The organism is Citricoccus zhacaiensis (genome assembly GCF_014645315.1).
In the GTDB taxonomy this organism is placed as follows: domain Bacteria; phylum Actinomycetota; class Actinomycetes; order Actinomycetales; family Micrococcaceae; genus Citricoccus; species Citricoccus zhacaiensis.
In genome coordinates this window covers 57,665-115,335 of the sequence record NZ_BMLQ01000001.1, presented here as the reverse complement: position 1 = coordinate 115,335, position 57,671 = coordinate 57,665, and the positions used below count along the sequence as shown (strand labels likewise).

Below are 57,671 nucleotides of genomic sequence, written 5' to 3'. Positions count from 1 at the left end.
CACTGTGGTGGACGGCCGCGGCCGTGACTGGGTGCACCGCCACGCCGACCTGCCGGAGCTCGGCCGGCGCTTCGTCGGACTTGCCCGGGAGACCGTGCTGCGCCGTAGCCCACGGGCCACGGCCTATAATCGCCACTGACCGGATCTGCCCGCGGTCGTGGACCCGAACACCGACGGTTGCCGTTTCTCCGGCATCGTGTCCGGGACGACCGCCTGAAGGGCTCCATCGATTGAAGGACGTACTCCATGACTGAGATTTCCAGCGTTGCCGTGATCGGCCTGGGCTACATCGGATTGCCGACGGCGGCCATCCTGGCGGGGAGCGGACTCCGTGTCCACGGGGTGGACGTGAACCAGCGCACGGTCGATGCGGTCAATGCGGGATCTGTCCCGTTCGTGGAGCCGGACCTGGACCGGTTCGTGCAGAAGGCGGTCGCCGAGGGACTGCTGTCCGCCTCGACGCAGACCCCGGCCGCGGACGCCTACATCGTGGCGGTGCCCACCCCCTTCCACGCGGACAAGTCCCCGGACCTGTCCTACATCGAGGCCGCCGGGCGGAACCTCGCCCCGCAGTTGCGCGGTGGCGAACTGGTCATCCTCGAGTCGACCTCGCCCCCCGGGGCGACCGAGCGCCTGGCCGAGGTCATCCACGAGGAGCGTGAGGACCTGGCCGAGGCCGGGAGCCTGTTGTTCGCGCACTGCCCGGAGCGGGTGCTGCCGGGCAAGGTCATGACCGAGCTGGTCACCAACGACCGCATCGTGGGCGGGTCCAGCAAGGCCGCCGCCGAGGCCGCGAAGGGCCTGTATGAGACGTTCTGCCGGGGCGAGATCCTGTTGACGAACCTGCGGACCGCCGAGATGGCCAAGCTCGTGGAGAACTCCTTCCGGGACGTGAACATCGCGTTCGCCAATGAGTTGTCGATGATCAGCCGGGACCTGGACATCGACGTCTGGGAGCTGATCGAGCTGGCCAACCACCACCCTCGGGTCAACATCCTGCAGCCCGGTCCGGGCGTGGGCGGGCACTGCATCGCCGTGGACCCATGGTTCATCGTGGACGCCGCCCCGAGCGCGGCGCGGATCATCCGCAGCGCCCGTGAGGTCAACGACTCCAAACCCGAGTGGGTCATCGACCAGGTCAAAGTCAAGGCCTTCGACGTGCAGCAGGCGACCGGGCGGGCCCCGGTGGTCGCGGCCCTGGGCCTGGCGTTCAAGCCGAACATCGATGACCTGCGGGAGTCCCCGGCCCTGAACATCGCCGCGGCCATGGCCGAGCAGTTCACCGGCAGCACGATCCTGGCCGTGGAACCCCACGTGGACGAGCTGCCGGCCTCCCTGGCCGGCCGGGACAACGTGGAACTGGTGGATCCGGCGGCCGCGATCGAGCGTGCCGACATCGTGGTGCTGCTGGTGGACCACGCCGCCTTCGCCGACCTCAAGCCGTTGGCCGCGGGCAAGCACGTGGTGGACACCCGGGGCCAGTGGCGCGAAACCCGCGTCCTCTGAGCTTCGTCCGTCCCGAGGTGGTCCGGTCCGGACCGACCCCAGGGGCGCGTCAGCGCAGCTGGCGCCTCACTCCGCGGTAGATGCGGCGGACCGCCCGCCGCCACGCCGGCTGGCGTGGTCGGGACGGAGCCGTGGTCTCTGACGTTGCCGTGGTCTCTGACGTCGCCGGGGCCTTCGCGGCGGCCGGTGCCTTCGGCGGGGGCTTCTTCGCGGCGGGTGCCGGGTACCGGACCCAGGCCGGATCCGGAATCCGCAGTGGATCGGACGCCAGCGTCTCGGTGAGCCGGTCCAGTTCCCCGCGGGCTCGCTCCTCCAACCCGTCCACGAGCGAGCCGGTCGCCGGGGGCAGCTCACCCTCCCGCAACACGCGGTCGAGCGCGTCCCGCAGGCCGGCTCCCGCGGCCGTGAGTTCCAGCGCATATCCGGACCGGCCGAGCTCGGCGAAGTGGGAGCCGACCTTGGGGTCGTAGACGAGACCCACGGCGGGGCGGCGCAAGCGGTGCATCAGCAGATTGGCGTGCAGCCGCATGGCGACCAGCGCCTCGGCACCGCGCAGGACCTCGAGGAACCCCGGCAGGTCGATCCCCGCGGGTACGACCGTGACAGCGACGCCGGAGCCCGACGCCTCGGCCGTGGCCACCAGATCCCGCAGGGCGGCCTCGTCAGTGGCCTGCATCGGGACGCCCACGATCGCGAGACCGTGGTCCCGCGCGGTGTCGAGCAGGATCGTGTGCAGGTCCCGGCGCCGGTCCGGGTGGTCGGACCAGGGCCGGAGATTCACGGCGAGGTACCGGTCCGGCAGTCCTTCCGGCACCGTCCCGGTGCCTGGGGCGGGCAGGGGCAGCCCGTAGACGACGTCCGGGGAGACCTCGACGGCGGCCGGCCAGGCCTCGGACATCGGCTCCAGGAGTCCTGCGGATTCTTGGTCACGGACCGTGATGGTGCGGGCCAGGCGGCCCGTCAGATTGACGGCGGCGCGTGCCGCGGAGTCCGTCAGCGGGCCGACCCCCATGCCGCGCACGTGGACCGCGCCACCGTAGGCGCTGACGAGCAGGGGCAACTGGGCCATGTGGGCGGGGGAGACGTGGGCGCCACGGAAGATTCCGGCCGCCCCGCCCGCCAGCTTGATGGAGTAGTCGTGCCAGTGGCCCCCCCGGACCCAGGACCAGGGACGAGGCCCGTTCGGCATACTCCTCACCGGCCTCGAGGTCGGCGCGGGCCAGAGACTGGACCCCGTGCTCGCGCTCCACGATCGCGGGCTTCGAACCGGCGACGACGGGGTGGAAACCGGGCAGCGTGTCCTGCAGATGGGACACCAAGGTCTCCAGGAGCAGCTCGTCCCCGCGGTTTCCCGCACCGTAGTAGCCCGAGAACATCACGGTGCGCGGCAGGGGTGCCTCCCCAGCCGGCACGAGCCCGTCCGACCGGAGGCCGCGGAAGAGTGACTCGAGTGCCTCGAGTCCGCGATCGGCGGCATCGCCCGGGGCGTCGTCGCCCAGGACGACGGCCATGATTCCGTGCTGCGCGAAGAAGGCGGACGTCGACTCCGAGGGGACCGGGCCGCCGTCGGCGAAAAGGACGATGTCCGGTGCATGGCGCCGGAAGACCGCCTCCACGGGACCGTGATCGAAGCGCTGGCCGGCGGTTCCGGGCTCCGGGACCAGGCAGTCCGGATGCCGACGGAGATCGAGGTCGAAGACGGTATGACCCAGCAGGTGGAGGGCCCGGAGGACGCCGGTGTCCCGGGCCTGGTGTTTAGAACCTCGGCGGACCAGCACCACACGATGGCGGGAGGCCCCCTGGTTCGAGTGGCTCGGGATCGACTCGTGACTCACCTGGTGTCCTCGCTTCTCCTGCTCGCCGCCAACGGGGCCCGGGGCCGGCCACCGTTCAACCTAGCAGGGTGGGCGGCACACCCCCGGGAGCACGGGGCTGGCGGGCCGGAAACGGTATAGTCGCCGTGAAGCCCTGCCCTGACCGGCCCGGGTCCGGACCGGAACACTCGGCCGGACGCCCGTCGAATCCTTGCGGAGGGGCGCACCGGAACCCAGAACGGAAGGTCTGCCCGCTCCATGAGGATGAGCCGTCTCCTGGGTGCTGCGGCGGTGTCGGGTCTGGTCCTGATCACAGCCTGCGTGCCGCTGTTCGCCCTGGGCCTCGACCGGTGGGCGCCGGCCCTGCTGGCCGCCGGAGTGCTGGGCGTGGCCGCGTACCTGGTGGCGGGCCTCCGCGCCACCCAACGGGACCTGAGGACGCTGGCCGGCAATCTGGAGCGTTCCCGCCGTCAACAGTTGGCCGCCGACCGCGCCCGGCAGGGCAGCCCCGGTCAGGGCGTGTCCGGGCAGGACCCGGCGACCTCTCTCGACGGGATGCGGGACGACATCCGGACCCTGGCCGCGGACGTGACGATGCTCCGCGACCGTGCCGCACTCCGGGCCTGGCAGGTGCTCGGAGACCGCCGGCGCGAGGGCGTGATGTGCCTGGTGCTGGACGGACACGATGCGACCGCCATCCTGGCCGCGGACCGGACCGGGGCTGCCTTCGAGGTGGTGGACCCCGTGGTCGGCGGCGTCGACGGAGAAGGGCTCGGCAACGGGCCCGGAGCGTACACCGGCCTCCCCACGACGCCGGCCCACGCCGTGGGTGCCCTCCTCATTGACCTCGACCGCTTCGCGTTCGGTCAGCCGGACCGAGACCAAGACGCGTGGTCCGGCTTCGCCCGGTGGCTCCGGACCGACGTCCCGGTGCTCGGCTTCAGCCGCGTGCCTCAACGACTCTCCCTGGGCGCGGCCGCCGTGGCCCGGGCCACTGGGGGCGCCCTCCTGCCGGTGGTCGAGACCTCGGACACCGTGCGCTTCGACCGGGGGATCGAACCCGACAGCGAACTCAGCACTGATCCCGCCACTGAAGTTGCCACCGCTCGGTCTGCGGAGGACCGGCCATGAGGGTGGTGCTGTATGACGGCATCCAGGAGACGCACGTCGCCTCGTCCCTGGAGCGCGCGCTGCGGTCCCGCGGCCACGAGGTCTACAACACCGGACGCTTCGGCTCCGGGTACCTGTTCCGGGACACGGACGAGCTGCTGCCCTCCATCGCCTCCCACCTGGACGTGATCACGGGCTTCCGGCCGGATCTGGTGCTGGTGTTCCGCCCGGCCTCGGCTCCTTACCCCGTCCTGCAGGCCCTGCGCGGGACGGGCGCCGTGGTGGCCGCCTGGCTGTCCGACGACCCGGTGCTCTTCAAGGACTCCTACGGCCCGGTCATCGACCTCTACGACCTCATCCTGCACTGCGGAAACGAGTCCGTCCTGCGGTTCTACGAACAGCGGTTCGGGCGGCCGACCGGAGTGAACTTCCCGTTCTGGACGGACCACACCGCGTTCCCCGCCGTGTACGGGCAGCACGAGCCCGAGTCCACCGTGATGTTCCTCGGGAACATGGTCGGTCCGGTGCGGCGGGCACGGTACGAACAGCTCGCTGCCATGGGCCACTCCGTGAGGGTGTACGGCCGGATGGAGGCAGACCCCGCCGGGATGGGCGGCGGGTTCCTGGATTCCGATGCCGAGGTGGCCGAGGCAGGTGGCCGGGCCCGGGTCGCACTCAACATCCCGCAGTTCTTCAGCGCCTACCGCGGGCAGCCCACCTGGTTCCCCGGCCTCGAGGATCTCGGTCATTTCGATCTGCCCAGCCGGGTGGTTCAGTACGCCGCCATGGGGCTGCCCGTGGTCAGCGTCGTGCCGGGGGCGCCCCGCAGCCCGGCGTTCCCGGAGATGGAGGTCTGCGGGGGCATCGAGGAGGCCGATCGGCGGATCACGGACATGCTGGACTCCGGCGGCTTGCCCGCATTGGCGGCCCGGACCCTCGACCGCTTCGACCGCTCGTTCAGCGCCACGGCCCGAGTCCAGGCCCTCGAGGCGCTGCTGCAGGATGACAGCTGGCGCTCGCTGGATGCGGCCGAGCGGACGGTCTGGTTCCTCCAGTTCGACGGCCGCACCGTCCCGGATGCCCCCGTCACCGCAGTCACCCCAGTTTCCGCAGTCACCCCGGAGATCAGAGACGCCGCGGACACGCGGGACGCCCCGCTCGCGGCGGAGAGCGCCGGTGATGTGGTCTTGGCGTACCGATACTCGCCACGGCGCTTCGATGCCACGGACGTGATTCGGCGGGAGCTGGAGGGTTGGGGCCGGTTGGCGGCGGTGTGGATTCCCGACGACGACGAGGACGGGCTCCGATCGCTGCTGGGCTCCCTCGAAGGAGGACCGGCCCGCTACCTGGTGCTCGCCGACGGCCTCCGGCTCACGGCGCGGGAGGCGGACGCCGCCCGGGACGCGGGGCTGTCCACCGTGTGCCTGCTCTCGGGGGAGACCTTCAGCCCCGCGGACGCCGCGCGCTACGACCTCGTGGTCCGCATCGGGCCAGCCCCGGTGGACCGGGTGAACCTGCTCGGGCCGGCGACGAATGCCCTGCACACGCCGGCGGTGGTGGAATCCGCTTTCCTGGCGGCGGTGCAACGAAGAACTGCTCAGCCCCATGACGTCAGCGCCGCCTGGACCGGACTTACGGTGATCCGCTCCGAGGACTCCGACGCCGGGACCGGAGCGGGGGCCTCTGCCGATCCGGTGGCCGACTCCCTTGCCCAAAGGTCTTCAGGTCCAGCGCGAGACCTGGCCACCCGTGACGTGGCCACGCGTGACCTGGCTGCCAGTGACCTCGAGGATGCCGGCCCGGATGAACTCGCCGCGGCGCTGTCCGGCACGGTGGTCTACCTCCAGCCGACCGGATCAGGCCGGCAGCGCTCGCATGCTCCCGTGACCCCGTATGCGGTGTGCGCCGGGCCTGTGGTCCTGACGTCCCGGCACCCGGCCAACCGGTTCGACGACCTGTGGGGTGCCTGGCTGATGAAGGTCGACTCCTCGGAGGAAGCGGCCTTGAAGCTGGATCGTCTGTCCGGGACGTCTGAGGCGTCAAGGGTGTCCGAGGCGGAAGAACGCGGCCGACTGCTGGACGCACGCCGGCAACTCGACGACTGGTTCCGCCGGGCCGATGACCACCGGGCGGCCGGTCGGATCGATGGCTCAGCAGATCCGGGAGGCCCAGGGAATCCGGGGAGCCCGGGGGATCCAGCAGACCTGCCGTCCCCCCTGGCCGCCGATGAGGACCGGATGGTGCTCCTGGACCACCGTTACCCCCTGGGTCCGGCCGCCTTCGCGTGGGCCGCCGGCGAGTACCTGGCCCTGAGACTCTCCTTCACCGGGGCCGACCTGGTCCGCGGGATGCGCGTCCTGCAGGGCGACCGGGTACTGGCCGAGACGCGGTTCCCAGCGGGATCCACGCAGGCCGTGGACCTCATCGCCACGGGGGCGCCGGAACCCGCGCGGGAGCCGGTGTCCGTGGAACTGCTCGGCGACCCGGCCCATCGGCTGCATCGGGTGACCCGGGTGCGCCTGCGGATGCGGGTCCGTCGTGGGACGCGGCGGGCGTCCGCGACCGGGACTCTGGGCTTGGCCATCCATCTGTTACCACTGCCGGTGGCCCCAGCCGGACCACCTCGACTTCAGCACCATCCCGGACCCCCGGAAAGGCGACACCCGTGACCCGCTCAGAGACCCCTGGCCCCCGCGCCGGGAAGACCCCGTGGCTGCGGAACCTGGCCCTGACCGCCCAGACGGTGCGTGAACACATCGTCGACGATCCCGTCCTGCTGGCCCTGCAGGTCTCCCGCCGCCTGCCAGCGGCCGTGTCCCGGCCGCTGGCCTCGGGATTCATCGCCTCGGGGCGCCTGGGCGCGGACGTCCTGGAGGCCATCGGCCACGAGATGCGTGGAGACCGGTCCGCGGCCTGGCGGGCGCTGGAGCGGCCCCGCCGCGGAACGTCGGTCCGCGCCGTTCCCTACCGGGCGGACGCCGCCCTCGGCTTGGCGGACGAGGCCAGGGCAGAGGCACTGCTGGAGGAGGTGGATCCCGCGGACCGCCGGGCCCCGTGGTTCGCTGCCGCCTCGCGGGTGGCCGCCTACCGCGGAGACCTGGATGGTGCGGCCGCCCTGGCCGCCCAGCATCCGCGCAACCGGTCGTTGGCGAAGCGGGCCGCCGGGGAACTGTCCGGGTTCACCGGCCACGGGCCCCGGCCCTCTGGACGCGGGCCGATCGACCCGGTCCCCGGCCGGGTGCTCCACATCCTGACCAACTCCCTGCCGCACACCTCCAGTGGCTACGCACAACGCAGTCATTCGATCCTCCGTTCGCTGCAGCAGGCCGGTCTTGAGGTCTCGGCCGTGACCCGCCCCGGCTACCCCGTCCAGGTGGGCGTCCCCTGGGCCGCCGACCTGGACACCGTGGAGACGGTGGACTATGCCCGGCTGCTGCCGTTCCGGATGGATCAGGGACTGCAGGACCGACTGGACCAGCATGCGGAGCTCCTGGAGGACCACGTGCGCCGCCACCGTCCCTCCCTCCTCCACACCACCACGCACTTCACGAACGGACTGGTGACCAGGGCGGTCGCCGAAGCGACCGGAATCCCGTGGGTCTATGAGGTCCGGGGCCAGCTGGCGGACACCTGGGCCGCCACCCGGGGGGAGGACGCCCGCTCCTCCCAGCGCTACCGCGAGTTCGTGGCACGGGAGGCGGAGGTGGCCCGCAGCGCTGACCGGGTGGTCACCCTCGGTGAGGGCATGCGTTCGGCGCTGGTGGCAGCCGGAGTCGACCCGGAGCGGATGATCATCTGCCCGAACGCCGTGGGGGACCAGTTCCTGCAGGAGCCGCCCACCCGGGACGAGGCACGGGCCGCTCTCGGCCTGGAGATCGGGCACACCATCATCGGCACGGTCTCCAGCATCGTCGACTACGAGGGACTGGACCTGCTGGTGCGGGCGACGGCGGCCCTCGCGCCCCGGCACCCCGGCCTCCGGCTGCGTATCGCCGGAGACGGGGTGGCCCTGCCCGGACTGAGGGTGCTCGCCCGGGAGCTGGGCATCGAGGACCGGTGTGACTTCCCCGGGCGGGTTCCGCGCGCCGAGGCGCTGATGAACCACGCCGCTCTGGACGTGTTCATCGTGCCCCGCAAGGACCTGTCCGTCACCCGTACGGTCACGCCCATGAAATCCGTGGAGGCCTCGGCCGTGGGCCGCCCGGTGGTGGCCTCGGACCTGCCCGCGCTGGCTGAGCTCGTCCAGGACGGCGTGACCGGAGTGCTGTTCCGGCCCGAGGACCTCGATTCGCTGACCGCCGCCCTCCAGGGCCTGCTCGAGGATCCCGGGCACGCTCGGCACCTCGGACAGGCCGGACGACGCTGGGCGCTTCAGACGCGAACCTGGAGCGGCAACGCCGAGCGCTACCTGACGATGTACCGCGGACTCGGAGTCGCTCCGGCGTAGGCTGGACCCTGGCCAGCGTGCGCCGCAGGGCCGGTGCCCGCGGGCCCCTGCGTGCGCCCGGCCGACCGCACACGGTGTAGGAAAGCAGGACATGAGCGTATACAGCAGAGCACGTCGAGCCCTCCCGGCCCGGGTGAAGACTCCCCTTCGCCGGGCGCTGAAGGGCACCCTCCGCACGGTGGACGAGTACCTCCCGGACTCGCTGTCCCGGCGCGTCCGCCGGGCCGTGGGCCGCAGCACCCCCGCCCGTGCACCCCGGGGCGCCGCGCCCGCCGGTGACCCGCTCGGACTGGCTCCCGGCCGGGGCCCTGCCGCCTCCCTGGCCACCGTGGCCACCGGCAGGGCTGCCGCCGTCACCGGGCGGGACCCGGAGTCCGCCCACCGGCTGAACCGTGCGCTGCTGGGCGGACGGGCACCGCGTCCGGCAGGCGGCGGGCGCCGCATCGCCGTCCTCGCCGCTGCCGACCTCGTGGCAGGGCTGGAGTCGGCGGGCCATGAGGTCCACCCGCTGCTGCCGGGGACGGCCCGCGCGACCATCGATCTGAGCGAGGTGGCCGTGATCGACCTGGCCGGGGTGGCCGGGACCTGGGCCGGTGCACTGGATGCCGAGGGGGTGGCGCTGTACCTGGAGCTGCAGGACGCCCTGTCTCACGCACGCTCTCAAGGCGTGAGCGTGTGGCTCGTGGACCGTGGCCCGGACCGGTTCCGGCTCGGAGCCGTGGCCCTGCGCCGGGACGGGGGCGTCCTGACCATCCGCCCCGGTGCGGTACCCCCGCAGCACCACATCACGGAGGACCCGGGCGACGCTCCCACGGGGGTGGTGGACCTGCTGCGGGACCTGGACCCCCTCCAGCCGCCGTCCGGTCACGAGCCCGCAGCCCCTCAGCCCGTAGCCCAGCCCGCACCCCGGACGGCATCGGATGCACTGACCAACGGATCCCAGGAGGCCCGCCGATGAACGGCACCGAGACCGCCGGAACCGAGGCCGGCAGCGAGCCGGCGAACCCGTCCGGCACCCTGCCTCCACAGCGGCGGGTCCGCGTGCTGCTCTACGGAGACGTGGACCTGAACATCATCGACGGTTCCGCCGTCTGGCTGACCTCCATGGCCCGGACCTGGTCCCTGGCCGGTGCCCAGGTCGACGTCCAGCTCAAGGCCGTTGAGGACCGCACCCTGTTGTCCGGAGAGCTCCGCAACATGCCAGGGGTCACCGTGTGGCCGGCTCATCCGCCGCAGGGACGCCGTGCCCTGGAGCCGGTGCCGGCCGCCGATGCCCTCCAGAAGCTGGACGGTCAGGATCCCTATGACGTCGTCATGGTCCGGGGCATCCGCATCTGCCGCCAGATCGCCCGTCGGGGGGCCTTCGCCGGACGACTCTGGTCCTACGTGACGGAGTTCGGATACCCGCAGGATGCGTCCGATGCCGATGCCGATGCCGATGCCGGCGCCGGCGCCGGCGCCGAGCGATGGCAGCAGCTCGGCGAGATTGCCGCGGCCAGTCGCCTCATGCTGGCCCAGACCGAGCAGGCCCGCGCCGTGCTGGAGGCCATGGTCCCGGCCGCGGCCGGACAGACCGTGGTGCTCTCGCCGATGGTGCCGGACGCCATCGGCCCCTCGACCACCCGCGTTGCTGCAGTGACCCCCGCTGCGTCAGCTGGCCCCGTCGCCTCAACGGCCCCGCCCGCGGCGCCGGGGACAGGCGAGCCCGTGCGCCTGGTCTACACGGGCAAGTTCGCCCGCCGCTGGCGCACGGATCAGATGCCGGAGATCGTGGAGGGCCTGCGGGCCGGTGGAGTGGCCGCTGAGCTGACCATGGTGGGGGACAAGGTCCAGCATGATCCGGAGCACCCCGACTGGGCGGAGCACATGCGTGCCGTCATGGACGCGCCCCGCCCGGACGTGGCCTGGCTGGGGGCGTTGGACCGCACCGCGGCGCTGGACGCCGCCGCCGGGGCTGACATCACCCTCGGGTGGCGTGACGAGGAACTGGACCTGAGCCTGGAACTGTCCACCAAGGTGTTGGAGAGTTGCGCACTCGGCGTCCCACCCCTGGTGAATCGCACGGCGGCCCACGAGGAGCTGCTCGGAGTCGACTACCCCCTCTTCGTGGACGGTGCGGCGGACGGCCCGCGACAGATCGCCCGGACCATCGCCGCGGTCCGGGACCAGCTGCCGCAGTTGTCCGCCCGGGTCCTGGCCGTGGCCGAGCCCTTTCGGATGACCGCGCGTGCCGAGACCCTGAAGACGTGGCTGGCCCGGATCGGGCTGCCCGGACCGGCGCAGTCGCGGCGCTCCCGGCCGGTGCGCGTCGTCGTCGCCGGCCATGACCTGAAGTTCGCGGGCGAGCTGGTGGATCTGCTCACCGACCATCCGGACGTCGACCTGCGGCTGGACCACTGGTCCTCCCTGCACCACCACGACGAGGCGGCCTCACGGGACCTCGTGGACTGGGCCGACGTCGTGATGTGCGAATGGGCCGGGCCCAACGCCGTCTGGTACGCGCGGCACAAGAAAGCGGGACAGCGACTGGTGGTCCGGCTCCACATGTTCGAGCTGCGCGGACGGTGGCTCTCCGAGCTGGCCTCGGACGCCGTGGACCGGTTCGTCACGGTCTCGGAGCACTACCGGGACCTGGTGGTCGAGCACCTGGGCCTTGCTGCTGAACGTGTCTCGGTCATCCCCAATGCCGTGAGCCTGGCGGACCTGGACCGTCCGGGTCTGCCGGGGCGCCAGCACCGCCTCGGACTGGTCGGCATCGTGCCCCTGCGCAAACGCCTGGACCGCGCCGTGGACCTGCTGCGTGAGCTCCATCGCACCGACCCCCGGTACACCCTGCACCTGCGCGGGCGGATGCCGTGGGAGTACCCGCACGAATGGCGCAAGCCGGTCCAGCGCGAGGCCTACATGGACCTCTTTGCCCGGCTCGGCGCGGATCCGGTACGCCACGCCGTGGCGTTCGAGCCCTTCGGAGCGGACATGGCCGGATGGCTGCGCAAGATCGGCTGGGTGCTCTCGCCGAGCACCGTGGAGAGCTTCCACCTGGCACCGGCCGAGGGCATGGCCTCCGGGGCGCTGCCGGTGCTGTGGGACCGGCCCGGCGCCCGTGACATCTTCGGCGACGAGTTCGTGGTGCAGGACACGGCCGCCGCTGCGCGGCTGATCCTGGAGACGGACGCGGACGACGACGCCCGGGCGGCTCGGCAGCGGACGGCACGCGAGCGGGTGGCCGGGTTCGATGAGAGAACCGTCACTGCAGCCTGGCAACAGGTGCTCCTCTCCGGACTGTGAGCCTGTCGACGTGGCACGGATCACGGTTCCGCCGGGCCCGGATGGCGCGGGAAAGCTCCCCGGTCGGCGGGTTGCCCGGTGTTAGGCTGACGTCTGGCCGAACCACCGGCGCACTCTGCGACCGTGGACGTCGATGTCAACCCGCCGTCAAACCGAAGGATGGATGAACCGTGCTCAAGATCGCTGTCGTGGCGTTGGGAAAGATCGGGCTGCCGCTGGCTGTCCAGTTCGCCAGCAAGGGTCACCAGGTCGTCGGCGTCGACGTCAACGAGAAGGTCGTTGAGCTGGTCAATGCGGGCCAGGAGCCCTTCCCCGGCGAGGACCAGCTGCAGGAGAAGCTCTCGGAGGCGGTGGCCAACGGCACGCTGCGCGCCACCACCGACTATGCAGACGCCATCCCCGGCGCGGACGCCGTGGTCCTGGTGGTCCCGCTGTTCGTGGACGAGGAGGCTCGGCCGGACTTCGGCTGGATGGATGCCGCCACGCGCGATCTGGCGGCCAACCTGACCCCCGGCACCCTGGTCTCCTACGAGACGACCCTGCCGGTGGGCACCACGCGGACCCGGTGGCAGCCGATGCTCGAAGAGGGATCCGGCCTGACCTCGGGCGAGGACTTCCACGTGGTCTTCTCCCCGGAGCGCGTCCTGACCGGGCGCGTCTTCGCTGACCTGCGCAAGTACCCCAAGCTCATCGGCGGCCTGGACGCCCAGGGCGCCGAGCGCGCCCGGGACTTCTACGAGTCGGTGCTCGACTTCGACGTCCGCGAGGACCTGGACCGCCCGAACGGCGTGTGGGACCTGGGCAGTGCTGAAGCCGCTGAGATGGCCAAGCTGGCCGAGACCACGTACCGCGACGTCAACATCGGCCTGGCCAACGAGTTCGCCCGCTACGCCGGGGACAACGGCATCGACATCTACCGTGTCATCGAGGCCTCCAACTCGCAGCCGTACAGCCACATCCACCGTCCCGGGATCGCCGTGGGCGGACACTGCATCCCCGTGTACCCGCGGCTGTACCTCTGGAACGATCCGGCGGCGGACATCGTCCGTACCGCCCGCGCCGTCAACGCCGGAATGCCCGCCTACGCCGTCGGCATGCTGGCCGGCGCCCATGGATCGCTGAGCGGCCAGAAGGTCCTCGTGCTCGGTGCGGCCTACCGCGGCGGCGTCAAGGAGACGGCCTTCTCCGGCGTCTTCGCCACCGTCCGTTCGCTGGAGGAGGCCGGAGCGCAGGTCAGCGTCCACGATCCGCTGTACACGGACGAGGAGCTCACTCGCCTCGGATTCTCCCCGTACCAGTGGGGCGATCGAGTGGACGCGGCGATCATCCAGACCGACCACGCGGAGTACAGGGAGCTTTCCGCGGACCAGCTCCCGGGGATCGCCACCCTGGTGGACGGCCGCAACATGACCGATCCGGCCAACTGGACCTCGGTGGCCCGCCGCGTCATCGGTCTGCCCACCGAGACCGGGACCGATGCCTGAGATGACCGACCGCACCACCCCTGAAGAGTTGCCGTACAGCGTCGCCCCGGGCGCAGATGTCTCCGCAGACGCGGTCATCGGGGCCGGCACGAAGATCTGGCACCTGGCACAGGTCCGCGAGAAGGCGCTGCTGGGCCCGAACTGCGTGGTCGGCCGGGGCGCATACATCGGCACCGGCGTGACGGTGGGCGAGAACTGCAAGATCCAGAACCACGCCCTCGTCTATGAACCGGCTCACCTCGACGACGGGGTGTTCATCGGTCCGGCCGTGGTCCTGACGAACGACACCTACCCGCGGGCCATCAACCCGGACGGCACCCAGAAATCCGCCTCCGACTGGGATGCCGTCGGGGTGTCCATCGGCCGTGGTGCGGCCATCGGGGCCCGGGCCGTGTGCGTGGCGCCGTTGACGATCGGGGCCTGGGCACTCGTGGCCGCCGGCTCGGTGGTGACGCGTGACGTGCCTGACCACGCCCTGGTGGCCGGGGTTCCGGCCCGCCGCCTCGGATGGGTCGGCAAGACCGGTCGGAAGCTGGAGCCGTCGGCGACGGAACCCTCCGTCCTGGTGTGCCCGGACACGGGCGAGAAGTATCGCGAGGACGGCGACGCGCTCGTCGTCCTGGACGGAGAGGAACCGAGAGCATGACCCAGGCAACACCCGCATTCATCCCCCCGGCCAAGCCGATCATCGGCGATGAGGAACGCGCCGCCGTCGACCGCGTCCTCCAGAGCGGCATGGTGGCCCAGGGACCGGAGGTGGCCGCCTTCGAGGCCGAGTTCGCCGACGTCCTGGTGGCCGGACGCCCCTGCGTCGCGGTGAACTCCGGTACCTCGGGACTCCACCTCGGCCTGCTGGCCGCCGGCATCGGCCCCGGCGACGAGGTGATCGTCCCGGCCTTCACCTTTGCCGCTACCGGCAACGCCGTGCGCCTGACCGGGGCGACCCCGGTGTTCGCGGACATCGACCTGGACACCTACTGCCTGGAGCCGGCCAGCGTCGAGGCGTTGGTCACGGATCGCACGAAGGCCATCATGCCGGTGCACCTCTATGGCCACCCGGCTCCCATGGACGAATTGGGACGAATCGCCGACGCCCACGGACTCATGGTCTTCGAGGACGCGGCACAGGCCCACGGGGCGGCTTGGAACGGACGTCCGGTGGGGACCTTCGGGACCTTCGGCATGTTCAGCCTGTACCCCACCAAGAACATGACCAGCGGCGAGGGCGGCATGGTGTCCGTGGACAGCGAGGCCATGGGCCGGGGTGTCCGCCTGCTGCGCAATCAGGGTATGGAACGCCAGTACGAGAACGAGGTCGTGGGCTTCAACAACCGCATGACGGACCTCCACGCCGCGATCGGCCGGGTCCAGTTGACGAAGGTCGGCGCGTGGACGCGCCAGCGCCAGGAGAACGCGGCGTTCCTTGACGCCGGACTGCGCGGGGTGACCACCCCGGTGGTCCGCGAGGGCGCGGTGCACGTCTACCACCAGTACACCGTGCGGCTGGCCGAGGACCTGGCCGGCGCCAGGGGTGCGATCCTCGACCGGCTCAAGAACGAGTTCGGCGTCGGCACCGGGATCTACTACCCGATTCCCACCAACGAGCTGCCGTCGTTCCAGCAGCCGGCAGACCTGCCCCACACCGCGATCGCCGCCGCGACCGTCTTCTCCCTCCCGGTCCATCCCTCACTGACGCGGGAGGACCTGGAGCGCATCGTCGAGGCCGTGAACACCGTCGTCGGGGAGGCGCACGCATGACCATCCGCACCGGACTGATCGGACTGGGCATGATGGGTCGTCACCACGCCCGGGTCATGCGCGAGATCGAGGGCACCGAGCTGGTGGCACTGGCCGACGCCATCGGGGACACGCACGGCGTGGCCGACGGGTTGCCGGTGTACTCCTCCGTGGACCAACTGATCGACTGCGGCGTGGACGCCATCGTGTGTGCCGTCCCCACCGGCCTGCACGAGGAGGTCGGACTGGCGGTGGCCGAGGCCGGCATCCACATCATGGTCGAGAAGCCGATCGCCGCCTCGCTGGCCGCCGGCGAACGACTCGTGGAAGCCTTCTCGTCGCGCGGGCTGGTCGGGGCCGTGGGCCACATCGAACGCTTCAACCCGGCCCTGCAGGAACTGCGCCGGAGGATCGACGACGGCCAGCTGGGCCGCATCCTGCAGATCTCCACCCGGCGCCAGGGGCCGTTCCCCGCCCGGATCGCGGACGTGGGCGTGGTCAAGGACCTGGCGACGCATGACATCGATCTGACGGCCTGGCTGGCCCGTTCCCGCTTCGCCTCCGTCTCCGCGCACACCGCCCGGAATGCCGGCCGGGAGCACGAGGACATGGTGGTGGCCATCGGCCAACTGGACAACGGTGTCATCACCAACCACATCGTGAACTGGCTGTCCCCGGTGAAGGAGCGCACCACCGTGGTCACCGGTGAGAAGGGCGTCCTGGTCGCCAGCACCCTCACGGCCGACCTCACGTTCTACGAGAACGGCAGCGTCCCCACGGAATGGCAGCCCGTGGCGAACTTCCGGGGAGTCACCGAGGGGGACGTCATCAGGTACGCCTTCCCCAAGAAGGAGCCGCTGCGGACCGAACACGAGGCGTTCCGTGACGCGATTCTCGGCGAGGACAACCGGCACGTCTCCCTGGAGGAGGGGCTGGAGATCCTCCGTGTGGCCGAGAAGATGCTCGCCGCAGGGCCGGATCCGCAGAACGGGAATCTGACGGCCTCGGAGGGCTCATGAACTTCAAGCGCGCCGCCCAGCAACAGATTCGGCGGGTCGGGTCCTCCCTTCCCCCCTCGCTGAAGTCCTCGGCACGGAGATCGCTGGACTTGTTGCCGGACGAGGTGTCTGCCCGAGTACGACGGGCCGTCCTGCCCGGCCAGGCGCGCGGGGGCGAGGAGAATGTCGGCCAGTTGCTGTCCGTTCCGCCCGAGTTCGTTGGCACCACGTACAGCGAGCATGAGATCCTGCCGATGCTGGCTCTCGAGAACTCGGTGCTGCGGCAGCGACTGACGGCCGCGCTGGACGAGCTGGACTCCCTGAGGGAGGACGAGGTCCAGTATTCCGGCGCTCTGGGCATCGGGGACGACTCCGAGGAACCCCAGGGGCCTGCACCCGAGGAACTGGCGGAGGAGTACCTGTCTGGGCAGGTCCTGCGCCCGGGTGCCCCGAGGCACCTGGTGATCGCCAACGACTACCCGGACATCGGCCGGGAGTACGGGAACGGCTTCGTCCACCGACGCCTCCTGCACTACATCGACTCCGGCATCGACGTGGACGTGGTGCTGACCGCCCCGTCCCAGGAACGCCGTATCTACACCTTTGACGGCGTGCGGGTGCTGGTCGGGCACGGACCGGAGATCGCGGCCGTGCTATCACGGCAGGAGTACAGGAGCGTCAGCGTGCACTTCCTGAATGCCCTGATGTGGCGCCATCTGGTGCCGTTCCTTCCTGACCTTGACCTCCATGTGTTCCTGCACGGCTACGAGTGCGACCGGTGGATCCGCCGTGTGTTCAACTTCGGCAAAGGAACTGAGCTGGAACGGGGGATCGACCGTACCCTGGCCCTGCAACGTTTCTGGAGGGACGTGGTCCGCCATCCCCACGGGCCGGCATCGTTCATCTTCGTGTCCGAGTGGTGGCGGCGTGCTGTCACGGACGACATGGGGCTGGTCTTCCCGGCCACCCGGTCCAGGATCGTTCACAACTTCATCGACACGGAACTGTTCGACTACGTCCCGAAAGATCCGGATCAGCGTTTCAAGCTGCTGTGGGTGCGCAACGCCGGCAGCCGGAAGTACGGAAACGACATCGCGATCAAGGTCCTGCAACGACTGGCCAAGGGGCCCCACTGGTCACGGGTCGAGGCGACGATCATCGGCGACGGGAAGTACTTCCACGAGTTCGAGGACGCCCTCGGTCACCACGCCAACGTGACCATCCAGCGCCGGTTCGTCACGCAGGAGGACGTGGCCGCGCTCCACAAGGACCACGGCATCTTCCTGGTGCCGTCGCGACTGGATTCGCAGGGCGTCTCGCGGGACGAGGCGATGTCCTCCGGGCTGGTCCCGGTGACGAATGCCGTGACCGCCATCCCCGAGTTCGTGGACGAGGACTGCGCCATCCTGGGTGGCGACGAAGAGGTGGACGCACTCGTGCGAGGGCTGAACCGAGTCCTGTCCCACCCCGCGCTCTTCACGCGCATGTCCCGCGCCGCCTCCGAGCGTGCCCAACGGCAGTGCGGAGCCGACGCGACCGTTCGCCGTGAAGTGGAGCTGATGGGCCTGACTGAACCGACGAAGGGAAACCGCCGCCGATGAGCACCGTATTGCTGCTGACCCGAAGCCCGGGGCCCGCCGAGGCCCGGGTGTTCTCGTCCCTGCGGAACGCGGGGCACGAGATCCACGTCTTCGACGTCAATGGCCAGTGGTTCCGTGGCGGTGACCGGGTGCCGCTGTGGATGAAGGGATATCGTCTGCGCCGGAGCGCCCTGGCGACGTCCTACATGACGCGATTCATCGAGGCGAAGGGCGTGGACCGGGTCATCGCCCTCGGGCTGGAAGCGGCGGCCTTCGCGGCCGAGAACGTGGTCATTCCCTTCGTCCCGTGGCTGATGCGCGGGAGTCTGGACTTCTCGGCCGCCCGTACGGCTCTGGCTGATGACTTCGCGGCGCTCAACACCGCGACCGACCGGGTGCTCGTGGACGACGAGTGGGAGATGGACAAGGCGGGAGCCAAGGGCTCCACGGTGGCGCATCTCCTGGCCCCGCTGCTGCTTGGGGACGGTCAACCCGTGCTGTCGGCCGACTCCGGGACGCGAGTCGCCCTGATCCATCCGCATGTCATGGACGCCGGACGGGTGGAGACGTACCGGGAGAACCTCTCAGCGGCCCTGGACGGTGCCGAGACGGTCGCCGTGGAGGTGGAATCCCTCTACCGTGGGCGCGATCTCTCCCGGGGCCGTCTCCTGGGGCCCACGCTGAAGACCCGGTTGGGGGGATACTCCCACGTGGTCATGGTGGGGACCTCCCGCCACTACGCTGCGGTGCTCGGCTGTCTCCACGGCCAGTGGGACCGGGTGATCGTGGAAGAGACCATCGGCAACGGCAACCTGGCCCGGGACCTGGGTCTGCCGCAGGTGGCCCGCGGGTTGCGGATCTCGGCCGAGCTGCAGCGGATGGTGGGGGCCGGTGCCCCGAGTGCTGCCATCGAGCGCCCGGCGTCCTCACGGACCGTCACTCATGACGAGGACCTGCTCCCGGCCCTGGACCAGATCATGGAGCGCACCGTCTCCCGAGACTTCGAGGAGCTGGCGGCGCTGCAGGGCACGGGCCCGTTGGACGTCTTCTACTCCGTCGCCCCGTTGCAGGACCGCACCAACGGGGCCCGGCCCCAGCGGATCCGCAACATGGCTGAGGCCTTCGACCGCCCCGAGGCGGCCATCCGCCTCTACTCCAGCGGCGGCGGATTCCGCCGCCGGGCTGAGGCCGTGCGTCGTCTCATCGCCGAAGGCCGCCCGATCGGGGTGTTCTATGGCGAGAACTCGACCTCGCCCATTGCGTCCAAGGACGCCGTGGATGATCTTGAGCTCTTCATGGACGAGATCCGTGCGGCGGGCGGTCGGTGCGCGTGGTTCGTTCGGGACCTGCACTGGCTCGATGAGGTGGACGGGTACCTCGACGACGAGGCGATGCGTAGCGAACTGACGGCCCGGGGGCTGCAGGAACTGCGCCAGATCGGTGACCGCGCAGAGATGCTGCTGGCGCCCAGCGAGGCCTCGGGGGACGGGTTCAATCGGTTGCTGACCGCCCACGGCGAGACGGCGCGCACCTGGGTTCCCCTGCCGCCCGCGGTTGCTGAGGCCAATGTGGTGGACGCCGGGGGGCTCCACCCCGTGGCCGAGGGGGCGACCCTGCTCTATGCCGGCGGCATGAACAGCGTCTACGGCATGGACGACTACCTGGCGGCCGTGAGCGACGGCAGCACAGGTTACTTCCTCGACTTCGTGGTCCGGGACGAGGAGGCCGACTATCTGCGGGCCTGCCTGGACCGCCACGGACTGCTGGACCAGGAACGGGTTCGAATCCTCACCGTCCCCCTGGACCTGTACCGGCCACGAACGGCGGTGTGCCTCGGGATCGTGCTGCTCGACAGCGACTACGCACGGTTCAGCTTCCCGTACAAGACCGTGAGCATGATCGAGCGGGGATTCCCGGTCCTGTGCTATCAGGATATGGGGATCGCTGAGTTCGTGCGGGAGCACCGTGTCGGCATCGACTGCGAACGGACCACGGAGTCGATCCGCGCCGGAATCGAGCACCTGGTGGCGGCCGGAGCCCCGGGGCTCGACCATACCCGGACTTCCGAGACCTGGGACGGTCGTGTCCGAACGGTGCGCGAGGGCCTCGCCGGTCAGTCCTGACCGGCGAGCCCGGACGGATCAGGCCGTCGGACCTGAATGATCAGATCGACTTACCTCTGACCGTCGAGCACCGTGGTGATCCGTTGCACCGTGAGCCGGCCGTCGTGGACCGATTCCGCGAAGATGCGGCCCGCGGTGCCGCCCTCATTCCGCTGACCGGCGGCGTGCGCCTGGGCCAGGGCCATCACGGTCTCGACGACGCTGCTCGGATCTGCGGCCACCATGGGGTTCTCCGGGAGATCGATCCCTCGTGGCGCGGTTCCGACTCGGCCGACCACCGGGCGGCCGGCGGACCAGGCCCACGCTGATGCCTCGCTGTACCCATCCGTCGTCAAGGTGTCCACGACGATGTCGGAGAAGACGGCATCCGAGGGATGGAACCTCTTGGCCCGCGGACGCGCCACACGGTAGCCGGCCGCCGTCGCCATCGCTTCCAGGTCGTCCAGGGACGCCAACTCCTCCGGGGAACGCAGGGCCGGGATGATGAGGATCTGGGGAGATCGGCCCTCCGTCAGGGCAGCGGCCGGTTCGTCCGGGAACGCTCGTGGGCCTGCCACCGGCGAGGGAACCCAGTGCACATCGGTCAGGAGCTCGGCCGCCGCCGCATCCGTGGTGAAGATCGGGATGCCGAGGTCCTGCAGCTCCAGCAGTGGACGGGACCCACGGTGCACCTGACGGCGGTACCGCTTGAGCTGATCCGCGGTCCACTGTGCCAAGGGATGGCCCGGATCGGCGCTGATGAGCAGGCGAGGATCGACGAGAGGGGCCGAGCCCGTCCAGATCCCCACCTTCTTACCGCGTGCCAGCAGGGAGCGCATCTCAGAGGAGACGGGCCCATCGTCTCCACCGCCGGCGGAGGTCCGACCTGCGTAGAGGACGACATCAGCATGGCGATTGATGTCCGACCAGGTTGCGAGCACCGCAGGAAGGTCAGCGTCGCCCGCCGTCTCGCTGGGTTCCAGCCCGGTGTGCGTCACCGCGGAGCCGGCGTGGCGAGCCCAGACCTGAGCCAGCGGATCATTCCCAGCGGCCCCGATCAGGTCGAGGGCCGGCCCCGACCCGCCCACCGACCCGGCGACGGCAGAAGCGCGCTCGGCCGGACTGCCGTCCGCCGGGCTGCCGACGGTAGTCGGCGCCAGCGGCGCCGGAGGCGGGCACAGACGAGTCCAAGTGTGGATCAGCACCCGCTCCGCGTGGTCCCAGGTCTGCAGCTCGCGCACCTCGCCATGGTGTACCGCCCGGCGGAATCCCTCCAGCCCCTCCAGCAGCCGATGGGTCGCCGCGGCGAGGTCGGCGGGGTCCCCAGCGGTGTACACGGTGCCGATGGCATGGTCGCGCACGAAGGCGGCCTGGGCCTTCATGTCGCTGACGATGACGGGAAGCCCGGCTTGGATGTACTCGCTGATCTTGGTGGCGATGGCCAGCTGGTGAGCCGGGGTGGACAGGAGTGGACTGATGCCGCCCGTGGCCGATTCGATGTACCAGGTGACCGAGGACGAGGGGACATAGTCCTTGAGATGCACTCGGTCTGCGACACCGAGCTGCTCGGCCCGTTCCATGATGTGTTGCCGGATGACCGCATCGCGGGAACCGATGAAGGCGATGTGGGTGTCTGGCAACAGGGGGAGCGATTCCACCATGGTGAGGACTCCGCGACGCTCGCTCATCTTGCCGACGTAGACGAACAGGGGGGTCTCAGGGGCCAGCCCGCATTCCTCGCGGATCGGCCGGCGGACGGCCGGATCCATGGGCGTCCGGGTCAGGGCTGGGGCGTTGATGACCGTCCCGGGCCGTTCCTTCAGATGGTGACGCCGCTGCATGCGGGTGGCGAGGTCGTCGGAGACCGTGAGCACAGCATCGGCGTGGTGGATCAGTTCGGCCTCGGCGGCGAGCCATCCGGTCCGGGCGGCGGCCGGACCCGGCAGCTCCTGGCCCGGAAGCCATTCATGGGCGTCGTACACCCACGGCACGTCCCGGCCCCTGGACCTCTGCCAGGCGGCATAGGCCGCGGCGCCCGGCAGCGGGTGGCGGTCGTGAACGTGGATGATGTCCGGTTTCAAGCGCTGGAGGACGTCGAGGAAGGCATCCTCATAGTCGGCGATATGCGGCCAGACCCGCCGCCAACCACGCGGCAGGGCCGCAAGGGCCCGGTCCCGCACCTGACCGACGGCGTCGGCCGCACGCGTGCCACGGTGATCAAGCTGCTTCTCGATCCGGGTCCTCACGGCGTGGGTGGCTCGGTCCAACCGGTCCACGGTGGAGCGGAAGCTCCACGGTGGCGTATCCCGAGCCCGACCCCAGCAGGCCAGCGGGTCAGTGCTGTCCGACCACCGTCGGGGCTTGAGCTCATTCCACTGACCCGAAGTCACGTGGCGCGCGAAGTCCGCAGGGATCCGGTAGATGGGGATCCCCGAATACTCACCGACGTGGAACGTGGTTCGGTGCCTCGTGCCGACGATCGTCACCCGATACCCCGCCTTGACGGCGCTGAGGGCGCTCTTCTCCACCCGGGAGTCACCGACCACATGGTTTCCCACCAGCATGACCATGTGGGGTCGGAGGGAGGACTCTCTCGGGGCACTGTCGGTCACGCGTGGACTCCTCTATAGATTCGAAGGCGAGTGGTTGGTGTGCTCGGATGGTGCAGCACCAGTTCAGCAGCGGGCACCTGGGTCCGTCCTTCTCAGACGTCCCATACGCCGCGCAGACTCGCAACGGCCATCTTTCCACCGTAGATCGACTCGGCGAAATCCCGTCCCTGCCAACGGGCCGCCACCGTTCTCTCGTCATCCATGGAATGCGCCAGGGCCAGGACGGTGTCAGCGATCTCAGGGACCGACGATTCCAGCAGGGGCGGAGCCGGAGCCGTCGCGAGAGGGGTGTTCACGCTTGTTCCCAACGACTCGTCGAGATGCCCCACGACGAGCCGGGACGCTGACCAGGCATGCGCGGCACTCTGGCTCCACTCCCCGAGGGTGAGCGCATCGACGACGATATCGGCGTGGCGGGCCTGAGCGGAATCGTACCTTGAGAACCGGGGGCGTCGGACCGTGAAGCCGTGTCGCGTGGCGCCCTCCACCAGCCGATCGAGCTGCCTGTTCTCGGCCTGTGACCGGATGGTTGGCACGATGAGGATGCTCACCGGGGCCTGGGGATCGTGACGTGCCTCCCCAGCTGGGGGCAGATGAGGCGGTGACGGGGCGAGGAGAGGAGTGGGAATCCACTCGACGCCGTGGAGCATGTGCGCGGTCCGCTGACTGGAGGTGAAGAGGGGGATTCCGTGCTCCAGCATCGTCAGGAAGGGGCGGGCCTGTTTCAGGGCCTGCCGTCGATATCGACCGAAGACCTCGGGGTCCCAGTCGCTGAGGGCGTGCCCGGGCCGATCTCTCAGGAGCTCCGCATCCACGAGGGGCGCCTCTGTCAGGACGCCCACCTGCTTCTGCCGGCGTTGCAGCGAGAGCATCTCGGACAGGGGTCCGCCGTCGACGTCTCCATGCGCGCAGGACAGTCCGTGATACAGCACGGCATCGGCGAGCTGGTCGATCTCCAGCCAGGAGTCCAGGGCCGCGGACATCAGGGGGGCGTCACCGTCCGCCTCGGTGCCGGAGCCGGCATGACCGCGGGCCTCACCCGCATGCCGGGACCATGCCTCGGTCCAGGGATCGGTCCCCGAGGCACCGACGACGACCAGGGTGGGGTGCCGCTCGGCCTCCGTCTGCGATGTGGTTGCGTCGGCCGGGGCCACTGAACGGGGTCCGTCCGGTGGGAGCTGCACCGGGCACAGGGAATGCCAGGTCGCCGCCAAGGCCGTCTCGTTTCCCTCCCAGGTCTGCGAGGCAAGGAAGTCCGGGTCCCGGACGGCGCGACGATACGACTCCTGATCGTCCAGGAGGCGGTGGAAGGCTGCCGCCAAGGAGGAGGCGTTTCCGGCTTCGAAGAGCGTGCCCATCCCGTGCTCCGTGACGAAGGCGGACTGTGTGTCCAGGTCGCTGGCGATGACCGGCAGACCAGCCTGGGCATACTCACGCAGTTTCGTGGGCATCGCGAGCTCATGCGCCGGGTAGGGCATCAGGGCGCTGACACCGCAGGTCGCCGATTCGATGTACCAGGTCACGGAATGGGACGGAACATAGTCCAGGAGGTGCAGCCGGTCTCGCACCCCCGCCTCCTCGGCGCGGTCGTGCAGCTGCTGGCGGACCGTGGCGTTCTGAGAGCCGACGAACGCCACATGGACACCCGGCATCTCGCCCAGGGCATCGACGATGGTGAAGACCCCCCGGTGCTCGGCCAGCATGCCCACATACACCAGCAGGGGCGTCTCCGGGCCCACACCGCACTCCTCTCGTAGCGGGCGGCGCTGGTCCGGTGGCAGGGGTTGCCGGGCCCCGCGCGGGGCGTTGATGACCGTCGTCGGGCGGACATCGAGCCGGTGCCGGGCGTGGAGCTCGCCCGCCACATGGTCCGTGACGGTGATGACGGCATCGGCAGTGCGGATCAGCTCGGCTTCCAGGGCGACCCAGGCCGTCTTGGCCTGCGGCGGCCCGCCAATGATGGTGCCGGGCACCCACTCGTGGGCGTCGTAGACCCAGGGAACCGGGGTCCCCGCGGCCCGTTGGAGGGCGGAGTAGGCTGCGGCCCCGGCCATCGGGTGCCGGTCATGTGCATGGATGATGTCTGGTTGCAGCCGATGGAGGACCTCGAGGAAAGCCTCCTCGTAGTCCAGTGTCTGCGGCCAGACCGCTCGCCAGCCACCGGGTCGACCGGCCCGGAAGGACTCCCGCACGGTCCGGAATCGCTCGGCCCACGAGCGGTTCAGGCGGTGCAGGGCCCTGCTCGCCCTGTTCAGAGGGCTCGTGCCGGAAGCCTCGGGTGCTGTACTGCTGTTCCGTCGCCGGTTCTCGACCGTCCACGCCTTGTGCCGTGTGAAGTCCAGGGGGATCCGATAGATCGGAATGTGCTCGTAGTGGTCGACGCGAGAGGTGCTGGCATTCCCGACTCCCACGATCGTCACGCGGTATCCCGCCCGCACGGCGCTGAGGGCGCTCTTCTCCACGCGGGAATCGCCCACCACGGGATTCGCCACCAGCATGGCCATGTGGGGCTGCTCGGCTCGCGACACGGCCGTGTTCATGGGCGGACCTCCGCACGGCGCCGGCCGAGGACCACATCGGCGAGCTCCGGCAGGACACGGGATGCGGCGAATCGTTGGACGACCAACTGGCGTGCCTCCACCGCCTCAGCCTGCCACTGGGACGGATCCTGGGTGGCTCTATGGATGGACTCCGCCAGCATGACGGCGTCCGGGGCCAACCAGCGGAGCGGATAGAGCAGGTCGGCACCGGGCCAGGACAGGGAGCGCGGGAGCACCCCGTGGGCGGCTCCGTCCGGGAGCGTGAAGTGAAAGGACTCGAAATCACTCGTGGACAGGGCGATTCCGATCCGGCTGAACCAGGCGTCCATGTCCGGGCCGAACGGCTCGAAGCTCACCGCCGCTCCCAGGAGCGGATCGTCGTCGATCCGCGCGAACTGTTCCCTGAAGTAGTCGCGCTCAGCGGGGCGATGGGCCATCCACGGGTACTCAGACGGCCGGCGGCCCTTGATGCTGAGCGTGTAGCGGTCGTCGACGGAGCGCAGTCGGTGCAGGACATCGAGGGCCGTGTGAAGGCCCTTGCGGGACGGGACGATCCCCACCAGACCTAGCCGGAACCGGCGTTCTGGCCCGACGGTGCTCTCCAGTGCCTCGGGAATCCTGACGGCGTTGGGCACCACCAGGCTGCGCGCAGCCGGCCAGGTGAAGTCGCGGACCACCTGACGGCGTAGATGCTCGGACACGAACACCGCAGCGTCGATCCGGTCGGCTCGGACCCGGGCGGGAAAGGCGGTGGCGGCCTCCTGGAGGTGGAGACGAACGGTCAGCTGGGTGCCGTCCGTGACGTGGCGCGAATACCAGACCGCATTGCCCAGGGCCCATTCACACAACACGGCATCGGCCCAGCCGGCCAGGTCCCGGCTCAGCCGTGGATCGTGACGTTCGTGCCCGGCCCACTCGTCCAGCCGGACCTCATGCCCCTCACCGCGGAGGTGCTCGATGAGCCCCCGGGCGAACTTGAGGTCGTGGCCGGCGACCACCACTCGGCGTCGCTCGGTCACGACGACGAGCCCCGAGGAACGGGGGCGCTCCGGAAGTGGTCCGGGCACCGGCTCCAGCGCCGTCGGATCGGCACTGACCAGGGTATGGCGTGCCACCCGGCCGGCCACCCGTCGTGCGGACGGCAGGCCGAGATCCCGTGGCAGTGGTGCAGGGGCGGTATGGGTGAGAAGGGCCACACCGGCGGCACCTGCCTCACGCGCCCAGGGTGACCGCAGGGGATCCGTGCCGGCGGGGACGGCGACGGCGGCGCACAGGCTGAGCAGGGCCGCGCGGCGTTCGCTGCCGGGATCGTCGAGGACGAGACAGCCGCGGTGCGCCCCGGCGTCCCGAAGCGATTTCGCAACATCGTCAGCGGAACCGTCGGCCACCACCATGAGGGTGTGCGGTCCGCGGGCGGTATCCCCCGTGTCCGCGGCGGCACGGTCCGCGACGAGGGCCACGGCATCGGTGGTGGCGAAGCACCCGTTGTTGCCGGGCGTCAGATCCGTCCGGTCGAGGTAGACGGCGAGCAGGTCATTCGAGCGGTCACCGCCGTCGTTCCTGTTTCCGGTGTCTCCCCACAGCCAGCGGGACAGCCCCCAGGCGGGCGGCAGGGGCATCATGCGGTTGCCCAGAGGGGCTGTCCGTCCGGGGGAGTCCGGCGTGGCCGGCCAGACGTCGTCGGGGACGCCGAGGCGTCCAGCCCGGTCCCAGCGGGCACGCCTGCCGGTCAGGACGGCGTCGGACCAGCGTGAGGCCACGGTCTGTGCGACCCGGCGGGAGCGGGTGGCCGCGGCGCGGACCAGACGGGTCATGGGCAACCGGTCACGGGGTGGCCGAGGACGGGGAGCGTTGGTCATTCCAGACGATCTTGGTACGGACGAGTTCGCTGCGGCACTTCTCCCGGAGATCCGCGGCCTTCTTGTCGTGCTTCTTGCCCATATGGCCGGCGTACTCCTGATACCTGCCGGTGACCTCCTCCGGAGTCCCGTCCATTAGCAGCTCGCCGCGTTCGATCCAGATGGCTCGGGTGCACATGTCGCGGATGGTGCCGAGGGAGTGGCTGACGAGGAAGACGCAACCGGCCTGTTCGCGCAGCACATTGATGCGTTGGCGGGTGCGTTCGCGGAACTGGGCGTCACCGGTGTTCAGCGCCTCGTCGATCACCAGGATCTCCGGGTCCACGCTGGTGGCGATGGCGAATTGCAATCGGGACGCCATGCCGGAGGAATAGGCCTTGAGCGGCAGATGGAGTGAGTCCTTCAGACCGGACAACTCCACGATGGAATCGAACTTCGCATCAGCCTGGGCCCGTGACATGCCCATGGCCAGGCAACCGAGGATGATGTTGTCCTCGCCGGAGATCTGCGGGACGAGGGCGGCATTGACCCCCAGCATGATGGGTGTGTCCGTGGCGTAGACGGACCCGCTGGTGGGGGCGAGCTGCCCGGTGACCAGTTTCATCAGGGTGGACTTGCCCGAACCGTTGGTGCCGATCACCCCCACGCTCTCGCCGTGCTCCACCACCAGTGACAGGGGCTTGAGGGCCTCGAGATGGGAGATCTCGACTCCGGACCCGGCGCGACTGAGCCGGGCCCTGAAGGTCTCATGGCGTGGGGCCGGTCGGATCGACCGCACCACATAGGTCATGGAGGCCGAATCGATCACCACGGCCGCCTGAGCCGAGGGCGACGTGACCGCGTGGGGGGCGACCTCTGCTGCCGTCATCACTTCTCCTGTCCGTAGCTTTCCTCGGCCTGCCAGAACAACACGGTGCCGACGACCAGGAGTACCAGGGTCCATGCGCCGAGGACGAGCCACCGGTTCGGGTCCGGCCAGGTGTCATACAGCAGACTGTCGCGGGCGATCTCCAGGATGCAGTACATGGGGTTCAAGTGCATGATGAAGAGGATCGTGGGGTGGTCCGCGAAACGGTCGATGCTGAAGAAGACAGCGGACAGGTACAGCCAGATCCTGGTGCCGAAGGTGATGAGGTTGGTCACGTCGTTGAAGCGGGTGACCAAGCGGGCCAGGATCAGGCTCAGACCGAGGTTGAACAGGAACTGTACCGCCACCAACGGGATGAAGAGCAGCCACTTCCAGGACACGATCTCGAGAGGGGGGAAGGCAAGGATCAACACGAACATCGTGATGAACGCGGGGATCTGCACCATGAGCTCCCGGACGTTCACGGCCAAGGCCAACGTCGCCCGGGGGAACGAGAAGGCCCGCACCACGGCACGGTTGCTGATGATCGCCTTGGAGCCGCTGGTGATGGCCGAGGAGGTGAAGCGGAACATGAACACGCCGATGATCAGGTAGGCGATGAAGTTCTCGATGCCCCGGCCGGTCCCGAGGAGCAGGCCGAAGACGAAGAAGTAGGTGGCGCCGTTGAGGATCGGGTTCAGCACCAGCCAGATCTGGCCCAGGGAATTGGTGCTGTTGCCGCCGGCGATCCGTGACTTCGAGTCGAAGAGGACGAAGCTCCGGAACTCCCAGATCTGCCGCAGGTACCGCCACAGGCTTGGCCTGGCGCCGACGCGGATCAAACCGTTCCGATCAAGGGCGATCGTGCGGGTTCCGGAGTCCCCGGTGTCTTCGGTGGTGTTCACCTAGGTCCTTCCGTTCAAGTGCGGCTCGCGCCATCCTGCCGGCGCGGCAACATGGCTGACGCCGACGGACAGTATAACAACGCAGACCATGCCATCCGTGGGACCCGGACGGCGTCGTCCGGATCACGGCGGGTCAGAACCCACAGTCTGCCCCGTAGGCTGGGAGGCAACAAAAGGCGGGCCATCACCCGCACCGGAATGAGGAGTGCGTACACACCGTGAACCAAGGACAGTTGAAGATCATGCCGATCTACGGCACCCGCCCGGAGGCCATCAAGATGGCTCCCATCATCAAGGCGCTGCAGGAGTCGGATGATGTCGAGTGCGAGGTGGCCGTCACCGGACAGCACCGGGAGATGCTGGATCAGGTCAACGAGCTCTTCGGCATCGTCCCCGACCACGACCTCAACATCATCCGTCCCCGCCAGACGCTCAACGGTGTGATGACGCGGACCATCGACGGCCTGGACGCCCTCTTCGAGCAGGTGAAACCGGACGCGGTGGTGGTCCAGGGCGACACGACCACCTCGACGGCCGGCGCGATCGCCGCGTTCTACCGGGGCATCCCCGTGGTGCACGTGGAGGCGGGCCTGCGCAGCTTCGACCTGTTCTCCCCGTTCCCCGAGGAGGCCAACCGCAAGATGACCACCCAGGTGGCCAGCCTCCACCTCGCCCCGACCACGACCAGCCGGGACAACCTGCTGCGCGAGGCGGTCAACCCGGACGACATCGTGGTCACCGGCAACACGGTCATCGACGCGTTGTACGAGGTCGTGGAGAAGGCGGTGCCGTTCTCCGACCCGCAATTGCAGGAGCTGGCTGACAGCGGACGGCGGCTCGTGCTGGTGACCACGCACCGGCGTGAGAACCAGGGCGAGGCCATGCGCGGCGTCGGCCGAGCTCTGGCCCGGTTGTCGGAGCAGTACCCGGACGTGGATTTCGTGCTGCCCGCGCACCGCAACCCGGTGGTCCGGGAAGCCATCCTCCCGGAGGTCGAGGGCCGGACCAACGTCATCGTGACCGAGCCGCTCGCCTACGGAGAGTTCACGCACCTGCTGTCCGTGGCCCACGTGGTCCTGACGGATTCCGGCGGCGTGCAGGAGGAGGCGCCGGGCCTCGGCAAGCCCGTCCTGGTCATGCGCGAGAACACCGAGCGACCCGAGGCCGTCACCGCCGGAACGGTGAAGCTGATCGGCACGGACGAGGAGCGCGTGGTCACCGAGGTCTCGACCCTGCTGGACGATGCCGAGGCCTACTCGGTCATGGCCAACGCCGTGAACCCCTACGGTGACGGCCGCGCCGCGGCCCGCACCGTGGCCGCCGTGCGCGCCCTGCTCGGACGCGGGGAACGCCTGCCGGACTTCGCCGACTGACCCTGCATCACGAGACCCAACGCCCATGTACCTGAAGACGTTGACGGTCCGCGGCTTCAAGTCCTTCGCCTCGGCCACCACCTTCCACTTCGAACCCGGTGTGACCGCCGTGGTGGGCCCCAACGGCTCGGGCAAGTCCAACGTGGTGGACGCCCTCTCCTGGGTGATGGGGGAGCAGGGTGTGAAGAACCTGCGCGGCGGGAAGATGGAGGACGTCATCTTCGCCGGCACCTCCGGGCGGGCCCCGCTGGGCCGCGCCCAGGTGTCCCTGACCATCGACAACGCCGACGGCGCCCTGCCGATCGAGTACTCGGAGGTCACCATCTCCCGCACGCTGTTCCGCAGCGGGGGATCCGAGTACGCCATCAACGGCAGTTCCTGCCGACTGCTCGACATCCAGGAGCTGCTGTCCGACTCCGGCCTCGGCCGGGAGATGCACGTGATCGTGGGGCAGGGCCAGCTGGACCGGATCCTGCAGGCCAGTCCGGAGGAGCGCCGCGGTTTCATCGAGGAGGCATCGGGGGTGCTGAAGCACCGCCGGCGCAAGGAGCGCAGCGTCCGCAAGCTCGAGTCGATGCGTACGAACCTGGACCGTGTCCGGGACCTCTCCGAGGAGGTGCGCCGTCAGCTGGGGCCGTTGTCCAAGCAGGCCAAGACCGCCCGCAAGGCGCAGCGTATCCAGTTCGACGTCCGTGATGCCCGGTCCCGCCTGCTCGCGGACGACCTGTTCCGGCAGCAGGCGGCCCTGGAGCAGCTGGGCGCCGGAGACCAGGAACTCGAGCAGGCTGTCTCCACCGCCGAGGCCGAGGTCACTCGGGCCGAGGAGGCCGCAGCCGAGCTGGCCACGGACGTCGCCACGGCCGGGCAGGCCTCTGCGGCCGCCCGTGACCATTGGTACCGGCTCTCGACCCTGGCCGAACGGTACCGTTCCCTGGGTGCCGTGGCCGCCGAGCGGGAACGCTCTCGCAGTCAGCCGGTCCCGGCACCGTCGGGCCCGGACCCGGACACCGCGCGGGACCTCGCCGACCGGGCCGGCACCGAGGCGGGTGAGGCCGAGACCGCCGTGGAGACGGCCCAGTCAGAGCTCGAGCGGGCCTCCACAGAGCGGCAACGTGCCGAAGCCGCGGCCCGGGCGGCATCGGAGACCTACACGCGTCTCCTGCAACAGGCCGCGGACCGGCGCCAGGCGGCCGCCGTCGCGGCGGGTCGCATCGAGGCCGCCAAGGCGACCGAGCAGTCCCTTCGGACGCAGTGGGAGAAGGCCACCGCCCGGCTGACGGAGAGTGAGCGGGCCGCTCAGTCCCTGCGCTCCGAACTGGCCGACCACCAGAATCGTCTGGCCGGCTCGCTTGATTCCGAGGAGGAACTCGACGCGACCTACGAGGCGGCCGCCGAGGCCGCCGATCGGCTGCAGGAACGCCTGGCCCGGCTCGACGAGGCGCTGGCCGCCGCCGAATCGGCCCATGGTGCCGCCCTGGCCCGGCGGGATGCCCTGGCCGAGGCCCTCCAGCCGGAGGCCGGTGCCGCCGTCATGGCTCTCGGGGACCTGGCCCCCACCGCCCTCGCCGAGGTCCTGACCGTGGAGGGCGGCTGGGAGGCCGCCATCGCTGCTGCCCTCGGCGGACCTGCGGAGCAGCTCGTCCTCGACGGCCTCGCCCCGGCCGTTGAGGCGGCGGGTCGGTTGGCCGACGCCGGCGCAGCGGACGCGCGACTGCTGTTCCCCTGGGTGCCTGGCACGGATGGTTCAGCCGCGTCCACGATCCCCACCGCCGACTCCGCCGGGCCGGGGGAGGACCTCCCCGAGGAAGCGATGGACGCGGGGTCCGTGGTCCGGTTTCCCGAGGGGGAGACCGGGACCGCCGGCGCCACCGCGGAACCGTCGAGCGCAGAACACTTGATCGCGGACACCGTGCGTTCCCTGCTGGCCGGGACAGTGCTCGTGGAGGACCTGGCCACGGCCACCGCACTCCTGGACGGCGGACGGCTTCCGGCGCTCTACCGGGGTGTGCCGCTCCGCCTGGCCACCCGGGACGGCCACGTGGTCGGTCCGGGATGGGCGGACGGCCGCGGGGCCGGATCCGGCAGTCGGCTGGAGCGTAAGGCGGCGGCGGACCAGGCGGCCGGTGTGGCGGAGCAGGCGACCCATGAGGTCGAGCGGCTTCGATTCCAGCGCTCCGGGCTGGCCCGGGAGGCCGAGCAGGCCACCACCGCCGAGACTGCTGCACTCGAGGCCCTCGACGCCTCCGACGCCCGCTTCACGGCCGTCACCGAGGAGCTGGCCCGGCTCAATCAACAGCTGGCCCATGCCGACGACGGCGTGGAACGCCAGCGTGCCGAGCTCACGGCCCTGCGGGACCGCCTCTCGGAGGCGACGGCCGGCGTCGGGCAGGCCGAGGAGGAAGCGCGGCGGGCCCAGACCGCCGCCGCGGAACCGACCAGTGCGGACGATTCGACCACGGACGCGTCGACTGAAGACACGGCGGCCAGTCCCGACCCGGAGGCACGGGACAGGGCGGAGGAGCAGGCCGGCCTCGCCCGGCACCGGGAGACCGAGGCGAGATTGGCCCTGAGGGCCGCCGAGACCAGTCGGTCCCAGCTCGTCGCGCGGGCCGAGCAGGCGCGCCGCCAGGTCTCGGCGGCCACGCTGGCCCACCAGGAGCGGGAGCGGGCCGAGCAGAAGCGTCGGGCCTGGCTGACCCGGATCTCAGCGGTCTCGCAGGCACTGGCCCAGGCCCTGGAACGGGTGCAGGACGCCGTCGCCCGTGCTGATCGGGACCGCACGGAACTGGATCGCCGTGGCGAGGACCTCTCGGTGCGGCGTCAACAGCTCCAGCGCACCGCTGACCACCACCGCTCGGTGGCGGCCCAGGCCAAGGACCGGTTGCACGCGGCCCGGATGGCCCGGCAGGAACAGCAGCTCAAGCTGGACCAGTTGCGGGAGAAGTCCCTCGATGACCTCGGCATGACCGGGGACTACCTGCTCGAGCACTTCGGCCCGCACCTGCCGGTCCCGCTGGCGCCGCCCGCGGAGGAGACCGAGACCGAGGCCGATGCTGCCGTCGGGTCCGGTTCTGGCGTAGCTGCCGCCGCCGAGCCTGATTCGCACAGCGAGCCCGAGACGGTGCCGTACGACCGTGCGGAACAGCAGAAGCGGCTGCGCCGGGCCGAGCGCGAACTGTCCGCCCTGGGCCGGGTCAACCCGCTGGCGCTGGAGGAGTATGCCGCCGTGGAGGAACGGCACCGCTTCCTGTCCGGTCAGCTCGAGGACCTGGACTCCAGCCGCCGGGACCTGCTGAAGATCATCCAGGATGTGGATGACACGGTGCTGCGGGTGTTCTCCGCCGCGTTCGAGGACACCGCCGCCCAGTTCCAGCACGTCTTCGCCACCCTGTTCCCCGGCGGCGAGGGGCGGCTGTTCCTGACGGATCCGGACAACCTGCTCGAGTCCGGCGTCGAGGTGGAGGCCCGGCCCGCGGGCAAGAAGGTCAAGCGGCTGTCCCTGCTGTCCGGCGGTGAGCGCTCACTGGCCGCCGTCGCCATGCTCGTCGCGATCTTCAAGGCCCGGCCCAGCCCGTTCTACGTGATGGACGAGGTGGAGGCCGCCCTGGATGACACCAACCTCGGACGGCTGCTGGAGATCTTCCGGGAACTGCAGCAGGACAGTCAGCTGATCATCATCACCCACCAGAAGCGCACCATGGAGGTCGCGGACGCGCTCTACGGCGTCTCCATGCGCGGGGACGGCGTCAGCACCGTCATCAGCCAGCGTCTGGAGGCGGTGCGGGCCGCTCCGGGGGACTGACCCTCGAGCTGACCTTCGGCAGGACGCCCGTCCGGGGGCCACCCGGCACCACCGGCAGATTGGTCTCCGGGGCGAAGGCCCACGAGATGGCGCCCACGGCCAGGATGCCGCCGGTGAGCAGGAAAGCCCAGCCGAAACCGGCCGCGTCCACCACCAGGCCGGCGATCAGCGGACCCGAGATCGCCCCGAGGTCGGAGGCCATCTGGGCGGTGGACATCACGGGGCCGGCCTTGCGCTCCTGGCCCACGATGTCCGCCACGGCGGCTTGCTGTGGCGCATTGAGCGTGCCCGTGCCGGCTCCGGCCACCACGCACAGCGCGAGGAACAGCCACGGGTTGTCCATCCAGCCGATCACGGCGGTGCCCGCCGCGGCCACCAGGAGGCCGATGATGATCAGGGGTTTGCGGCCGTGGACGTCGGACAGCCGCGAGGAGAACGTGACCGCGGCGATGTTGCCGACCGCGAAGAGGGACAGGGCGGCACCGGCGATCTGCGGTCCGTCGAGCCAGAACGCGGTCCCCGTGAAGGCGGTGGCGGCCAGCAGCGGTGTCAGGGAGTTGCGCACGCCGAAGGTCGCCCAGCCATTGGCGAAGAAGGAGGTCAGCGCCGCGCGGAATGCCGGACGCTCCCAGGCCTCGGCCAACTTCATGTCCGGCCGGGTGTCGGGCTTGCCGCGGTCAGCGAGCCGGGAGTCCCGCAGCAGGAAGAACACCAGTCCGGCGGCGACCACCAGGGCCGTGCCGTAGATCAGGAAGGGCACCCGGTAGCCGAAGACCGCCAGCACCGAGCCGACCACCGGGCCGGCGATGTTGCCGATCAGGAATGCCGAGGCGTAGGCCCCGGAGACCCGGCCGCGGATACTCGGGGGTGCCTTCCGGGCCAGGAACGCCATCGCGGACACCGTGAACAGGGTGGATCCGATGCCGCCGAGCGCACGGAAGACCAACAGCTGCCAATAGTCCTGCGAGAACGCGATGAGGAACATGGACAGCGAGACGACCAGCACTCCGGCCATGTAGGCCGGGGTCTCGCCGAACCGGCTCGTCAGGCGCCCGGAGAACGGGGCGAACAGCAACCGGGTGAGCCCGAAGGCGGAGACGACGGCGGAGACGGCCGTGGCGGAGGCGTTGAACGACTGGGCGTATTGGGGCAGCACCGGCGCGATGATGCCGAAGCCGATGGCGATGACGAAGGCGGCGACGATGAGGACCTTGATCTCCCGGGGGATGGGAAGCCGCTCCCGCTCCTGACCGGTGTTCCTCGTGCGCGCCATGATCCCCATCTTGCCACCTGTGGCCGGCCGGCCGGCCTGCCCTGCCCGCTTCGGCCGCGACGGGCCGCGGCGTACCATCGCGAGTCAGCCGAAGAGCTGTGACAGACTGGTCCGGTGGATCCGATCATCTTGATTTCGCTTGCCTCTGTCCTGCTCGTCGGCCTGGTCCTGCTGGTCTTCATCGACCGCAAGCCCAAGCGTCCCCGGGGCATCTACCCGACCACTCGTGATGCCAATGACCCGGGGCCCACCGGTAGCGGAAGCACCGCGGTCCTCGATCGTCCGGAGACGGACGACGCCGGCCCTGCGGGTACCGCGGTCGCCGAACCCGAGGCGCCGGTCGCCGCCCCCGTGCCCGCCACGGACGTGGTGGAGACCGAGGCGCCGACCGCCCCCGAGCTGGAGACACCGGCTCCCGCCGCCGGCCGCCTGGCGCGGCTGCGTGCACGCCTGGCCAAGTCCAACAGCATCTTCGGCAAGGGCCTCTTGGCGCTGCTGTCCACGGACAACATCACGGATGACGTCTGGGACGAGGTGGAGGAGACCCTCCTGCTGGCGGACCTCGGCACCGAGCCCACCATGGAACTCGTGGACAACCTGCGCGAACGCGTCACGGTGGAGGGTTCCCGCGACCCCCAGCAGGTCAAGGCCATGCTCCACGAGGAGTTGGTCAAGATGGTGGATCCGACCATGGACCGCCGCCTGGACGCCTCCCGCAAGGATGGCCGCCCGGCCGTCATGATGGTCGTCGGCGTCAACGGCGTCGGCAAGACCACCACCGTCGGCAAGATCGGGCGGGTGCTCGTGGCCGAGGACCGCCATGTCGTCTTCGGCGCCGCTGACACCTTCCGTGCTGCCGCCGCCGAGCAGCTGGCCACGTGGGGAGCCCGCGTGGGTGTGGACACCGTCCGCTCCTTCGAGGATGGCGCCGACCCGGCCTCGGTGGCCTTCGAGGCCGTGAAGACCGGCATCGAGCAGGAGGCCGACGTGGTGATCGTGGATACCGCCGGGCGCCTGCAGAACAAGGCCAACCTCATGGACGAGCTGGGCAAGATCAAGCGCGTCATCGAGAAGCAGGCCGCCGTGGACGAGGTGTTGCTCGTCCTGGACGCCACCACCGGACAGAACGGCCTGGCCCAGGCCAAGGTCTTCGCCGAGGTCGTCAACATCACCGGCATCGCCCTGACCAAGCTGGACGGCACCGCCAAGGGTGGCATCGTGGTCGCCATCCAGCGCGAGCTCGGCGTCCCGGTCAAGCTCGTCGGCCTGGGCGAGGGCCCGGATGATCTCGCCCCGTTCAACGCCGAGGGCTTCGTGGAGGCCCTGCTCGACTGAGCCCCACGGCCTGCGGCGAAACATGCTGTTCACCGGTGCGGGGCGATCGTCATCTCGGGGAAACAACCTGACGAAGACCGTGAAACACACCACGCGCATTCTCTTAAGCGGGACCGGTCGCAACCCGTCGCGACACCGCACGATCTCCCGGGCCATCCCCGCCCGGGAACCACGGGTGGTCCTTCGGCGAGAGGATGAACAGTGGAAACGATTGAACTGACATCGGGGCATGTCTGGACCATGGTGTGTGCCGCCCTGGTGCTGCTGATGACCCCTGGATTGGCGTTCTTCTATGGCGGCCTGACCCGTGCCAAGGCCGCCCTGAACATGATGATGATGTCCTTCGTGTCCATCGGCCTGGTGGCCGTGGTCTGGGTGCTCTGGGGCTACAACATGACCGGCGGTGACGGCATCGCCGAGATGTTCGGCAACCCCTTCGCCGACGTCGGGCTCTATGGCGCCGTCGGCACCGAGGATCTGATCGGCATCGGTTTCGGCGCCACCTTCGCCATCATCACGGTCGCCCTGATCTCGGGTGCCATCGCCGACCGCGCCAAGTTCAGTACCTGGGTGGTCTTCGTCCCGATCTGGGTCACCGCCGTCTACTGTCCGCTGGCCTTCATGGTCTGGGGCGGTGGACTGCTCTCCGCCGACGGCGTCATCGGCAGCGCTGTGGGTGAGGCTGTCGACTTCGCCGGTGGACTGGTCGTCCACATCTCCGCCGGTGTGGCCGCCTTGGTCATCGCCCTGCTGCTCGGCAAGCGTCAGGGCTTCGGCACGGACCCGGGGCACCGTCCCCACAACATCCCCTTCGTGATGCTCGGCGCCACTCTCCTGTGGTTCGGCTGGTTCGGCTTCAACGGCGGCGCCGCCGGCGACGCCACGGAAGCCGGCCTCATCTGGGTCAACACCCTCGCGGCCCCGGCAGCCGCCATGCTCGGCTGGCTGCTGACCGAAGGCATCCGCGGCAAGCGCGCCACCTCGATCGGCAGTGCCTCGGGGATCGTGGCCGGACTGGTGGCCATCACGCCGGCCTGTGCCTTCGTCGATCCCGTGGGTGCCCTCATCATCGGCTTCATCGCCGGTGCCGCCTGTGCCCTGGCCGTCGGCCTGAAGTACAAGCTCGGCTTCGATGATTCCCTGGACGTCGTCGGACTGCACCTGGTGGCGGGCATCATCGGCACCGTCATGATCGGCCTGCTCGGCCTGCCGATGGAGGACGGTCGCGCCGGACTGTTCTATGGCGGCGATGCCTCCCTGCTGCTGGCGCAGGTGGTGGCTGTGCTGGTCGCCGTCGTCTATGCCGGCGTGGTCACCTTCGTGATCGGAATCGCCCTCAAGGCCACCATGGGGTGGCGCGTCACCGCCGAGGAGGAGGAGGCCGGCCTGGACCGGTCCCTGCACAGCGAGAACGCCTACGAGTTCGGTGGCGGCGGGATGGGAACGTCCTATTCCGAATCCCCGGACACCGGGGAACAGGAGACGGTCGCCGCTTCGGCCCCGGCAGAGCGGGAGACCACCTCGGTCGGTGTGAAGTAGGGAGTCACGTCCGGAGAGGGGCCCCGCCAGCGAGCGGGGCCCCTCTCCGTCTGACTTGATACCCTTGGGAACTGGTAGTTTCCGCCGCCACTCCCCACCACCGAAGGAAGAGCACCGCAGTGTTCAACTCCCTGTCCGATCGCCTGGCCGCCACCTTCAAGAACCTGAAGGGCAAGGGGCGCCTGTCCGAAGCGGATATCGACGCCACCGCCCGTGAGATCCGCCGGGCCCTGCTGGATGCAGACGTCGCCGTTCCGGTGGTGCGGGAATTCATCAGCCACATCAAGGAGCGGGCCCTCGGCGAAGAGGTCAGCCAGGCGCTGAACCCCGGCCAGCAGGTCGTCAAGATCGTCAACGAGGAACTCGTCGCCATCCTCGGTGGTGAGACACGGCGGCTGAACCTCGCGAAGAACCCCCCGACGGTCATCATGCTCGTCGGCCTGCAGGGTGCGGGTAAGACCACCCTCGCGGGCAAGCTCTCCAAGCACCTGAAGGAACAGGGCCACACCCCGATGCTGGTGGCCGCCGACCTCCAGCGCCCCAACGCGGTCAAGCAGCTCCAGGTCAACGGTGAGCGGGCCGGCGTGCCGGTCTACGCACCGCACCCGGGCGTCTCCAGCGAGTTCGAGGATGCCACCGGGGACCCGGTGCAGGTGGCCCGGGACGGCGTGGCCGAGGCCAAAGCCAAGTACAACGACATCGTGATCGTGGACACCGCCGGCCGTCTCGGCATGGACGCCGAGCTCATGCAGCAGGCTGCGAACATCCGGGCGGCGGTCCAGCCGGACGAGGTCCTCTTCGTCCTCGACGCCATGATCGGCCAGGACGCCGTGGCCACGGCCCAGGCCTTCAACGAGGGCGTCGGCTTCACCGGCGTGGTGCTCTCCAAGCTCGACGGCGACGCTCGCGGCGGCGCGGCCCTCTCGGTGCGCTCGGTGACGGGCAAGCCCGTGATGTTCGCCTCCACGGGTGAGAACCTCTCCGATTTCGAGGTCTTCCACCCGGACCGCATGGCCTCACGCATCCTGGACATGGGTGACGTGATGAGCCTGATCGAGCAGGCCGAGCGCAACTGGGACCGGGCCGATGCCGAGAAGATGGCCCGGAAGTTCGTGGACCAGGAGGACTTCACCCTCGACGACTTCCTTGATCAGATGCAGCAGATCAAGAAGATGGGCTCCATGAAGAAGCTCCTGATGATGATGCCGGGGGCCCAGGGCATGCGTCAGCAGCTCGAGCAGTTCGACGAGCGGCAGATCGACCGCATCGAGGCCATCATCCGGTCCATGACCCCGCACGAGCGGGTGGCACCCAAGATCATCAACGGCTCCCGCCGGGCCCGCATCGCCCGCGGCTCCGGTGTCCAGGTCTCCGAGGTCAACGGCCTGCTGGAGCGCTTCGGCCAGGCCCAGAAGATGATGAAGAAGATGGCGGCCGGCGGCGGCATGCCGGGGATGCCAGGGGTGCCCGGAGGCGGAGCCGGTGGGGCCGGCGGCGCCCGCAAGGGCAAGGGCAAGGGCAAGAAGACCAAGCCCAAGTCGGGCAACCCGGCCAAGGCGGCCCAGGAGATGCGTGAGCTCGAGGACCGCCGCAAGCGATCCGGCTCCCCGGCCGCGGGTTCTGCCTTCGGTCAGGGCGCCGAGGGTGGTCCGGACGGCGGCTTCGATCCGTCGTCGCTGAACCTTCCCAAGGGGTTCGAGAAGTATCTGGGCGGCAACTGAGCCGGCACGTCTCGAGGGCCGCAACCACCACGGTGGTTGCGGCCCTCTGATGTTTCCGGGCTGAGGCGGTTCCCCCGTGGGGCTGGGGTGGCTCTCATCACACCGCCCCGACCGGGAATACTTGAAGCGTCAACTTAGTTGTGATGTCATGAAGGTGCCGACCGGGTCTCGTGAACCGTTGAACCCGCAGTGCCGACCGCAGACGCCACCAGCCCGAATAGATACCGGGCCGAACCCGAGGAGACCAGTCATGTCCTTCACCGCCTCCGATGCCGCCGCGAATCCTGTTACCCTGCGGCGCCAGTCCATGCAGCACCAGCCCATCAGCGGACGCCCGGTCGCCGACCTGCTGCCCGCTGGCCTGTCCATGGGAATCGTGACCCTGAAGACGGAGAATGTGGCACGCCTGCGGGCCTACTACGAGCAGGCGCTGGGTCTCGTTGCCGTGGCCGAGGATGGTCCCAACGTCGTCCTGGGCCGGTCCGGGGTGCCGCTCGTCGGCATCGAGGAGGCGCGCGGCCTGAAGCTCCCCGGTGAGGGGGAGGCCGGCCTCTATCACGTGGCCATCCTCTTTGAGGAGGCCGCCGAGCTCGCCGCGACCGTCTACTCGGCCGTGCGCCTCGATCCCACGCGGTTCGTCGGCAGTTCTGACCATCTCGTCTCCGAGGCCTTCTACTTCCAGGACCCGGACAACAACGGCATCGAGCTCTACGTCGACCGGCCCCGTGACCAATGGCAGTGGGGCCCGGACGGCCAGGTCGCCATGTCGACCCTCTACCTGCCGTGGGACCGGTACCTGGACACGCACCTCACCGAGGAGGCCGTGAACCGGCTGACCATCGCTCCCGCCTCCGTGGGGCACGTCCACCTCCAGGTCGGGGACGTCCAGGTGGCGGAGGACTTCTATGTCCGGGAACTCGGATTCGAGAAGACCACCGCGCTCGGCACCATGGCCCTGTTCGTGTCCGCGGGTGGCTACCACCACCACATGGCGATGAACACGTGGAATTCCACCGGTGTCGGCCCCCGCCGCAACACCCTCGGCCTGGGCTCCGTGGAGATCACCCTGCCGCGGGGCGAGGGGCTGGGAGCTGCCGAGGACCGGCTCAAGAGCGCTGGCCGGTCTGCTCAGCGCACCGACCGCGGACTCGAGGTCCGCGATCCGTGGAACACGCTGCTCGTGCTCTCCGAGGCCGAGGTGCCGGCCGGCGTCGGGACCGATGCGGGGGCAGCTGCGGCGGCTGCGCCCGAGGCGCAGTAGGACACCCCTTGGACGAACTAGGACAAATGGCCGGGTGTCTGGCAGAATGGGACGGTACTGAACTGCCGTCCGGGCGACCCTCTATCACTCCGGCCGGCCGTTCTGTCAGCAGCACACCACCCCGCGCCAACCCCACGGCCGGCGTGCATGCTGCGCCAAAACCAAGAACCAGGAGCTACCACACCCGTGGCCGTAAAGATCCGTTTGAAGCGCTTCGGCAAGATGCGCGCCCCGTACTACCGCATTGTCGTCATGGACTCCCGCACCCGCCGCGATGGCCGTGCGATCGAGGAGATCGGCAAGTACCACCCCACCGAGGAGCCCTCGTTCATCGAGGTCAACTCCGAGCGGGCCCAGTACTGGCTGTCTGTGGGCGCCCAGCCCACCGAGCAGGTGCACGCCATCCTCAAGATCACCGGTGACTGGCAGAAGTTCAAGGGTGAGCCGGGTGCCGAGGGCACCTTGAAGACCAAGCAGCCGAAGGAGTCCTTCGTGGCTCCGCAGAAGGGCTCGGTCATCATCCCCGAGGCCATCACGCCGAAGAAGGATGCCGCCGAGGCTCCGGCCGATGCTGCTGAGACCACCGAGGCCACCGACTCCACCGAGGCTCCGGCCGACGAGAAGTCCGAGTGACCATGCTGCAGGAAGCGCTCGAACATCTGGTCCGGGGAATCGTGGATTCCCCGGAAGACGTTCAGGTCGACCTGCGGAACAACCGTCGCGGCGAAGTCCTCGAAGTCCGTGTCGATCCCGCCGACCTGGGTCGGGTGATCGGCCGCCAGGGCCGGACCGCCTCCGCGTTGCGCACCGTGCTGGACGGCCTCGCCGGACATCCGGTCCGGGTCGACGTCGTGGACACCGACCGCCGCCGGTAGCTGTACCGTGCCGCTCCGTCCCGCCCTGCGGGCGCGGCGCGGCCGCATGACATGATGGCCCGTGTCCGGACACCGTCCGGCGCGGGCCATTGTCGTCCCTGACCCTCTTGTCCTCTTCTTGTCTTCTTCTTGACTCCTTCTTGCCTTCCTCCCGAAAGGACCCCACGAACATGCCGCAGTCAGGTGCCGAGAACCCACCCCGGGACGCGCGCGAGCACGTCCGCGTCGCGAGGATCGGCAAGCCCCATGGCATCCATGGTGAGGTGACCGTCCAGGTGTTCACGGATGAGCCCGGAGAGCGGTTCAGCCCCGGAGCGGTGCTTCAGGGCCGCCGCGGTGGCCAGGGAGCCGGCCGGGACGGGGCGCTGACCGTGGTTCGGGCCCGGTGGAACAAGGACATCCTCTTGCTGGCCCTGGAGGAGGTGGCCGACCGCAACCAGGCCGAGGCGCTCCGCGGCACCGAACTCTTCGCCGAGCCGGACGAGGCGGGGGAGGACGACGCCTGGTACGAGGAGGATCTGGTCGGACTGGCCGCCATGGTCGATGGCACCAAGGTCGGCGACGTAACCGGCCTGATCACCGGAGAGGTCCAGGACCTGCTGGAGGTGACGCTCGAGGGTGGGGCCAGCGCCCTCGTGCCATTCGTCGAGGAGATCGTCCCCGAGGTCGACCCCGAGGCGGGCACGATCACCCTGACCCCGCCGCCGGGCCTGTTGACGCTCAATGAGCCCACGGCTGGCGGCAGCTCTGCAGCGGGGGATCCTGCATGAGGATCGACGTCGTCACGATCTTCCCCGAGTACCTCCAGGCTCTTGACGTCTCGTTGATCGGCAAAGCGCGCCGGGACGGCCTGCTGGACATCCGCATCCACGACCTGCGCGAACACACCTCCGACCGGCACCGCACCGTGGACGACACCCCCTACGGTGGGGGTGCCGGCATGGTCATGAAGCCGGAGCCCTGGGCGCTGGCGCTCGAGTCCATCGCGGCATCCGCAGCTGACGCCGACGACGCCTCCGGTGCGCGTCCGGTATTACTGGTGCCGACGCCGTCGGGCACGCTGTTCCGGCAGTCCGTGGCGCACGAGCTGGCCGGGGCGGACCACCTCGTGGTGGCCTGCGGACGCTACGAGGGCATCGACGAACGTCTGTTCGAATGGGCCGCCGAACTCTTCGAGGTGCGGCTGGTCTCCCTCGGCGACTACGTCCTGAACGGCGGAGAGGTGGCGGCTCTGGCGATGATCGAGGCCGTGGGACGACTGGTGCCCGGTGTGGTCGGCAACCCGGAATCCCTTGTGGAGGAGTCCCACAGTGACGGACTGCTCGAGTACCCGGTCTACACCAAGCCCTCCTCGTGGCGTGGTCGCGACGTCCCACAGATCCTGCTCTCCGGCGACCACGGACGGATCGCCCGCTGGCGGCATGACCAGCAGGTGGTCCGCACCCGGGCCCGGCGCCCGGACCTGCTGCCACCCGAATCAGCCGGATGAGCCGAGTCCACGGTGACCACGGGCCCAACGGAGTCCACCGTGCCAGGAGACAAGACGGCCTCGGATCTGGCATAATGGTCAGCTGTGTCAACTGGACATCCGACCTGCCACAGGGGGCGGATGCCGACAGTCTGACCCACCGGCGCCCAGACGGGTCAACCGGTCCCTAGCTTGGGCACGCCCATCCCGACGCCTCCACTTCCGGAGGCACCGGCCGGCGTGCCGCTGATGACGTGAATGACCTGTGGCGTTCACCAGGAGTAGCACTATGCATATTCTCGACTCCCTCGATGCGCCCTCGCTGCGCAACGACGTTCCCGATTTCCGCCCCGGCGACACCGTCAAGGTGCACGTGAACATCGTCGAAGGCAAGACCGCCCGTGTGCAGGTCTTCCAGGGCTTCGTCATGGGCCGCCACGGCCATGGCGTGCGCGAGACCTTCCGCGTCCGCAAGGTGTCCTTCGGCGTCGGCGTGGAGCGTACCTTCCCGGTGCACTCCCCGGTCATCGACAAGATCGAGCTCGTCTCCCGCGGTGACGTGCGCCGCGCCAAGCTGTACTACATGCGCGATCGTCACGGCAAGGCCGCCAAGATCAAGGAGAAGCGCGACTTCTCGACCAAGAAGGCCTGATCTGCGCCTGCGCGTGATCATGACCCGATGACCGACCTGTCGTCTGACTCGTCGCCTCGTCAGCGCCGCGGGCGCCGGAACCCCCAGGGGGACCGGCGCCCGCGGCGTCGTCGTCTCAGGGCGGCGTTGGAGGCACGTCCCGTCCGGACCTGGGCCGTCCTCGTCGGTGCGGTTTTGGTCGCCGCCGTGCTGGCCGCCGCACTGCTGCGCAGCACCGTGGCGGACCTGTATCGCATCCCCTCCGGGTCCATGGAACCTCTGCTGCTCCCCGGGGACCGCATCAGTGTGGACCGAGGCGCCTACGAGAGCGAACCCGTGGAGCGGGGGGACGTGATCGTTGTGGATGGGGAGGGCAGCTTCGTGCCCTATGACTCCCGGCCGGCACCGGTCCGGGCGGTGGATGAGGCGCTGCAATGGCTCGGCCTGGCGCCGGACACGTCCGCCTACGTGAAGCGGGTGGCCGGCGTGGGCGGAGACACCGTCTCCTGCTGCAGCGCCGACGGCCTGCTCGAGGTCAACGGCGAGGCCGTTGCGGAGGATTACCTCGCCGAACCGCCGGCCTCCCGCACCGCGTTCACCGTTGAGGTGCCCGAGGGGCGGCTGTTCCTCCTGGGAGACAACCGCCACCACTCCCACGATTCGCGCGGTCTCCTGGGCGCCCCGGGCGGCGGCATGATCGAGGAGACCAAGGTCATCGGGAAGGTGACCGGCATCGCCTGGCCTGCGGAGCGACGCACCCCGCTGGAGCCCGGTCCGGGAGTGGGCGAGCGGTAGAGTGGACAGCCGGACCAGCGGAGAGGACGGCGAGATGGCCCAGGAGAGTAACCCGGGGGCGCCTGAGGCCCCTCGAGGGGAAGGCCCTGGGGCGACCCCCGCCGAGACCCCCACGGACCACGCCGGCGCCTCCTCCGGAGGACACCGGCTCTGGCTCGCGGTCCGTGAAGTCGTCCTGATCGTGCTCATCACCCTGCTGGCCTCCTTCCTGGTCAAGACCTTCCTGTTCCGCGCGTACTACATCCCCTCCGGGTCCATGGAGCAGACGCTGCAGATCAATGACCGGATCTTCGTCAACCTGCTGGTCCCCGGCCCCTTCGACGTGGAGCGCGGGGACGTGGTGGTCTTCGAGGACACCAAGGGGTGGCTCGGCGAGCCGGTCCCGGTGGCGTCCAACCCCTTCCGCGAGGCCCTCGAGTTCATCGGCCTGATGCCGAACTCATCCGAGCAGCACCTCGTCAAACGGCTCATCGGCCTGCCAGGGGATCGGGTGGAGTGCTGCACCGCCGAGGGGATGCTCACCGTCAATGGCGTTCCGGTCGAGGAGCCGTACCTGCACCCGGGATCAGCCCCCTCGGACATCCCCTTCGACGTCACGGTGCCCGAAGGCCACATCTGGGTCATGGGTGATCACCGGGACGCGTCCGCCGATTCCCGCATGCACCAGGACGGCCCGGGCAACGGTTTCATCAGCTTGGACGACGTGACCGGCCGCGCCGAGGTCATCGCCTGGCCCCTCTCCCGCTGGGGGGATGCCGGCGGCAACCGCGACGCCTTCGAGCACGTCCCGGACCCTGAGGCGGCCCGGACGGAGTCCGAATGAACCCCGCCCGCCAGCCAGCTGGACGTCGGCCCGTATGACCACGCGTACCACCGTGCCCGGCCCCAACCTGTCCGTCGAGCTGTCCCTCGTCGCAGCACAGCTGGCACTCGCCTCACCCGGAGCTTCCGCGCGGACGGAACGGACCGGGCGCCCGCTGCTGGTCGCCGGCATGGACGAGGTGGGTCGGGGTGCCCTGGCGGGTCCGGTGAGCGTGGGGGTCGTCGTCGTGGCTTTGCCCGACGCCGGCCCGCAACCGGCCGTCCGTGACTCCAAGGTCCTGTCCGCCAAGCGCCGGGAGGCGCTGGTCCCCGAGATCCTCGCCTGGGGTGCCGCGGCCGCTGTCGGGCACGCGGAGCCCGGGGAGATCGACCGGTACGGGATCTCCGCGGCCCTGGCCCTCGCGGGCCGACGGGCCTGGCACCGGGTGGCAGCCGATCTGGGGTGCATCCCGGATGCGCTGGTCCTGGACGGGCGTGACAACTGGCTGCCCCGGTCTCCGTTACAGGCCAGCGTCGGCCTGGCCCCCGGCCCTGGGTCGGTGCACCTCCAGGTCAAGGCCGATGCGACGTGTGCCACCGTGGCGGCCGCCTCGATCCTGGCTAAGGTGGAACGTGACGGGCTGATGACCGGCCTGGCGGAGGCCTTTCCCCACTACGGTTGGGAGGGCAACAAGGGCTATGGGGCCGCGGTACACCGGCAGGCCATCCTGGACCGAGGGCCGAGCCCCTACCATCGGATGAGCTGGAACCTGGGCCTGTCCCGAGGCCAGGAAGCGACCCCGGTCTGGTCCCAACGACCTGAACAGGTGCGGGAACAGAGCCTGCAACAGGGAGAATGGACGGCATGAGCGGCGACGAACTCGAGAACTACGAATCCGAGATGGAACTCCAGCTCTACCGGGAGTACCGCGACGTGGTCGGCCTCTTCCGGTACGTGGTGGAGACCGAACGCCGCTTCTACCTGGCCAATGCCGTGGAGGTGAAGGCCCGCGCGGAGGGCGGCGAGGTGTTCTTCGAGGTCCTGATGGAGGACGCCTGGGTATGGGACATCTACCGCACCGCCCGCTTCGTCAAGCGGGTGCGGGTCCTCAGCTTCAAGGACGTCAACGTGGAGGAACTCCCGCGGAACGACGACCTGCAGCTGCCCCAGGACGGGCCCGCCCTGCCGTAACGTCGGCCCTGCTGTAAAGCCCACCCTCCCGTAAAGCCCGGCCTGCCGTAACCAACCGGCGCGGTCCTCCACAGCGGACCGGTTCGCCCGAAGCATCCACAGTGGCCACCCGCCACGCCCCACGCAGCCCTGCCAGCGAGCAGGCTGGTGCGTGGAGGTACATCAATGGGGCAATCCACCGCGGCCGGTCGCCGGCCGCAGCAATCATCAGCTCACACGGCACTCGGCCGCTTCGGGGAAGACGTGGCCGCCCGGTGGCTGCAGGACCAGGGCTACGAGATCGTGGACCGCAACTGGCGCTGCCCGGACGGAGAACTCGACCTCGTGGGGATCCACCAGGGGTGGTGGGTGGCGGTGGAGGTCAAGACCCGCCGAGGGATCGGCTATGGGCACCCCTTCGAGGCCATCAACCCGCGCAAACTCCGCCGGTTGTACCGGTTGTCATTCCAGTGGGCGGCGGCGCACCCGGAGTTGCGGCGGTTGGCCGGCTGGAGGGTGGACGCAGTCTCCGTCCTGTTGCCGGCCGGTGGCGGCCTGACCGTCGAGGTCCTCAAGGACATCCGGCCATGAGCGCGGCAGCCGTCATGGGACGGACCCTGGCCGTGGCGCTCACCGGCATGCACGGCCGCGTGGTGGAGGTCGAGGCGGACATCGGCCAGACCCTGCCCGGCTTCGTCCTGCTTGGCTTGCCGGATCAATCGCTTCAAGAGAGCCGGGACCGGATCAAAGCCGCCGCCCGCAACTCCGGGCTGCCGCTGACCCGGCGGCACTTGACCGTGAACCTGGTCCCGGCGGCGCTGCACAAACGTGGGCCCGGGTTCGATCTGGGGATCGTGATGGCCGCCTATGCCGCTGACCGGCAGGTCCACGGTGTGCACGGGCCTGTGTTCCTGGCCGAACTCGGACTGGACGGCCGGCTGCGCCACGCGCCCGGGATCCTGCCTTCCGTGATGGCGGCGGTCGAATCCGGGTATCCGGACGTCGTGGTGGCCGAGGAGTCGGCAGACGAGGCCTCCCTGGTGCCCGGCGCCAGGGTGCGGGGGTTCCGCTCGCTGCATGACGTGATCCGGGCCTTCGGCGGAGAACCGGAGCCCCCGCTGGCCAGTGCTGTGGCGGAGCCGGCACCGGCGTCGGGTGGCGAGGACAGGACCACCTCCGCCTCCCTGTCTGGAGGGCATGATCCGGATCTCTCGGAGGTCTCGGGACAGTTCGAGGCGCGCTTTGCCCTGGAGGTGGCCGCTGCCGGGGGACATCATGTGTTGTTGGAGGGGAGTCCGGGGGCGGGCAAGACGATGTTGGCCGAACGGCTGCCCGGCATCCTGCCGCCGTTGGACGACCAGACGGCGCTGGAGGCGACCGCGGTACGGTCACTGACCGGACGGCCCCAGGACGCGGCCCGGCTGATCCGCCGAGCCCCGTTCCAGGCGCCCCACCATTCCGCCTCCATGGCGGCCCTGGTGGGCGGCGGATCAGGGATCGCCCGGCCCGGGGCCGCGTCCCTGGCGCACGGCGGAGTGCTGTTCCTGGATGAGGCACCCGAGTTCGACCGGCGGGTCCTGGATGCCCTGCGTCAGCCCCTGGAGTCCGGCGCCATCACCCTGCACCGGTCCTCCGGGGCGGTGCGCTATCCGTCCCGCTTCCAACTGGTGCTCGCAGCTAATCCCTGCCCCTGCGGTTGGGGTGGCGGGCGCGGCAGCAAGTGCCGGTGCACATCCCTGCAACGGCGGCGCTACACGGCCAAACTGTCCGGCCCCCTCCTGGACCGGGTGGACATCCAGGTCACGGTTCCGGCGGTGGACGCGGCAGCCCTGACCTCCGGGGCCGGAGGAGAGGACTCGGCCACCGTCCTGGGCCGCATCCTGCCCGCGGTCGAGAGGCAGGCCGCGCGGCTGAGGCCCTTCGGACTGTCCCGCAATGCCCACATCCCGGCAGCCGTGCTACGGGAGGGGCCGTTGGCCATCGAGCCCAGGGCACGCGCCGGAGCCGATGCGGCCCTGGACCGAGCAGAACTCACCGCCCGCGGTCATGCCCGCGTCATGCGCCTGGCCTGGACCATGGCGGACCTGCGGGATGCGGACCGGCCAGAGGCGGAAGACGTGGACGCGGCCCTGTATCTGCGGCGTCGAAGCGACGGGGAGGGCGCCGCATGAACGACGGTAGGGGAAACGGGGACGAGATGACGGGAGACGACATGAGCGGGGACACGATTCCGGCGAGGGTCACCGACGAGCTGCGCATCGCCCGGGCGGCGCTGACCCGGCTGCTCGAGCCGGGATCGGTCCTGGGGGCCACTGCAGTCCGGGTCTGGGGTGCCGCGCGTGCGGTCCAGATCCTCACCGGCCGGGACACCCCGGGCGCCGATGAGCGGCAGGACCTGAGGCTGGTCCTCGCCTCGGAGGGCGTGACACTGACCGAGCGGACCTGGACCACGTCCCTGGCCGGGTGGGCGGCTCGCGCCCCGAGCCTCGCCCCCGAACGCGACCTGGACTCGCTGGACCGACTGGGCGGCGGATTGTTGATCCCGGAGGATCCCGAGTGGCCCACTGGGGTGGACGACCTGGGGCTTGCCGCCCCGGTGGCCTTGTGGTTCCGGGGCGCAGGCCCTGTTCCCCGCGGGAGCTCCACCCTGGCCGTGGTGGGGAGCCGCGACGCCACCGGCTATGGGCAGTCGGTGACGAGAAACCTGGCGGGTGGGCTGGCCGCTCGGGGACTGACAGTGATGTCCGGAGGGGCCTACGGGATCGACGCCATGGCCCACCGGGCGGCGCTCGCCTCGGGCACGGGAATGCCGCCGACGGTGGCGGTCATGGCCGGCGGCCTGGACCGCTACTACCCGGCCGGCAATGAGGACCTGCTGCGAGATGTGGTGGCCCAGGGGATGCTGCTGTCCGAGCTGCCACCGGGTGCCAGCCCGACTCGGCACAGGTTCCTGCAACGCAACCGCATCATCGCGGCCCTGTCCACCGCCGTGCTGGTGGTGGAGGCGCGGTGGCGTTCCGGCGCGCAGAACACGGCCGGTCATGCCTTGGGCCTGGGACGGGAGGTCGGGGTCGTCCCCGGGCCGGTGACCTCCCCGCAGTCCGCCGGTTGCCACCGGCTGCTCCGGGAATCCCCCGCAGTCGTCGTCAGTGACGTGGAGGAGGCCCTTGCCCTGATACCGGGCGGCGGCGATGCCGAGCATGCCGTTGGCGGTCGAGGGGCGGCACTGCACGGGGTCAGCTCTGGAGTCGCTGGAGATGCTGGAGGCCCTAGAGGCTCGGGCGGCTCGGGTGGCTCGGGTGGCTCGGGGATTTCGGGTAGTTCGCCGAGCGCCGCTCGGCCCCATGACCACCTGACGGTGGAGGAGCTGCTGGTCTATGAGGCGTTGCCCCTCCGCAACGCCGCGCCGGTGGAGAAGCTCTGTGCCGTGGCCGGATTGGGCCCCGGCACGGTCATGGGCACCCTGAAGAAGCTCCAACGCCAATCATTGGCAGAGCAACGGGAGTCCGGCTGGCGCCGCAGCGCGGCCGCGGGGAAATGACGGCGGCAGAGTCAACTGACACTGACCCAGGAGGGGAGTCGTAACCCTGTCAGGGGACGGCACGGTGGCAGAGTGGGAGCATGGCCTCCTCCACCGCACCCCACTCCGGGCGAGCCGGGACGTCGCCCCGGCTCGCGGCCCGGGACCGCGCTTGGGTCGAGGGCTTCGCCGACCACCTGATGCATGAACGCAACCGTTCGGACCAGACCGTGCGCGCCTATCTTTCGGACGTGGAAGGCCTCATCGCCGAGGTGGCCGAGCACGAGCGTCTGCAGCCCATTGAGGGAGCCTGGCCGGAGGTCTTGGGCGGACTCGACCTGGCCGACCTGCGCGGCTGGTTGGGCCGGCTGTCGGCAGCCGGGCGCTCGCGGTCCACGCTCGCGCGAAAGACGGCCTCCGTGCGGGTCTTCATGGCGTGGGCTGTGCGGGAGGGATACCTCGAACAGGATCCGTCGCTCCGGCTGAGCTCCCCGAAGCGCAGCAGTACGTTGCCTGATGCGCTGAGTGCCGACCAGGCCGGCCGGCTGTTGGACACCGCTGGGGAGCCCACGCCGGAGGACGCCCGGGAACGGGCCGTGGCCCTGCGGGACGCTGCTCTGCTGGAAATGCTGTATGCGACCGGCCTGCGTGTCTCCGAACTCGTGGGTCTGGACCGTCAGGACGTGGACCATGAGCGCCGCACGCTGGTGGTCACCGGCAAGGGCGGCAAGCAACGGACGGTCCCTTTCGGTGCGCCCGCGGCGACCGCCCTCGAACGCTGGCTCGATCACGGTCGCCGGGTCCTCGTGGCCGGTGACCCGACTGGCCATCGTCCGCTCTCAGCCTCAGCTTCAGGCCCAGCCCGGGACGCCCTGTTCCTGGGTGTCCGCGGCGGACGGCTGGGTGTGCGTCAGGTACGTGAGGTCGTCAACCGAGCTCTGGCCGGGCTCGGGGACACCGCCGCCCGTGGTCCCCACGTGCTGCGTCACACGGCAGCCACCCATCTGCTCGACGGCGGCGCGGACCTGCGCAGTGTGCAGGAACTACTCGGCCACTCCTCACTGCAGACCACGCAGCTGTACACCCACATCTCGGTCGATCGGCTGCGCGAGGGGTACCGCCAGGCACATCCGCGGGCCTGAACGGGTGTCGATCTTGGCGCTGGGGGCAGTTGTGGGGCACAATGGTCCCGGAAGCACACTCGTGTCATTCCTTCGACTGACCTCGGAGCTTCCAGTAGCAGACTCAGTAACTGAACATATCGAGGCATCTGGCGCAGGTCGCCGCCTCCCGGGAACCCTTGTGGTTCACCCGCCTGTGGGGTCGTTGGGGAAGACGTACCGCACAGCACTGGGAGGAACGTATGTCTGAAACCATGGTCCGTGGAATTGTGTCCATCCACTCGGCCCCGGCCGCGCTATGCCCACACATCGAGTGGGCGGTGGGCTCGGTCCTCGGTGCCCAGGATCGGCTCGAGTGGACGGCGCAGCCGGCTTCCCAGGGTGCCTATCGAGCCGAGATAGTGTGGACCGCGCCCCAGGGTTCGGGTGCCCGGCTTGCCTCCGCTCTGCGCGGGTGGGCACACTTGCGCTACGAGATCACTGAAGAGGCCTCCGCCGGAGCGGATGGCAGCCGGTGGTCGCACACTCCCGAATTGGGCATCTTCCATGCCACCACTGATGTCACGGGCAACATCATGGTGTCTGAGGACCGCATCCGCTACGCGTATGAGCAGGGCAGTGGCGACCCCTCAGCCGTCTTCCACGAGTTGAGCCTGGCCCTGGGCGAGGCCTGGGACGAGGAACTTGAACCCTTCCGCCAGGCTGCCGAAGGAGCCCCGGTGCGCTGGCTCCACCAAGTGGGCTAGCAACCCTCCGCGGCTGCAGCTGCGGCCACAGCACAGCACAGAGAAGCCATGGCCGTGCTGCTGAGCCGTCTGAGCTGTCCCGCAGCAGCGCTTCTGAACCGCACCTTTCCTCCCAGAACGGCAGAGCCCGCCAGGTGATCCTGGCGGGTTCTGCCGTTAATCCGGTGACGGGCGCGGGGTGCTGACCCGGTGTCAGACGCTCCGGAACAGGGACACGGCGTTGTGACCGCCGAACCCGAAGGAGTTGTTGACCGCCACGCGGGCGCCCTGGGGCAACTCTCGGGGCTGACCGGTCACCACGTTCAGCGGAATCTCCGGGTCCTGGTTCTCGAGGTTGATGGTCACCGGGGCCTGGCCGTGGTAGACGGCCAGCACGGAGAGCACGGACTCGATGGCACCGGAGGCGCCCAACAGGTGCCCGGTCTGGCTCTTGGTGGCGGACACGGCCACCTCGTCCAGGTGGCCGCCGAAGACGGACCTCATGGCCAGGTACTCCGGGCGGTCGCCGACCGGGGTGGAGGTGGCGTGGGCGTTGACGTGGCTGACGTCCGTGGGAACGGCACCGGCCGATTCCAGGGCGAGGGTCAGGGCGCGGGAGGCTCCGAGCCCCTCGGCCTCGGGAGCGGTGATGTGATAGGAATCCGAGGTGACGCCCGTACCGGCCAGTTCGGCGTAGATGCGTGCTCCACGGGCCTTGGCGTGCTCCTCGGACTCGATGACCAGGGCGCCGGCACCCTCGCCGAGCACGAAGCCGTCTCGGTCCTTGTCATAGGGGCGGGAGGCACGCTCGGGTTCGTCGTTGCGCCGGGACAGGGCCTGCATGGATGCGAAGGCGGCGATCGGCAGCGGGTGGATGGCGGCTTCCGCGCCACCGCAGACCACCACGTCCGCCTGGCCGGAGCGGATGAGCTCCAGGCCGATGTCGAGGGACTCGGTGCCGGAGGCGCAGGCAGACACCATGGTCCGCGCGCCAGCACGGGCGCCCAGGGCGAGGCTGATGGCCGCGGCCGGACCGTTCGGCATGAGCATGGGCACGGTCATGGGCAGCACGCGGCGCGGACCCTTGTTCCGCAGGGTGTCCCAGCCGTCGAGCAGGGTCCACACGCCACCGATGCCGGTGCCGAAGGACACGGCGAAGCGATCCGGGTCCACGGCGCTGTCCTGGTCCGTCCCGACGGCCAGCCCGGCGTCGGCCCAGGCCTCACGGGCGGCAACCATCCCGAACTGGGTGCTGGGGTCCATCCGCTTCATCTCCACCTTGGAGAGCGTCTCGGACACCGGGGTGGACACCTGGGCGGCGAAGGTCACGGGCAACTCGTACTCGGCGACCCATTCCTGCTCCAGCGGGCGGGCGCCCGAGGTTCCGGCGAGGGCGTTCTGCCACAGGGTCGGGACGTCACCGCCGATGGGTGTCGTGGCACCGAGCCCGGTGATCACGGCTGTGCGGTTCATGTATCTACCTTTGGTCTACCGGGTCGGTGGACCCGAACGAGTGGTTTGAGGGGGCTGGGGCGGCCCTGAACCGGGGGAGGGGCCGGCCGGCGTCGGGACAATCCGTCTGTCCGCCGGCCGGTTCCCTCACCGGTCGCTGTGGTCCGACGGCAGGTCAGCCCTGGGCGTTGGCGATGAACTCGACGGCATCGTTCACGGTCTTGAGGTTCTTGACTTCCTCGTCCGGGATCTTGACGTCGAACTTCTCCTCGGCGTTGACCACGATGGTCATCATCGAGATCGAGTCGATGTCCAAGTCATCGGTGAAGGACTTGTCCAGCTGGACCTCTTCGGACTCCAGGCCGGTCTCTTCGTTGACGATCTCGGCGAGGCCGGCGAGGATCTCTTCCTTGTTTGCCATGGTGGCTCCTTCGGTGTGGATGATGATGGTTGATCCAGCGTCGGTTGACGTGGAGGTCAGGTCAGGGGGAGCGGCTCAGGGGAGCCGCACCACCTGGGCGCCGTAGACCAGCCCGGCGCCGAAACCAATCTGGAGGGCCAGGCCCCCGCTGAGGGAGGGGTCCTCCTGCAGGACTCGGTGCATGGCCAGCGGGATCGAGGCCGCGGAGGTGTTGCCCGTCTCCTTGATGTCCCGCCCGATCGTCACGGTGTCCGGGAGCTTCAGCTGCTTGGCCATCTCGTCGATGATGCGCTCGTTGGCCTGGTGCGGCAGGAAGGCTGCCAGGTCCTCGGCCCGGACACCGGCCTTGTCAAGGGCCTCCTGGGCCACCTTGGCCATGGACCACACGGCCCAGCGGAACACGCTCGGCCCGTCCTGGTGCAGCGTCGGCCAGAGCTTGGACTCCGGATCGGTCAGGGCGGACGTGTCTCCCGTCCTCCGAGCGGTCTCCACGGCATCACGCAGGTCGAGCATCGAGCGGGTCATGCTCACCGTCTCCCAGCGTTCGCCGTCGGAGCCCCAGACGCTGGGGGAGATTCCGGCCTCCTCGGAGGCGCCCACCACCACGGCTCCGGCACCGTCGCCGAGGATGAAGGAGATGGAGCGGTCCGTCTCGTCGATGAAGTCCGAGAGCTTCTCGGCACCGACCACCACCACGTGCTTCGCCATGCCGGACCGCACCAGTGCGTCGGCCTGGGCCACGCCATAGCAGTAGCCGGCACAGGCGGCGGAGATGTCGAAGGCCGGTGCCGGGGTGGCGCCGATGTTGTGGGCCAGCGCGGCCGCCGCGGACGGGGTCGCGTAGGGAGAGGTGACGGTCGAGACGATCACGGCGTCGATGTCCGCCCCGGTGAGCCCGGCCTTGTCGATGGCCTCCTGGGCTGCCTGGGTGGTGAGGTCGAGCAGGGACAGGTCCCGGTCCGCCCGGCGGCGGGTGACGATGCCGGTGCGCTTCTGGATCCACTCGTCAGAGGAGTCGATCGGTCCGGCGATGTCCTCATTGGTCACCACCAGGTTGCCGCGCGCGGCGCCCACGGAGAGGATGCGGCTGCCGGCGACGGGCTCGTACTGCTTCAGGGTGGTGGTCATGATGTCCTCGGGGTTCTCGGGTGCAGTCTGGGTGGGTGGGGCGCGGACCCAGGAGGTCCCCGTGTGCCCGGCGTCCGGTCAGCGGGCCGTGCCGGTGATCGAGGCGGTGGCGGGCACGCCGTGCTCGGCGATGAAGTCCCGGGCGGCGTCCAGGTCTGCAGGGGACTTCACCGCCAGGGTGGGTGTCCCCTTCAGGGCACGCTTGGCCAGTCCCGTGAGGGTGCCGCCCGGCAGCAGTTCCAGGATGCCGGTCACGCCGGAGTCCCGGAGGGTGCCCATGCAGAGGTCCCAGCGGACCGGGCGGGTCACCTGGTCCACGAGCTGGTCCACGAACCGACGCCCGGTGTCCACCGCGAGCCCGTCACGGTTGGACAACAGGGGTACGGCTGGATCCCGGGGGGCCAGTCCGTCCGCGTAGGAGGTCAGGGCCGGGACGGCCGGGGCCATGTACGGGGTGTGGAAGGCACCGGCGACCTTGAGGGCGATGACGCGGGCTTTGGCCGGCGGATTCTCGGCCAGGGCGGCCAGCGCGTCCGCCGAGCCGGCGGCGACGGTCTGGCCCCCGCCGTTGACATTGGCCGGCACGAGTCCCTGGGCCTCGAGGGCGGCCAGGACCTCGTCCGGGTCGCCTCCGAGCACGGCGGACATCCCTGTCGGTTCGGCCGCGGCGGCCTGGGCCATGCCCGTGGCGCGGATGCGGACGAACTCCAAGGCCTCGTCTGCGGGGAGGACACCGGCCAGGACGGCCGCGGTGATCTCACCCACGGAGTGACCCGCCGCGATCCATCCGGCAGCGGGGATGGAGTTCAGGTCCAGGGCCCGGGCAGCCAGCAGGCCGGCGGCCACGATGAGGGGCTGGGCCACGGCCGTGTCCTTGATCGTGGCCTCATCCGACACGGTGCCGTGGGCGGTCAGGTCGACCCCGGTGGCGGTGGACCAGTCCGCGAGCAGGTCGGCCATACCGTCCAGCTCGAGCCATGGTGTGAGGAACCCGGGGGTCTGGGAGCCCTGTCCGGGGCACACGATCGCAAGCATGTCCTTAACTGTGTCAAAACCGTGACCGGGTTCCGGGGCGGTGGGGACACCAAGCTCCGCGTCGTGTTTTGGAGGATTCCTACAAGGTGGTTCCGGGAGCGGGCGGCAGGCGACCGACGACCAGGGCAGTCTGCAGCACGTAGGCGTCCCGGGGGGACAGGGGATCCCAGCCGGTGATCTCGCTGACCCGCCGCAGCCGGTAGCGGACGGTGTTGGCGTGGATGAAGAGCTCTCGCGCCGTGCCCTCGAGGGAATGTCCCAGCTCGCAGTAGGCGTCCACTGTCTCCAGCAGGGAATTGCCCGCGGCCTGGAGGGGTGTGAAGACGCGTTGGACCAGCACGTCGATGGCGGCCTGATCGCCGTGCAGGGCGCGCTCGGGCAGCAGGTCCTGGGCATGGGCGGGGCGGGGAGCGCGGGGCCAGGCGGCGGCGGCGGCCAGCCCGGCGAGGGCCTCCCGGGCGCTGCGATGGGCGTCCACCAGGCTGTCGGAGAGGGGGCCGTAGACCACCGGGCCGTCACCGAACCAGGGCGTCAGGGCGAGTGCGGCCTGGCTGGGATCGGTGACGCCGCCGACCACGAGCACGATCCGTTCGGACTGGACTCCCACCAGCAGGTCGTGGCCGGCGCGGACCGCGGTGCGCCGTGCCCCGGCCAGGCGGGTGGGCAGGTCGGCGGCGGGGGTCGGCCCGGCCATCACCATGATCCCCTTGTCGCCGTTCCAGCCGGCAGCCGTGGCGCGGGAGAGGATCTCGTCCGGTGCCTCGCCGCGCAGCACGGCGTCCAGCAGGACCGCCTCGTTCCGGCTGTCCCAGGCGCCGCGGGTCTCGGCGGCACGGGCATAGACGTCAGCCAGGGCGAAGGCGATCTCCCGGGAATATCTCAGGACGGCCTCGCGCACCAGGATCTGGTCCCGGTCCTGCACGATCCCCGGTACCTGGGCCTCCACCACGTCCACGACCGTGCGGATCAGCTGGAGGGCTCGCTGCAGGCTGATGGAGCGGGTCAGCTCGGTGGGTGCCCCGCCGAAGACCTCCCCGAGGACGGTGCTGATCGAGGTGGTGGGGCGTTCGAACCAGGACAGGAACCCGGTGAGCCCGCGTTGGGCGATGAGTCCGAGGGAGGAGCGTTCGTCCGGCGTCAGCTTCCGGTACCACGGCAGCGTGGAGTCCAGACGCTGGAGCGTTGCGGTGTTGAGTACGCCCAGGTGGGCGCGCAACCGGCGCAGGGACTCCTCGGAGACCTTGCGCGGCGGTGGGGTGCTGCGCGCGTCGGACATGCACTCGAGCATAGGCCCCGGAAGGGGCGTCGTGATGCGCGTGACACGGGAGCATTGTGGGAAACCCACAAGGACGACGACGGCCGGTGAGGTGCGCTGTGCACCTCACCGGCCGGCGT

Annotated in this window: 45 protein-coding genes (1 of these 45 cut by a window edge); 33 read left to right on the top strand and 12 right to left on the bottom strand. The window is 69.9% G+C overall.

Going from position 1 to position 57,671, the window contains the following annotated elements; translation table 11 throughout:
• A protein-coding gene (locus IEX49_RS00490) for a glycosyltransferase family 4 protein (RefSeq protein WP_188803179.1) crosses the window boundary here: on the top strand, window positions 1-139 show its end. 1,106 nt of this gene lie to the left of the window's left edge; only the last 139 of its 1,245 coding nucleotides appear in the window; the start codon falls outside the window, past its left edge; the stop codon is at window positions 137-139.
• Window positions 140-246: 107 nt separating this feature from the next.
• The gene (wecC, locus tag IEX49_RS00485) at window positions 247-1,506 is read left to right on the top strand and encodes a UDP-N-acetyl-D-mannosamine dehydrogenase (protein ID WP_188803177.1); all 1,260 of its coding nucleotides are present in this window, start codon (window positions 247-249) and stop codon (window positions 1,504-1,506) included.
• Window positions 1,507-1,555: 49 nt separating this feature from the next.
• On the opposite strand, the gene IEX49_RS00480 is transcribed toward wecC, so the two are convergent.
• Window positions 1,556-2,695: a polysaccharide pyruvyl transferase family protein gene (locus IEX49_RS00480; RefSeq protein WP_188803175.1), complete on the bottom strand. Its 1,140-nt coding sequence runs from the start codon at window positions 2,693-2,695 to the stop codon at window positions 1,556-1,558.
• 883 nt (window positions 2,696-3,578) lie between these two features.
• Here IEX49_RS00480 and IEX49_RS00475 point away from each other — a divergent pair.
• The 11 genes from IEX49_RS00475 to IEX49_RS16975 all read left to right on the top strand — a co-directional run bounded on the left by IEX49_RS00475 (window position 3,579) and on the right by IEX49_RS16975 (window position 20,087).
• A complete protein-coding gene (locus tag IEX49_RS00475) occupies window positions 3,579-4,451 on the top strand; it encodes a hypothetical protein (RefSeq protein WP_188803172.1) in 873 nt (290 codons plus the stop codon).
• On the top strand, window positions 4,448-7,099 hold the full coding sequence (locus IEX49_RS00470; RefSeq protein WP_188803170.1) for a glycosyltransferase family protein: 2,652 nt from the start codon (window positions 4,448-4,450) through the stop codon (window positions 7,097-7,099). Before IEX49_RS00475 ends, IEX49_RS00470 begins: the two co-directional genes overlap by 4 nt.
• A complete protein-coding gene (locus IEX49_RS00465) occupies window positions 7,096-8,877 on the top strand; it encodes a glycosyltransferase family 4 protein (RefSeq protein WP_188803168.1) in 1,782 nt (593 codons plus the stop codon). Before IEX49_RS00470 ends, IEX49_RS00465 begins: the two co-directional genes overlap by 4 nt.
• A 91-nt stretch (window positions 8,878-8,968) precedes the next feature.
• A complete protein-coding gene (locus IEX49_RS00460; RefSeq protein WP_188803165.1) occupies window positions 8,969-9,835 on the top strand; it encodes a hypothetical protein in 867 nt (288 codons plus the stop codon).
• Window positions 9,832-12,165 carry a glycosyltransferase family 4 protein gene (locus IEX49_RS00455; RefSeq protein ID WP_188803163.1) on the top strand — a complete coding sequence of 778 codons (2,334 nt, stop codon included), beginning with the start codon at window positions 9,832-9,834 and terminating at the stop codon, window positions 12,163-12,165. Before IEX49_RS00460 ends, IEX49_RS00455 begins: the two co-directional genes overlap by 4 nt.
• Window positions 12,166-12,335: 170 nt before the next feature.
• Window positions 12,336-13,649: a nucleotide sugar dehydrogenase gene (locus IEX49_RS00450; protein ID WP_188803161.1), complete on the top strand. Its 1,314-nt coding sequence runs from the start codon at window positions 12,336-12,338 to the stop codon at window positions 13,647-13,649.
• Window positions 13,642-14,295, top strand: coding sequence for an acyltransferase (locus tag IEX49_RS00445; RefSeq protein ID WP_229672056.1), 654 nt, complete (start codon window positions 13,642-13,644; stop codon window positions 14,293-14,295). Before IEX49_RS00450 ends, IEX49_RS00445 begins: the two co-directional genes overlap by 8 nt.
• The gene (locus tag IEX49_RS00440; protein ID WP_188803158.1) at window positions 14,292-15,407 is read left to right on the top strand and encodes a DegT/DnrJ/EryC1/StrS family aminotransferase; all 1,116 of its coding nucleotides are present in this window, start codon (window positions 14,292-14,294) and stop codon (window positions 15,405-15,407) included. Before IEX49_RS00445 ends, IEX49_RS00440 begins: the two co-directional genes overlap by 4 nt.
• Window positions 15,404-16,405, top strand: a complete 1,002-nt coding sequence (locus IEX49_RS00435) for a Gfo/Idh/MocA family protein (protein ID WP_188803156.1) — start codon at window positions 15,404-15,406, stop codon at window positions 16,403-16,405. The genes IEX49_RS00440 and IEX49_RS00435 overlap by 4 nt, the downstream gene beginning before the upstream one ends.
• On the top strand, window positions 16,402-17,985 hold the full coding sequence (locus IEX49_RS00430) for a glycosyltransferase family 4 protein (protein WP_188803154.1): 1,584 nt from the start codon (window positions 16,402-16,404) through the stop codon (window positions 17,983-17,985). Before IEX49_RS00435 ends, IEX49_RS00430 begins: the two co-directional genes overlap by 4 nt.
• Window positions 17,982-20,087 carry a hypothetical protein gene (locus IEX49_RS16975; RefSeq protein WP_188803152.1) on the top strand — a complete coding sequence of 702 codons (2,106 nt, stop codon included), beginning with the start codon at window positions 17,982-17,984 and terminating at the stop codon, window positions 20,085-20,087. Before IEX49_RS00430 ends, IEX49_RS16975 begins: the two co-directional genes overlap by 4 nt.
• 50 nt (window positions 20,088-20,137) lie before the next feature.
• Here IEX49_RS16975 and IEX49_RS00420 read toward each other — a convergent pair whose 3' ends face one another.
• The 5 genes from IEX49_RS00420 to IEX49_RS00400 form a co-directional block, all read right to left on the bottom strand.
• Complete coding sequence (locus IEX49_RS00420; RefSeq protein WP_188803149.1) at window positions 20,138-22,678, bottom strand: glycosyltransferase family 4 protein; 2,541 nt, start codon at window positions 22,676-22,678, stop codon at window positions 20,138-20,140.
• 92 nt (window positions 22,679-22,770) lie between these two features.
• Window positions 22,771-25,218 (bottom strand): glycosyltransferase family 4 protein, encoded by a 2,448-nt coding sequence (locus IEX49_RS00415; RefSeq protein WP_188803148.1) that lies wholly within the window; start codon window positions 25,216-25,218, stop codon window positions 22,771-22,773.
• Window positions 25,215-27,032: a glycosyltransferase family protein gene (locus tag IEX49_RS00410; RefSeq protein WP_188803146.1), complete on the bottom strand. Its 1,818-nt coding sequence runs from the start codon at window positions 27,030-27,032 to the stop codon at window positions 25,215-25,217. The genes IEX49_RS00415 and IEX49_RS00410 overlap by 4 nt, the downstream gene beginning before the upstream one ends.
• A gap of 10 nt (window positions 27,033-27,042) precedes the next feature.
• Window positions 27,043-27,945: an ABC transporter ATP-binding protein gene (locus IEX49_RS00405; protein WP_188803144.1), complete on the bottom strand. Its 903-nt coding sequence runs from the start codon at window positions 27,943-27,945 to the stop codon at window positions 27,043-27,045.
• Complete coding sequence (locus IEX49_RS00400; RefSeq protein ID WP_188803142.1) at window positions 27,945-28,829, bottom strand: ABC transporter permease; 885 nt, start codon at window positions 28,827-28,829, stop codon at window positions 27,945-27,947. Before IEX49_RS00400 ends, IEX49_RS00405 begins: the two co-directional genes overlap by 1 nt.
• A 242-nt stretch (window positions 28,830-29,071) precedes the next feature.
• Here IEX49_RS00400 and wecB point away from each other — a divergent pair, with 242 nt between their 5' ends.
• The gene (wecB, locus tag IEX49_RS00395) at window positions 29,072-30,202 is read left to right on the top strand and encodes a non-hydrolyzing UDP-N-acetylglucosamine 2-epimerase (RefSeq protein WP_188804123.1); all 1,131 of its coding nucleotides are present in this window, start codon (window positions 29,072-29,074) and stop codon (window positions 30,200-30,202) included.
• Between the two features lie 25 nt (window positions 30,203-30,227).
• Entirely contained in the window at window positions 30,228-34,004 is a 3,777-nt protein-coding gene (locus IEX49_RS00390) for an AAA family ATPase (protein ID WP_188803141.1), read from the top strand.
• Here IEX49_RS00390 and IEX49_RS00385 read toward each other — a convergent pair.
• Window positions 33,961-35,277: an MFS transporter gene (locus tag IEX49_RS00385; RefSeq protein WP_188803139.1), complete on the bottom strand. Its 1,317-nt coding sequence runs from the start codon at window positions 35,275-35,277 to the stop codon at window positions 33,961-33,963. The genes IEX49_RS00390 and IEX49_RS00385 overlap by 44 nt on opposite strands.
• Before the next feature lie 114 nt (window positions 35,278-35,391).
• Between IEX49_RS00385 and ftsY the strand changes: the two genes are divergently transcribed.
• The 18 genes from ftsY (at window position 35,392) to IEX49_RS00295 (ending at window position 52,261) form a co-directional block, all read left to right on the top strand.
• A complete protein-coding gene (gene ftsY / locus IEX49_RS00380; RefSeq protein WP_188803137.1) occupies window positions 35,392-36,612 on the top strand; it encodes a signal recognition particle-docking protein FtsY in 1,221 nt (406 codons plus the stop codon).
• Window positions 36,613-36,822: 210 nt separating this feature from the next.
• The gene (locus IEX49_RS00375) at window positions 36,823-38,151 is read left to right on the top strand and encodes an ammonium transporter (protein WP_188804121.1); all 1,329 of its coding nucleotides are present in this window, start codon (window positions 36,823-36,825) and stop codon (window positions 38,149-38,151) included.
• Window positions 38,152-38,270: 119 nt separating this feature from the next.
• Window positions 38,271-39,872 carry a signal recognition particle protein gene (gene ffh / locus IEX49_RS00370; RefSeq protein ID WP_188803135.1) on the top strand — a complete coding sequence of 534 codons (1,602 nt, stop codon included), beginning with the start codon at window positions 38,271-38,273 and terminating at the stop codon, window positions 39,870-39,872.
• Window positions 39,873-40,179: 307 nt separating this feature from the next.
• A complete protein-coding gene (locus tag IEX49_RS00365) occupies window positions 40,180-41,133 on the top strand; it encodes a VOC family protein (protein ID WP_373286664.1) in 954 nt (317 codons plus the stop codon).
• Window positions 41,134-41,319: 186 nt separating this feature from the next.
• On the top strand, window positions 41,320-41,766 hold the full coding sequence (gene rpsP / locus IEX49_RS00360; protein WP_188803133.1) for a 30S ribosomal protein S16: 447 nt from the start codon (window positions 41,320-41,322) through the stop codon (window positions 41,764-41,766).
• A gap of 2 nt (window positions 41,767-41,768) precedes the next feature.
• Entirely contained in the window at window positions 41,769-42,008 is a 240-nt protein-coding gene (locus tag IEX49_RS00355; protein WP_188804119.1) for an RNA-binding protein, read from the top strand.
• Between the two features lie 170 nt (window positions 42,009-42,178).
• Window positions 42,179-42,778, top strand: coding sequence for a ribosome maturation factor RimM (gene rimM / locus IEX49_RS00350; protein WP_188803131.1), 600 nt, complete (start codon window positions 42,179-42,181; stop codon window positions 42,776-42,778).
• Window positions 42,775-43,497 carry a tRNA (guanosine(37)-N1)-methyltransferase TrmD gene (gene trmD / locus IEX49_RS00345; protein ID WP_188803129.1) on the top strand — a complete coding sequence of 241 codons (723 nt, stop codon included), beginning with the start codon at window positions 42,775-42,777 and terminating at the stop codon, window positions 43,495-43,497. The genes rimM and trmD overlap by 4 nt, the downstream gene beginning before the upstream one ends.
• A 268-nt stretch (window positions 43,498-43,765) precedes the next feature.
• On the top strand, window positions 43,766-44,128 hold the full coding sequence (gene rplS, locus IEX49_RS00340; RefSeq protein ID WP_188803127.1) for a 50S ribosomal protein L19: 363 nt from the start codon (window positions 43,766-43,768) through the stop codon (window positions 44,126-44,128).
• Between the two features lie 27 nt (window positions 44,129-44,155).
• On the top strand, window positions 44,156-44,902 hold the full coding sequence (lepB, locus tag IEX49_RS00335; RefSeq protein ID WP_188803125.1) for a signal peptidase I: 747 nt from the start codon (window positions 44,156-44,158) through the stop codon (window positions 44,900-44,902).
• A gap of 34 nt (window positions 44,903-44,936) precedes the next feature.
• Entirely contained in the window at window positions 44,937-45,725 is a 789-nt protein-coding gene (gene lepB, locus IEX49_RS00330; protein ID WP_188803123.1) for a signal peptidase I, read from the top strand.
• 34 nt (window positions 45,726-45,759) lie between these two features.
• Complete coding sequence (gene rnhB, locus IEX49_RS00325; protein WP_188803121.1) at window positions 45,760-46,572, top strand: ribonuclease HII; 813 nt, start codon at window positions 45,760-45,762, stop codon at window positions 46,570-46,572.
• Window positions 46,569-46,895 (top strand): DUF2469 domain-containing protein, encoded by a 327-nt coding sequence (locus IEX49_RS00320; RefSeq protein ID WP_188803119.1) that lies wholly within the window; start codon window positions 46,569-46,571, stop codon window positions 46,893-46,895. The genes rnhB and IEX49_RS00320 overlap by 4 nt, the downstream gene beginning before the upstream one ends.
• Before the next feature lie 165 nt (window positions 46,896-47,060).
• The gene (locus IEX49_RS00315; RefSeq protein WP_188803117.1) at window positions 47,061-47,465 is read left to right on the top strand and encodes a YraN family protein; all 405 of its coding nucleotides are present in this window, start codon (window positions 47,061-47,063) and stop codon (window positions 47,463-47,465) included.
• Window positions 47,462-49,045 (top strand): YifB family Mg chelatase-like AAA ATPase, encoded by a 1,584-nt coding sequence (locus IEX49_RS00310; RefSeq protein ID WP_229672054.1) that lies wholly within the window; start codon window positions 47,462-47,464, stop codon window positions 49,043-49,045. Before IEX49_RS00315 ends, IEX49_RS00310 begins: the two co-directional genes overlap by 4 nt.
• The gene (gene dprA / locus IEX49_RS00305) at window positions 49,042-50,415 is read left to right on the top strand and encodes a DNA-processing protein DprA (protein ID WP_229672053.1); all 1,374 of its coding nucleotides are present in this window, start codon (window positions 49,042-49,044) and stop codon (window positions 50,413-50,415) included. The genes IEX49_RS00310 and dprA overlap by 4 nt, the downstream gene beginning before the upstream one ends.
• Window positions 50,416-50,495: 80 nt before the next feature.
• Window positions 50,496-51,536 (top strand): tyrosine recombinase XerC, encoded by a 1,041-nt coding sequence (locus tag IEX49_RS00300; protein ID WP_188803115.1) that lies wholly within the window; start codon window positions 50,496-50,498, stop codon window positions 51,534-51,536.
• A 221-nt stretch (window positions 51,537-51,757) separates the two neighbouring features.
• Window positions 51,758-52,261: a DUF3145 domain-containing protein gene (locus tag IEX49_RS00295; protein ID WP_188803113.1), complete on the top strand. Its 504-nt coding sequence runs from the start codon at window positions 51,758-51,760 to the stop codon at window positions 52,259-52,261.
• A gap of 192 nt (window positions 52,262-52,453) precedes the next feature.
• Here IEX49_RS00295 and fabF read toward each other — a convergent pair whose 3' ends face one another.
• The 5 genes from fabF to IEX49_RS00270 form a co-directional block, all read right to left on the bottom strand.
• Window positions 52,454-53,713, bottom strand: a complete 1,260-nt coding sequence (gene fabF / locus IEX49_RS00290; protein ID WP_188803111.1) for a beta-ketoacyl-ACP synthase II — start codon at window positions 53,711-53,713, stop codon at window positions 52,454-52,456.
• 154 nt (window positions 53,714-53,867) lie between these two features.
• A complete protein-coding gene (locus tag IEX49_RS00285) occupies window positions 53,868-54,113 on the bottom strand; it encodes an acyl carrier protein (RefSeq protein WP_188803109.1) in 246 nt (81 codons plus the stop codon).
• 75 nt (window positions 54,114-54,188) lie between these two features.
• Complete coding sequence (locus tag IEX49_RS00280) at window positions 54,189-55,241, bottom strand: beta-ketoacyl-ACP synthase III (RefSeq protein WP_188803107.1); 1,053 nt, start codon at window positions 55,239-55,241, stop codon at window positions 54,189-54,191.
• A 78-nt stretch (window positions 55,242-55,319) separates the two neighbouring features.
• Window positions 55,320-56,276, bottom strand: a complete 957-nt coding sequence (locus tag IEX49_RS00275; RefSeq protein WP_188803105.1) for an ACP S-malonyltransferase — start codon at window positions 56,274-56,276, stop codon at window positions 55,320-55,322.
• 79 nt (window positions 56,277-56,355) lie between these two features.
• Window positions 56,356-57,552: a PucR family transcriptional regulator gene (locus IEX49_RS00270; protein WP_188803103.1), complete on the bottom strand. Its 1,197-nt coding sequence runs from the start codon at window positions 57,550-57,552 to the stop codon at window positions 56,356-56,358.
• Window positions 57,553-57,671 lie beyond the last annotated feature (119 nt).

Coding starts and splice junctions, on each gene's coding strand:
- lepB (WP_188803123.1), top strand. CDS start 44,937: ATGGCCCAGGAGAGTAACCCGGGGGCGCCTGAGGCCCCTCGAGGGGAA.
- IEX49_RS00440 (WP_188803158.1), top strand. CDS start 14,292: ATGACCCAGGCAACACCCGCATTCATCCCCCCGGCCAAGCCGATCATC.
- IEX49_RS00415 (WP_188803148.1), bottom strand. CDS start 25,218: ATGAACACGGCCGTGTCGCGAGCCGAGCAGCCCCACATGGCCATGCTG.
- wecC (WP_188803177.1), top strand. CDS start 247: ATGACTGAGATTTCCAGCGTTGCCGTGATCGGCCTGGGCTACATCGGA.
- IEX49_RS00435 (WP_188803156.1), top strand. CDS start 15,404: ATGACCATCCGCACCGGACTGATCGGACTGGGCATGATGGGTCGTCAC.
- IEX49_RS00480 (WP_188803175.1), bottom strand. CDS start 2,695: ATGCCGAACGGGCCTCGTCCCTGGTCCTGGGTCCGGGGGGGCCACTGG.
- IEX49_RS00455 (WP_188803163.1), top strand. CDS start 9,832: ATGAACGGCACCGAGACCGCCGGAACCGAGGCCGGCAGCGAGCCGGCG.
- IEX49_RS00355 (WP_188804119.1), top strand. CDS start 41,769: ATGCTGCAGGAAGCGCTCGAACATCTGGTCCGGGGAATCGTGGATTCC.
- IEX49_RS00390 (WP_188803141.1), top strand. CDS start 30,228: ATGTACCTGAAGACGTTGACGGTCCGCGGCTTCAAGTCCTTCGCCTCG.
- IEX49_RS00365 (WP_373286664.1), top strand. CDS start 40,180: ATGCAGCACCAGCCCATCAGCGGACGCCCGGTCGCCGACCTGCTGCCC.
- rimM (WP_188803131.1), top strand. CDS start 42,179: ATGCCGCAGTCAGGTGCCGAGAACCCACCCCGGGACGCGCGCGAGCAC.
- IEX49_RS16975 (WP_188803152.1), top strand. CDS start 17,982: ATGAGCACCGTATTGCTGCTGACCCGAAGCCCGGGGCCCGCCGAGGCC.
- IEX49_RS00300 (WP_188803115.1), top strand. CDS start 50,496: ATGGCCTCCTCCACCGCACCCCACTCCGGGCGAGCCGGGACGTCGCCC.
- IEX49_RS00430 (WP_188803154.1), top strand. CDS start 16,402: ATGAACTTCAAGCGCGCCGCCCAGCAACAGATTCGGCGGGTCGGGTCC.
- IEX49_RS00275 (WP_188803105.1), bottom strand. CDS start 56,276: ATGCTTGCGATCGTGTGCCCCGGACAGGGCTCCCAGACCCCCGGGTTC.
- IEX49_RS00445 (WP_229672056.1), top strand. CDS start 13,642: ATGCCTGAGATGACCGACCGCACCACCCCTGAAGAGTTGCCGTACAGC.
- IEX49_RS00405 (WP_188803144.1), bottom strand. CDS start 27,945: ATGACGGCAGCAGAGGTCGCCCCCCACGCGGTCACGTCGCCCTCGGCT.
- dprA (WP_229672053.1), top strand. CDS start 49,042: ATGAACGACGGTAGGGGAAACGGGGACGAGATGACGGGAGACGACATG.
- IEX49_RS00410 (WP_188803146.1), bottom strand. CDS start 27,032: ATGACCCGTCTGGTCCGCGCCGCGGCCACCCGCTCCCGCCGGGTCGCA.
- wecB (WP_188804123.1), top strand. CDS start 29,072: ATGCCGATCTACGGCACCCGCCCGGAGGCCATCAAGATGGCTCCCATC.
- IEX49_RS00475 (WP_188803172.1), top strand. CDS start 3,579: ATGAGGATGAGCCGTCTCCTGGGTGCTGCGGCGGTGTCGGGTCTGGTC.
- IEX49_RS00320 (WP_188803119.1), top strand. CDS start 46,569: ATGAGCGGCGACGAACTCGAGAACTACGAATCCGAGATGGAACTCCAG.
- IEX49_RS00315 (WP_188803117.1), top strand. CDS start 47,061: ATGGGGCAATCCACCGCGGCCGGTCGCCGGCCGCAGCAATCATCAGCT.
- IEX49_RS00295 (WP_188803113.1), top strand. CDS start 51,758: ATGTCTGAAACCATGGTCCGTGGAATTGTGTCCATCCACTCGGCCCCG.
- IEX49_RS00280 (WP_188803107.1), bottom strand. CDS start 55,241: ATGACCACCACCCTGAAGCAGTACGAGCCCGTCGCCGGCAGCCGCATC.
- IEX49_RS00385 (WP_188803139.1), bottom strand. CDS start 35,277: ATGGCGCGCACGAGGAACACCGGTCAGGAGCGGGAGCGGCTTCCCATC.
- rnhB (WP_188803121.1), top strand. CDS start 45,760: ATGACCACGCGTACCACCGTGCCCGGCCCCAACCTGTCCGTCGAGCTG.
- IEX49_RS00310 (WP_229672054.1), top strand. CDS start 47,462: ATGAGCGCGGCAGCCGTCATGGGACGGACCCTGGCCGTGGCGCTCACC.
- IEX49_RS00270 (WP_188803103.1), bottom strand. CDS start 57,552: ATGTCCGACGCGCGCAGCACCCCACCGCCGCGCAAGGTCTCCGAGGAG.
- IEX49_RS00285 (WP_188803109.1), bottom strand. CDS start 54,113: ATGGCAAACAAGGAAGAGATCCTCGCCGGCCTCGCCGAGATCGTCAAC.
- trmD (WP_188803129.1), top strand. CDS start 42,775: ATGAGGATCGACGTCGTCACGATCTTCCCCGAGTACCTCCAGGCTCTT.
- lepB (WP_188803125.1), top strand. CDS start 44,156: ATGACCGACCTGTCGTCTGACTCGTCGCCTCGTCAGCGCCGCGGGCGC.
- rplS (WP_188803127.1), top strand. CDS start 43,766: ATGCATATTCTCGACTCCCTCGATGCGCCCTCGCTGCGCAACGACGTT.
- fabF (WP_188803111.1), bottom strand. CDS start 53,713: ATGAACCGCACAGCCGTGATCACCGGGCTCGGTGCCACGACACCCATC.
- IEX49_RS00460 (WP_188803165.1), top strand. CDS start 8,969: ATGAGCGTATACAGCAGAGCACGTCGAGCCCTCCCGGCCCGGGTGAAG.
- IEX49_RS00470 (WP_188803170.1), top strand. CDS start 4,448: ATGAGGGTGGTGCTGTATGACGGCATCCAGGAGACGCACGTCGCCTCG.